Origin of the sequence: Candidatus Tisiphia endosymbiont of Empis tessellata (assembly GCF_964031035.1) — a bacterium.
GTDB lineage: Bacteria > Pseudomonadota > Alphaproteobacteria > Rickettsiales > Rickettsiaceae > Tisiphia.
Window position 1 is genome coordinate 865,069 of record NZ_OZ034997.1, and the last position, 57,671, is coordinate 922,739.

The window sequence follows — 57,671 nt, forward strand, 5'->3', positions numbered from 1 at the left end:
TCCGAGTAGCAATTTAGTTTTGGGAAATGGTATAATATAAAATACAATATATCATGATAAAACTTACTATAGATGGTACTGAAGTCGAAGTAGAGGAAGGCACAACCGTATTTCGTGCCTGCAGCAAGCTTGGTATAGAAATCCCACATTTTTGTTTTCATGAACGTTTGAAGATTGCCGGTAACTGTCGTATGTGCTTGGTGGAGATGGAAAAATCTTCCAAGCCCATTGCTTCTTGTGCTATGCCTGCCACTTCAGGTATGGTTATCCACACTAATACCATAGGTGTTAAAAAGGCTCGTGAAGGAGTGATGGAATTTCTATTGATTAATCACCCCCTAGATTGTCCTATTTGTGATCAAGGAGGTGAGTGTGATTTACAGGACCAAGCCTTTAAATATGGTAAAGCAAGTTCTAGATTTTCGGAGAATAAAAGAACAGTCAAAGATAAGTATATGGGACCTTTGATTAAGACTCATATGACTAGATGCATACAATGTACTAGATGTATAAGGTTTGCCACTGATATTGCTGGAGTTGAGGAGATAGGAACTCTTTACAGGGGAGAGCATATGGAGGTAACCTCGTATCTTGAACGTAGTCTTGAATCGGAATTATCAGGCAATATTATAGATATTTGCCCAGTTGGAGCATTAAATTCCAAGCCTTATTCTTTTAAAGCTCGTAGTTGGGAACTAACAAAGACTGAGTCAATAGATGTATTGGATGCACAAGGTTGTAATATAAGGGTTGATAGTAGGGGATCTGAAGTAATGAGGATATTACCAAGGGTTAATGATGATATCAATGAAGAATGGATATCAGATAAAGCAAGATTTGCTTATGATGGCTTGAAATACCAAAGGTTAGATTCTCCGTATATAAGACAAAATGGTAAATTAGTTGAAGCTTCTTGGAGTGATGCTATTGCACTAGTAGCACAAAAATTAAAGTCTCTTGCCGGTAATCAAATGGCGGCAATAGCTGGAACACTTGCCTGTACCGAATCAATGTTTTTATTAAAAACATTGTTACAGAAGCTTGGATGTAACAATTTTGACAGCAACCAGTTTAATTATAAAATAGACCAATCTAGTAGGGGGAACTATCTATTTAACATAACAATTTCTAGACTTAAAGAAGCTGATCTAGCTTTGTTAATTGGTGCAAATATCAGGCAAGTAGCTCCTGTCCTGAATGCTCGTATTGGCATATTGCAAAGAGAAGGAAAGCTAAAAGTAGCTCGAATTGGCAATATTACTAACCAAACTTACTATATAAATGAATTAGGGGCTAGCCCTAACATAATTAAGGCAATAATATCAGAGGAACATCAGTTTGCTAAGGAATTAGAACATGCAAAAAATCCAGTTATAATTATTGGTGATGGTGTATATTCTCGAGATGATGGCTATGCTATTTTGGCACTCATTCACCAAATGGTTGATAAATATAAGATAGTTAGAGATGATTGGAATGGTTTTAATATACTGCATAATCATGCATCAATGGTCGGTAGTTTAGACATAGGCTTTAGCCCTAAAAACGGCGGTAATGGTGTTTCTGAAATTTTACAAAAGGCAGAAAAGGGTGAGATTAAGTTTGTATATTTACTAGGCAGTGATGAAATTGATATGAACAAAATAAAATCATCTTTTGTAGTATATCAAGGACATCATGGTGATAATGGAGCAAATGTAGCAGATGTAATCTTTCCTGCTAGTAGCTATGCAGAAAAAGATGCTATTTACGTAAATTTTGAAGGAAGACCACAATATGCCAGGGCAGCAACTAGTCCGGTAGGACAAGCGAAAGAAGATTGGGTTATTATAAAGAATCTCACTAATAGTTTAGGGCTAAATCTTGGCATGAATAATTTAGATGAAATAAGAACTAGGTTGGCTGCAGAATTCCCGGTATTTGCCAATATTTCTGAGATAATGAGCTGTGATTTTATAAAATTTACCTCCCTCGATAATTTACTTAAATCTGATATAGTGACTAAACCTATAAATTACTATATGACAGACTCGATTAGTAGAGCATCTGTTACTATGGCAAAATGTGTGGAGTCAAAGCAAGAAAGGGAAAAAGTTGCATGATATCGTTCTTTCAACAATATCTATTGCCATTAATTATTGTAGCTTTGAAAGTTTTATCTATCACTATTCCTCTTTTGCTGTGCGTAGCTTACCTTACCTATGCTGAGCGAAGAGTAATAGGGCTAATGCAACTCCGAAAAGGTCCAAATGTAGTAGGACCTTTTGGGTTATTGCAACCAATTGCCGATGCAGTAAAACTATTATTTAAAGAAACAATTATACCAAACCAAGCTGACAAAATATTATTCACCCTAGCACCTATGATTACCCTTGTACTTAGTTTAATTGGTTGGGCGGTAATACCTTTTGATAAGAAACTTGTACTAGCTAACATAAATGTTGGTGTTTTGTATATTATGGCAATCTCATCGTTAGCTGTTTATGGTGTAATCATAGCGGGTTGGGCAAGTAATTCGAAATATGCTTTCCTTGGGGCTGTTCGCTCGTCGGCTCAGATGATTTCATACGAAGTATCTATAGGGTTAGTGATTGTTACTGTACTTTTAACAACGGGGACGCTTAATCTTTCAGAAATCATAGAAAGGCAACAATTATTGCCTTGGTGGGTTGATTTGATGTTGTTACCTATGGCAGTAATATTCTTCATATCAGTACTTGTAGAAACGAACAGATTGCCTTTTGATTTATCAGAAGCTGAGTCTGAGCTAGTTGCTGGTTATAATGTTGAATATTCTTCCATGGGATTTGCATTATTTTTTCTTGGTGAGTACGCTAATATGATTTTAGCTAGCGGTATGACCACCACATTTTTCTTAGGTGGCTATTTGCCACCTTTTGGCATTAAAGTCTTAAATTTTGTGCCAGGTTTTATGTGGTTTGTACTAAAAACCGGGGTTTTATTATTTTGTTTTTTATGGATAAGAGCAACATTGCCTAGATATCGTTACGACCAATTAATGCGTTTAGGTTGGAAAGTATTTTTACCTTTTACCTTATTTTGGGTGGTGTTAGTATCAAGCGTTCTAATGTTTACCGATAATTTACCAAACCATACTATTCTGCCATAGTATCCTACATTTTTTATATAACCACTATTAAAATGGCTGCTGATCGTTTATTAGCGAGGAGTCGCGAAAAAGCGGCGACGCAGCAATCTAGAATACACGAAGCGGTTACTTCTAAAAAAAACAGCTTCCGCGCTGTTTACCTGGATCGCCACGGCATCTAAAGAGCCTTGCTATGACGATTATAGAAAAATGTAGGGTACTATGGATATTTAGACACGACGACCTTAATTCTTGAAGTTGACCGAGTATATACCCTGATTTATTCAAGGTCTAGAGTACTAATCCCATGCTGAGTTTTATCCCATTTGAAGGGTATGAAAATAATCTCCCAAATTGCCTTATAACTTGCTATCGTATGTAGTAGAAAATACAAAGGCCACACAAACAAGGCAGCAATATCTAATACTCGAAAATTAGTTATTTTACCTTTTTTAGTCAGTAAAATAAAAAAAGCACTTCCGTAAAGGTATGAAAAAGCAAAAAAACTGTTAATTATCCATAAATAATTAATTATGGCGAATGTATTAATTTTAATAGTTAGTATTAGAAATGGTAAACAACAAAAACCATAAGAAGAAAAACCAATAAAAATGAAAATAGTAGTTATTTGATAAAATTTAAACCTTTTATATTTGTCTTTTTGGGCAAGAAATACCAAAAATGTTTGGATAAATCCTTTTATCCAGCGAGATCTTTGATTTATCCAACTTATAAGATTTATAGGTGATTCCTCTAAAGTATAAGAATCTATCATATGAACTTTATAACCAAAAGAATATAATCTAATTCCTAAATCAGCATCCTCAGTAACATTATAAGCATCCCAAAAACCTATTTTTTGTAAGGCGTCAACCTTAAAATGATTGCTAGTTCCTCCAAGAGTTACTGGTAAGTCCATCAAGCTTAAACCTTTCAGAAGATATTTAAACCATAAACAATATTCTATGCTAAAAAGTTTAGTGAGTAAATTTTCATTCTCATTATAGAAGTTAAGTTTAGCCTGCAAACAAACATATTCTTTTGGTAATTCATCAAAGGCTATTACTGCTTTAAGGAGTTGATCAGCATCAGGTCTATCTTCTGCATCATATATTACTACATACTTTCCTCTGCAATATTGCATGGCATAATTAAGGGCTTTAGGTTTAGTCCTAGGTAAACTAAAAGGTACTTTAAGCAAATGTATATAAGAAGGTAATTCATATAGGATACTTTCCTTAATCATCAAATAATCATCTGCTTCAATAATGATTTTGACATCTAATTTATGTTTAGGGTAATTAATATTAGTGACATAACTAATAATGGACTTTAGTTTGCCTGATTCTTTATATAATGGAAGTAAAATAGTGTAAATGGGTAGAGAATCATTTTTGAAAATGGAGATATCACTATTTTTAAACTCTGTATTTTGTGTAATTACAGCTTGGTTAAATAGTATAATTTTTAAAGTATTTTGTGAAAAATAGCAAATAATGTTAATCAGATGAAAAAGATGTTTAAAATTAAATAATATTCCAAAATATATCACAAAAAATATGATAATTGACTTAGTGTAATTGATATTTTTTGCTACCATGTATACTGAGATAAATTCAAGAAAATATTTGGATTTGATTATATTCAAATGGCTAAAATTCTGCTCAAGTATCTGATAGAAGTCATTCTTTCTGACCAAATTAATCTGTACATTATAATGTATTGTTGATAACTTCCTTAAATAAGCTAGGTCATTTATAGCAAGCTCTTTATTGCTTGTATCGTTTTCATAAATGAAATAACCATTTTCTACATATTGATCAATTTTTGCATAAATATCTATAACCATCTCATTATTAATAATTCCTTCTGCAATTATCACGTTAAAAAAATCATTCTCTCCAGTACTATCAATTAATTTGAACTTAACGTGAGATATTTGTAAATCTGTAAGTAGTTGTTCTTTTAGTAGAATATCTAAAAATTCTCTATTAATATTTTTTATACATCCATCCATATTGAAAATATTACTCCTGATATTTTATAATGCTTATTAATTAGGCTTTTATCACAAAAATACCCTATTTGTATTGTTAGGCTATTCTTCTTTAGATTACCAAATTTAATCTTTTTTGCAATTGAAAATTGCTTATATAAAGTTCTATTATAAATAGAACCGTAATTTCTCCTAGTATAATATTTGGTAAAGTCTACTAACATAATGCCATTTTGAAATTCAATGCCTTCAGATATTGAAAAACTATAATAACTTCTTCTTGTATATGGGTTATTTAGGTCTTGCCCAAAACTAAAAACACTTTCAGCAAATACTGAAATTGTACGAATTTTTTTGGAAAATGCTGATAGCAATAATAATTCATAAGAAAATTGCTGCTGGCAACCATCTTTGGTCATATATATTCTTGGCTGAACTGAGACTATCCTATTAGTGTTCTGAAAGAGCTTAATTTTAAAAATATACCAATTTCTTTATTATTAGACAGGTAGTTCATGTCATTACTTCCCTGGAATTTATTTTCTTTATAAAGTAATTGAATTCCTATTTGGTTTTTATTAATTCCATATTCGATAGCAAAAATTCGCATTAATTCGTCTTGGTATGAGGATATTTCTCTAGATATACGCTCTAAAAATTGAATTTGCCTAAATAACTTATTATAAAGAGCCGATGAATTATTAACCAACTTAATACGATCTTTTAAATATGCCAATTTACACTGAATTTGTAGAAAAAGATTGGCTCTTACTTGTTTAATATTTTTAGAATTTTTATCAATATTGCTAGCAGTAACCGTATATTTGTACTTGCCTGAGTCAATTAACCAAGCTGATGCATAAATCTTGTTTGTTACAGAAATTATAAACAGGAGTATAAATATGGTTGTTGTTTTCACCCAAATAACAATTAATAGTTTAAATTTACTAAAATACAACTATTATAAATTTAATAAATAGATATTTTAATAAATTTTCAACTAATAAATAATCTTAAGTTCTATATAAAAATTGAATTTCTTATAAAAAATTTTCAAAAATCTTGTCAATAACATTCTAAAATGTCCGGGTTTTGTAACAAGGTAATTGTCCGTTTTATTGTGAATCTTTTTTTTTAATTCTTAAAAAATATTTTTTTAAGGAGTTTTTAGGGAGTGTTTATCGTGGAATCAATTGCAAAAATACGCAAAATGTATCATGTTGATGGCAAAGCAATTAAAGCAATTGCCAAAGAGCTTAATATATCAAAAAATACCGTTAAGAAAGTTATACGCAGTGATGCAACCAAATTTGAATTAGCCAAATATACTAAAGCTAAGCCAGTTTTGGGTGAATATCTTGCGATGTTAAATCAACTATTAGCAGAGAATATCAAAGAACCAGTCAGACGTAGGATGACTGGTAAGAAGCTATACGAACAGTTGAAGATATCAGGTTATCAGGGTAGTTATGAATCTTTAAATCTAATCGTTAGGAGTTTTCGGAGAACCCATGAAGCAAAACCTGATTACAATTTACATAAGAAATATATTAGTATTGTCGGTATCATATAATAAAATTGCTATGCCATTAATATATAAAATAATTCCTTATAAAGGAGTATGTACGGCAGACGATCAAATTGCAGTAATATCGAAATTTATAGAGGAATTTGGTAGGGAAAAGATAGAGGGAATATTAGGAGATAGGGAATTTGATAATGAGAAATTAATTACCTATCTTCACAATAAAAATATTAATTATGCATTAAGGGTGAGAAGGACAAATAGAATAGTTAATAAACAAGGTCAATGGATTAGGATCGATAGCATGAAAGAAATAAAGATAAGAAATTTTTCTACAAGGTTTTATTCTGTCCCAGTGAAATTTGATCATATCAAATTAGCAAGCGGAAAATATCTATCGATAGTGTATAGTAAGAACATGTCAAACGTATCTGAAATATATCGGAAGAGATAGGATATCGAGGTAGCCTTTAAAGGGTGCAAAAGTAATGGTTTTAGAATGGAAGATACGCATATAAAGAGTAAAGTGCGATTAGAGAATTTTATAAAATGTATAATGGACTGAAGAAAATGGACAAAAAAATAGAGTTAAAAGTTTCCTAATTAAGATAAAATAATAAGAAAAAATTAGGAGAAAAAATGACAAAAGAAAAAGTAAGAGTTTTTAGTGCTGAAGAAAAAACTAGGATAGTATTAGAAGTGCTGAAAGAAGAGAGTCCATTATCAGTGATAGCATCAAAATATGAGATAAACTCCAAGACAATTAGTAATTGGAAAAAACAATTTATATCAAATGCAGCATTGGCTTTTGAACCAGCAAAACTGGTAAGTAAATATCAGGAACAAATTAATATGCTGAAAGAACAAAATGATGAATTAGCGAAAACTCTTGGAAAAACAATAGTAGAGAGAGATTGGGCTGTGGGAAAGCTACAAAGCTTGGACTTATCAAATAGAAAAGAACTTGTCGATTCCAAGCTAGCAATGTTACCAAAGACAAGGCAATATGAATTATTAAAGATTAATCGTTCTTCAATGTACTATAAAGCAAAACCATTTAGTGGGTATAACTTAAATATTTTAAATAAAATAGATGAAATATATACTGATAATCCTGAATTTGGTTATCGTTATATCCATAGACAATTATTAGAAGACGGCGTGGTTATTGGTAAGGATCGGGTTCTAAAATATATGAACATGATTGGCATAGAGGCTATTTATCCAAAGAGGAAAAAGTTAACGTCTGAAAAAGATAAACAGCATAAAATTTATAGTTATTTGCTTGATAAATATTGGACTAATCTAGGTACAACTAAGACTGTACATGTACCTAACGCTAACGAGGTTTGGAGCGGAGATATCACTTATGTTCGAACTAATTCGGGATTTATGTACATGGCGGCAATTATAGATTGGCATAGTAGAGCTGTGTTGAGTTATAAATTGTCAAATAGTATGGATGTAAGTTTGGTAACTGAAGTATTGCATGATGCACTTAACAAATATCCTGCACCGCAGATATTTAATAGTGATCAGGGCAGTCAATATACTAGTCATGAACACATTGAAATTTTACAAGAGCATAACATTAAAGTTTCGATGAATAGTAAAGGAAGAAGTATTGATAATATAATTATAGAGAGATTTTTCCGAACTTTAAAATATAATTGTATATTTATTAATGATTTTAAAGATGTTAAAGAGCTAAAGAGTGGTATTGATGATTACATCAATCACTATAATTATAGAAGATTCCATTCAAGTATTAGTTACAAAAAGCCTATGAATATCTATCTAAATTCTATACAAAATTATGAACAAATTGCAGCTTGAAAAATGCAAAAATGGGAAACAATATTATTATTTTTTTGTCTTGATTTTTCAGTCCAGTATCATGTTTATTTATAGCATATGCAATGGCAATAAAAATAGGAGCAATTGGAGAGCAAGAGCAACCGATAAAAATGAAGAAAACGCTAGGATGTAGGAGTTATTCTGTACTACAGTTAGGTATAAGATCAATTAAACAAGCTTATAGTCGTTCTAAGCAATTTTTTGATTCCTTAATCATAAAATTGTTTAAGTTACACTTTGTGCAACCAACCTAACCTTTTTGTCCAGTAGTGTGACTAGTTGTACGCGAAGGTAGCCGACACTCGTACTCCGAGTAGCAATTTAGTTTTGGGAAATGGTATAATAATATATCTCTTTGGCAAACTCTACTTCTGCTGGTAATTTATTCGTACTCTTGGTACTCTGCTCCTTACGTACATCATCGTCCGCTGCGGGTCAAGGTTTCGTGGCTTCTTTAAATCCTTGCACATAAACGAGTTTGCCAAAGAGATATATTTTTTCGTTCACTATTATGTCAACCTGATCAATACATGTTTTTTCTTACCTGCGGATATCTTAATAACCTGGTTGTCCTGCATAAAAGTTAAATCAACAACCATATTTTCATCTTGGATTAGTTGATTATTGATTTTTGCTCCAGCCCCTCTAATCAACCGACGTCCTTCGGATTTTGATTTAGCAAGACCTGCTTCATAAAGTAATTCATATGCTGGAATACCTAGAGCTAACCTCCCCTGTTCTAGATAAATAGTTGGTAAATTGCAATCAATTTCTCCTTGTTCAAAAAGCTTGGTAGCTGTTTCTAAAGCTGTCATAGCTGCCTCTTTACCATGACAAAGTTTAGTTAAATTAAAGGCTAATTGCTTTTTGGCACTATTAATATCAGATGCACTAAGTAAGATAAACTCTTGCATGGCATCTTCTCCTAACTCACTATATAATTTTGCGAACTTGACCACATCTTGATCTTCACAATTCCGCCAATATTGATAATAATCGTACGGACTTAACATATCCTCATTTAGCCACACAGCTCCACCAACAGACTTGCCCATTTTGTTGCCAGAAGCAGTTGTTAGTAAGGGCGTAGTCATACCAAAGACTTCATTACCTGTTAGTTTCCTTGTAAAATCAACACCCATTACTATATTACCCCACTGGTCGCTACCACCTATTTGTAAAGAACAACCATATAGTTTATTTAAATGATAAAAATCGTAGGCTTGTAGTAACATATAATTAAATTCCAAGAAACTCATATGTTGCTCTCTCTCTAAACGTAATTTTACAGAGTCCATAGATAACATACGATTCACAGAAAAAAAACTACCAAAATTGCGAAGAAATTCTAAGTAATTTAACGATTCTAGCCAATTTGAATTATCAACTAATATTGCATCATTTTCCCCAGTACCAAATTTAATAAATTTTGATAATGATTTTTTTATACCTTCAGCATTTTGGGCAATTTCTTCTTTTGTTAAAGATTTCCTTGCCTCATCTTTACCAGTAGGATCACCAATTTTACTAGTTGCCCCTCCTAGGAGTACTATTGGTTTATGACCATATTGTTGCAATAAACGCAGTATCATAATTTGCATCAGACTACCTACATGTAAAGATTGTGCTGTACAATCAAAACCAATATAAGCAGATATTTTACTGTTTTTCATTAGCTCTGTTAGTTTTTCTAAATCAGTACATTGATATAGAAAACCTTTACTATCAAAATTTTTAATAAACATTTTTTAAACTAATTTTTTTTAATATTTATTATTATTTTGTAGCAGGATTGAAGGTCTCTACTTCAATCCTGCCACTTAACTTTTATCCAAAAACTTGAAAATTGATTTATCAATTCTTCAAGTTTTTGAAGTAGGTCAATATAGGAGCAGATATAAAAATAGATGAATATGTACCAACTATTATACCAAAAAACACTAATACACTAAAACTATAAATAGCTTCCCCACCAAATATTACCAAAGCTAGGTTTGCGAGTAAGGTTGTAACAACTGTTAGAATAGTCCTAGACAGAGTTTCATTAATACTCAGATTAATAATTTGTGGCATTACTTTCTTATGTGATTTGCGTAAATTTTCTCTGATTCTATCATAGATAACTACTGAATCATTCACAGAATAACCTATTATGGTAAGAATAGCAGCTATGGAGCTTAAATTGAAGTCTAGCCTCATTACACTCATAAAACCTAAGCTTAATATGGCGTCATGTAATAAAGCTACAAGTATACCAAGCCCAAAATACCACTCAAATCTAACCCAAGTGTAAACCATTATGGCAAGAAACGAAAGAATTAGTGCTGTTATTCCTGATTTTATCAGTTGAGTACCAACTTGTGGACCAACAAAATCTACTTTACGATACTCAAATTTATAAGGAAATTGGTTTTTTAAAGTTGATTTGATAAGCTCAATATTTTGCATTAAAATATCTTCACTATTGCTGCCAACTCGTATTGACAAATCATGCTGATTACCAAAATTTTGCAATACTACTTCACCAATCTTAAGGTTATTAAGCACTTCACGCATTTTGGTTAAATCAGGGTCTTGATCAAGCCGCACTTCTATAACAATCCCACCAGCAAAATCAATACCAAAATTAAATTTGTAAATCCCTATCCAAATAATACTTACAAGAGATAAAATAATGGATATCATATAACTTACTTTTTTAAATCTGATAAAATCAAAGTTGATTTTATCAGGTAAAAGCCTTAATGGATATAATTGCATTATTGAATTCTTTAATTTATATACCGAGAGCTTGTCTATACAATTCTAAGATCGCATCTTGTTCAGCTAGCTTATTTCTATCAAGTTTTTTTAGTTTTAACACCGATTTCATGGCCTTGATATCAAAGCCACTAGAGCTGGCTGCATCAAATATATCTTTTATTGCTTCAGATAATTCAGCTTTTTCTTGTTCAAGCCCTTCTATTTGATTTATATATTGTTCTAATTGTTCTTTAGCTATCACTTCTGTCATAAAATTAAAGTTTATTGTTTATCAAAAATTGTAATATGGCTAGTATATATTATTTTTATCAAACCACTAAGTAGTTTATAGATAATTTTGCTATAAATACTAGAAAAATTTTTAGATTAGTTGTTACCCTCTTGAACGATCCTTATAAAAACAAAGAGCTATTAGGCTTGAAATAGCACAAGCAATTACATAATAAATATATGAAGTAATAGTACCAGTTTTTTGTACAAGATATTCTAGTATTAAAGGTGTTGTACCACCAAAAATACTGGTTGCTGTATTATAAGACAATGATAAAGCAGTATTTCTGATATTGGTTGGATAAAATTCAGCTTGCAGTGCAGGTTCAGGACCAATATAACAAGCAGCTAAAATTGATAATACGATTTGAGATATAATTATAAAATAAAATTCTCCAGTTTCAATTACATTCATCAAAAAAGGAATAACTAAAATAATTACCAGTAAATTAATCACAAAAATTTTCTTTCGACCAATTACATCAGATAAATAGCCAGAACATAAAGTAACAATAGCCATGATTATATAACAATAATTAGCTAAATTGCTAACTTGGTCATCGGTAAAACCACGATTTATCCTCAAAAATGACATTAGATAAGTAGCTTGTAGATAGAATATTACTGAACCTGTAGAATTGATGAAGATTGATATTAACATATCAATCCAATATACAGAGATAACTTTTTTCAGAGGAGATTTTAAAATCCCACCATTTTCTTTTATACTTTGAAAACTAGGGGTTTCACTGGTATATTTTTTTATATAAAGTCCAGCAAATAAAATAAAAATTCCTAATAAAAATGGTATTCTCCACCCCCAATCATTAAATTGTTGTCCTGATAAAAGGCTTTGTATAAGCTGCGAAATGAGTGATCCAAATAATAGACCAATACAAATACTGGACATTGGTATACTGCCAGTAAAGCCACGATGTACCTTACCTGTATGTTCAATAGCAAATGCAATTGAGCCAGTAAGTACTCCGCCCATTGATAAACCTTGCAGCATCCGAAGTAGAATCATTAATATAGTTGCGGTAACACCTATATTGTCATAAGTTGGTAATATGCCAATTAGTGCCGTTGGCAGAGACATACAAAATATAGATGTACTTAAAGCAGTTTTTCTACCAAAACGATCTCCCAGTATCCCAAAAAATACCCCACCTATTGGTCTCATTAAATAACCGATAGCAAATACCAAAAAAGCATGCAATAAAGACGAGCTAGGACTTGATCCAGGAAAAAAGAACTTTGCTCCTATTATAGGAGCAAAGTAACCAAATAGTGCGTAATCATACCACTCAAATGCATTTGCTACACCGCTTGCAAAAACCAACTTACGTTTATTCATATTTTTTATTATTTCATTGGTGTTAAGGGTTAGAATGCTTATTAACCTCAATTTCGGATTAATTTCATTAATCCGAAATTGGAATGAGAGATGTTATTCCCTACAAACGATGTCATTTCTACTAGCCACTATGTCACCCCTGCGAAAGCAGGGGTCTAAAAATGCTCAACAATACTTCGAACTACTTTTTTTAGATACCAGCTTACGCTGGGATAACATCGAGGTTGCTTAAGTTAACACTTATGTGCTGTAGCTCGGATGACATCGTTATAGAATTTTCTCTTCTAAATTCTTCAATTTTTTGCAGTATATATCAAAAATTTATTCCACTAATATGTTTGTACAGAAAATGTAAACAATCAAGCTTAAAGCGGTTTGTGCCTGATTGTTAAATATTTCATTTGCTAATAATAGATCAGAATACATTCATGCCAGCCGCTTCAAGAATGCATTTTTCCTTATAACAAGCCTATTCGATATAAGAATTAACAATTCTTATATCGAATAGAGGTATTGTGAGTGCTTCTTCATGCAGTAGCTTTATCATTTTGTGTTATATTTCCTTTCTCAGAATATATTATAAACAATGTTGCAGGTATTATTATCAATGCTCCGTATAAAGTACTGTTTTCAGGGATTTCATTAAACACAAGATATCCAGCTGATGCTGAAATTATTAACTCTAAATATCTATAAGGGGCTGTGGCTGTGGCATCAACTAGAGAGAAAGCCTTTAATAAGAAAAATAAGATTAAACTACCCCCAGCTCCTAAGGTAAATAGCAAAATAAATTCTGAACTGGTAGGTGTTTGCCAATACATTATTGATGATGGTATTGATACTAAAGATGTTACTAAAGCAGAATAAAATAGCATACTAATCATTGATTCTTTTACTACAAATTTCTTATTGATAATATCTAACATGGCAAAAGCTATAGCAGCTAAAACAAAAATCAATATCTGTGGATTAAAGTCACTAGCATGAGGTCTCAGGGTAATAACAATACCAATAAAACCAAATAAAGTTGCTGCCCATCTTTGCCAAATAATATTCTCATTTAAGAAAAACACTGCTAGCACTAGAGTAAATAAAGGTGTAGCAAGACTAATAACTGTAGCAGTAGTCACTGGGGCAATACTGAGACCATAAGTCCAAGACGTCATACCAAAAAACAATAAAACCCCTCTTACAATATGTATAAAAGGATGATTAGTTGTAAGAGTCTGTTTCCCATAATATAAAATAAAAGGGACAAGAATTAAAGCACTAAAGAAAAAGCGAAAACAAGCCACCTCAAAACTATGTAGCCTAAGTCCAAGATATTTTGCTATTATGTCATTAGTTACACTACTTATCAAGCTTAATATAAACCAACCAATACCAACAAAATAAGTGTTTAATTTATTATTCATTGTATAGACCTTAATTCGTTATTTTTTTATATTTTTTGTATTAGTGTTTTCTATATTTAGTGTTATAGTGTCACTAATGTTAAACAAGTTTAAAAATCTTATTATCAATTTGATTTCCAAATAAGAAAGAATATATATAATACAGCAATATATTTAAAGCAAGAAAAGGTTTATAGTTATGATAAAAGTCACGAAAAAATTTGGAATATTGTTATTGTTAAGTTGTGTAAGTATCTCTAGCTTTGCTAATTCTGATTTAACTAATAATGACTATGATGCCGATTATTATGAAAATGAAGGTAATCTTGTGTTTAAAATAAGAGGGGGGGGGATAAAATCTAGTGCAAAGCAAAAAGGCTTTCCTAAGGCTACCGCCGCAAGCCCAGTATCGATTGGTAATTTTGTTGAAAATGGTTACGGTTTTGATGCTTCTACATCAATATTCTTTGCTAGTAATGTTGCTGCAGAGTTATCTTTAGGTTTTAATGTATTACGTCCTAAAAATAATAGTTTAAAGAATGTGGCTTATAATTATGGTGGTAATCCAGCAGATGTTGGTAAGAGAAAAGATCTTTATATGATACCCCTGACTGTTACGGGACAATATCATATAGCTCCCTTTGGTGCTATTAGACCTTATGTTGGCGTTGGTTATCATGGAGCTTATATGTTCAGTAAATCTAAAGGATGTACCGTCAAAAATGGTCACGGTGCTGTATTACAGATCGGGGTTGACTTATATGCTAAGGATGATACATTGATTAACTTAGATGTAAGGCAGTATTTTCTTAATACCAAAGTTGATTATAAAAATAGTTTAGTAAAACAACCTATATCATCTAAAGTAAGGTTTAATCCGTTAATGATTGCAGTAGGTATTGGTTTTAGGTTTTAGGATTGCCTGACCTAATTAAACGAGAAATTGAAATAGTCTAAGATGTCTATTGTTGACTTATTAGTTAGAAGAGACTATATCTTTTCTAGACATATTAATATTATATTATTAGTTTTTTACTATGAGTTCACAACAAAAATTACCTATACTGCCTAAAGCAACTGCTATTTGGTTGATTGATAATACTGCTTTAACGTTTAAGCAGATAGCTGATTTTTGTGGGGTTCATGAGCTTGAAATTAAAGGTATTGCTGATGGTGAAGTATCTCAAGGTATTATGGGGCTAGATCCTATTGCTGGAGGACAATTAACTAAAGAAGAAATAATGCGTTGCACGAAAGATCCAAGTAGTAGTTTAAGACTTTTTGTGAGTAGTGCCTATGATTTGGTAAGTACAAAGAAAAAACAACAATCTAGATATACTCCTATTGCTAGACGTCAGGATAAACCAGACGCGATATATTGGTTACTTAAAAATTGTCCAGAAATTTTAGATAATCAAATTATAAAACTCGTTGGTACTACTAAGTCAACCATAGAAGCTATCCGTGATCGTAGTCACTGGAACATGAAAAACATTCGCCCACGTGATCCAGTTTTACTTGGAATTTGTAGTCAAGTAGAATTAGACAAGAGTATTGAGCAAGTACAGCTTTTATCTAAGCAAGAAAAAACTGTTAAAGAGTAAGTCAGGACAATTTAAAAGCCGCGATCGGTAGTTGCTATAGACATGCCTGCAAAGGCTATGAGATATTATAGATCCCCGCCTATGCGGGAATGACCTACTCATGATCCATGTAACAAATCCTCTATGCGGAAGTTGGGAGGATTTAAAATGGCATCTTTAGTCCAGGTGGCAAACCAATATTACCTAAAGCATCAGACATAGAGTTTTGTGAATCTTCATCGACCTTGCTTTTAGCATCGTTGAAAGCAGCAACAATTAAATCTTCCAATAATTCCTTCTCTGTTTCTTTAAGCAAAGAGGAATCAATAGAGACCTTTCGAACCTCTCCACGACCACTAACGGTAATATTTATTAACCCACCACCTGCTTTTCCAAAATATTCAGCATTTGCCATTTTTTCCTGCATTGCTTGCATTTTTTTCTGCATTGACTGAGCTTGTTTTAAAAATTGATTAAAATTTGTCATACTATGTACCTTTTAATTTTCTAACAAAATATCTGAAATTGTAACATTTGGAAAGTGTTGTATTAAAATTTTCCAATCTTGACTTGATTTTACTTTATTTAGCAATTGTTCTTTAAGAGTGATTATTTTTAACTGTTTTGTAATGATAACATTCCAAGTTTTTCCTGACCAAGCAAATAATAAATTAGTAATTTGTTCTTTTATTTTTGTGTTGAGATCGCTTCCAGCAATTTCTATAGTTTGAAGAACAAAAGATTTTAACTCCACTTGGTTTAGTAATCTGTAATAAACTTCCATCTCATTATGCAAATGTAAAAACTCAAGAAAACCGGTAATTTGATAGTTCTTAGTTGATTGTTGTAATACCGGTTGTTCTAGTTGCTCCCCATCATTATATTCCACTAATTCTTCTAGCGATGGTAACATTTGGGAGTAAATAGATTTTATCACCAGCATTTCAGCTTCTATCAATTGATTATGTGAAGTTTTCATCTCTATAATTCCTTTACTATATATTTGCCAAATAATAGATAATTGAGGAAGAGTAATTTTTGTTAGAATATTTGTAACATTATCATTAAAAGATACATATATAGAATTTTGATAATTAGGTAATATCTTTATTTTACTAAGATAGGCAGTAAAATCAGCAACTAATGCTACAAAAGTTTCTAAATTTGCTGAAGACATATAGAGATTGTTTACTAAATCAATAGATTTAGCAGCATCTTTTTGAATAATATATTCAAAAAACTTAACTATACTAGCTGTATCCACCAAACCAAGTATTTGATAAACGATTTCAGGAGTGATCAAGTCTCCTGCTGCCAAGCTTGTTGCTTGGTCTAGTACTGAAACTGCATCTCTAGCTGAACCATCAGATCTAGATGCAATTATTCTAAGAGCCTCTATCTCAACGTTTAACTGTTCTTTTTTAGCGATGGACTGAAGCAATTGAAAAATCTCATCAAATGTTAGCCTCCTTAAATCATATCGCTGACATCTAGAAATTACGGTTAATGGAATTTTTTGTGGTTCAGTAGTAGCAAATATAAATATTACATGTGCTGGTGGTTCTTCAAGGATTTTAAGTAGAGCGTTGAATGCACCTTTAGAGAGCATATGAACTTCATCAATTATGAAGATACTGTACCTAGCGATTAGCGGCTTATATTCACTACTTTCTATTATTTTACGGATATCATCAACACTTGTCTTGCTAGCAGCATCAATTTCAATTATATCGGGATGGTTATTTTTATTAAAACTGCTACAATTCTGACAACTCTCACAAGGTTTAATACTATCACCTTCAACTATCAGATTGGTACAATTAATAGTTTTAGCGATAATACGTGCTGAAGTAGTTTTGCCAACACCCCTAATACCAGTAAGAAGATAACCTTGAGATATACGATTTTTTAGAATAGTATAGCTTAAAATTTTTGTTAAAACTTCTTGTCCGTATAGCTCAGAGAAATTAGTAGGGCGATATTTTCTAGCAAAATTAATATATTGGTCAGTTGTTTTTGTCACTATGGTATATTCACAAAAATATGATCTACTCAAATGATTTCAAATCCAATTCTTGAAAACAGAAGAGTATGCTAGTAATGACCCACTAGAGACTATTTTGGCTGCTTCCTTTCGAACCTGACCACCTGAACAGCACCAATGCCCACTACTAGCACATGATAAAATAGTTCTTTTATCATCTAGAGGCAAGTTATTTAAGTAGCTAAATTGTATTTTTTTTCTATATCGTTTTTTGTCAGTCTACTTGGTGTTCCGAATATGTCTGGATTCTTAAGCTTAAATAAATCATCATCAAATTTTTGTACTTTTGCAATATGATTAAATATTATGGTAATAACATTTTCATCTTCAAGTATTTCTAGCTTTTTTATTTGTTTAGTTTTTTTATCAAAGGTAATCTGACTACGCCGCTCTGATAAAGTATGATAAATAGTAATTTTAAACATATTATCTTGATCTATTACTGACTCAATTTTGAAATATTTATCAAAATCTATACTATCTTCTAATAAAAAATTAAATACATTCTCCTCTGCCTTAATACGACTTACATGTTTCATATCATAATCATACACAGAAACATAATTAGTATTACCAATAACTACCAAAGGGAATGGTGGGTAATAATTACATCGAAACTTAGAAGGCTTATTTATTAATAACTTACCTTCAGCTTTATTCCCTGCTGAATCCTCTTGGCTAAAGTCCACAGCCATGGATTTTATTTCACGTAAATATATTTTAAGTTGATCAATAGCTTTGTTATCAAAAGGTCTATTCTTTAATATTATAGCTCTAGCAGAATTCGCTTCTACTAGGGAATTTGTAGGAGGATCGGAACGCAGAACCGTAGCGTACTCTAGTGTACGTGAGGATTCGAGTCTAGTCCCGACGCCCAAATTACCAGTAGAAGTAGAGTTATGCAAGAACTCTACTTCAGCATAGGCTATGGTTAGAAACCAATAAATGGCAATAATACCTTTACAAAGCCAGCTCATCTTTTATACCTAATATGTGTTATATTTTGTTTTGCTGCTTTAAGTGTATTCTTTAGCAAATAAGCGACAGTCATTGGTCCAACACCACCTGGAACTGGGGTTATATATCTCACTTTATCAACAACATTGGTAAAATCAACGTCTCCTACCATCTTGTCGCTATTAGGAAGTTTACTAATACCAACATCAATAACTATAGAGTTAGGACTGAAATATTCTTTTGTTAATGCTAAAGGATATCCAATAGCAGATATTACTATATCAGTACGGGAAGTTATAGAACTTAAATTTTGAGTTCTTGAATGGCATATCGTCACAGTACAATCTTCTCTAAGTAATAAAGCTGATAATGGTTTACCTACAATATTAGAACGCCCTATAACTACAGCATTTTTGCCAGCTAAATTTTTCTCAACGTGTTTAAGTAACTCAATGCAGCCGAGGGCTGTGCAGGGTATAAAGCCATCGCCTGAGTTACTATGTAGATACCCAACATTTATAGGATGAAAACCATCAACATCTTTGCTAGGGTCAATAGCAGATAAAATCAAATCTTTATTGATATGTTGGGGTAAGGGGAGTTGTACGATGATCCCAGAGATATTTGAATCATTATTGAGTATATTGATTTCATTTAGTATATGGTCAATTTGAATTTCATTAGGCAAATGTATTTGCAAAGCGTTCATACCAATTGCTCCTGCTGCTTTGATCTTATTTCTTACATATATACTACTAGCTGGGTTATCACCCACTAGTATAATAGCAAGAGTTGGTACTAACTTGTGTTGCTCCTTGATTAAATTAATCTCTGCCCTTAACTTAGATAATATTTGTTCTGCAACATATTTACCATTGATTATATTACTACGTTCATTCACTATTTATGCACTCCTTTGGTAGTTGAATATTCGAAGTGTAAGGCCTTACCCTCAAATACCCTGCCATAGGCGTGATGTAAGCTGCTAGCTGCTTCGGCAAAACCAGTAAGAATTAATTTTAATTTTGCCGGATAACTAGCAATATCGCCAATTGCATAAATGCCTGAAATATTTGTTTCAAAATATGAAGGTTCTACAATTATATGATTAGTTTTGAGATTTAATCCCCAATTTTTTATCGGACCAAGTTCTTGGCTAAGTCCAAAAAATGGCAATAATATATTTGCTGGTAAGGTGCGAATATTCCCTTCAAAATCCTTTACTCCGATTGCTTCTAGGATACCATCTTTTCCTACTAAATGCTCTAGTTGATAATTAATTACCAACTCAATTTTGCCACTATTTGCTAGTTCTTTGAGTTGCCTTATACTTTCATTCGCTGCCCGAAATCTCTCACGCCTATGCACTAAATATATTTTTTTAGCAATTTCAGATAGTGATATTGCCCAGTCTACAGCCGAATCGCCTCCACCAGCTATTACAATTTCTTTGTTGGCAAAACTATTGCGGTTATTGATAAAATAAAATACTGATTTTCCCTCAAATGCTTCTATATTAGGTAATGGAGGTCTATTAGGTCTAAAAGAACCGCATCCAGCAGCTATAATAATAACTTTAGCAGTAATTAGGGTGTCTTTAGAAGTGGTAATTTGGAAAAACCCCTCTTCTCTTTTCAATTGTATAACTTGCTGTTCGAGATGATAAACCGGCTCAAACGGCTTTGCTTGCAATGCCAATTGTGCTACCAGCTCTTCTGCCATAATTTTAGGGTAGGCTGGTATGTCGTATATCGGTTTTTCTGGATAAAGTATGCTACATTGCCCGCCTATTATTGCTTGCGAGTCAACAACATGGCAACGCATACCAAGCATTCCAGCTTGGAAAATAGCAAATAACCCAACTGGACCTGCTCCAATTATTATGATATCAGTGTCGTGCATAAAATAAATTTTTATAAATAAAAAATCGTAAAACTCTTAGTGATACCAGGATATTATGCTAGAATGGACAAATAATCAACTAGGTTGTAAACATTTTGCTTGAAAATTAGGTCTATGATAAATTTTTATTTAGTTATCAATATTTTGTTTATTGGTTTAATGATCTATTTATTACTTAAAAATGTAAATATTTTTGTCAAACTCTTAGTGCTAAATAGTTTAACTAGTATAATAACCTTATTCATTTGTTTTCTTGGTTCATTTAAAATGAATAATTGTTATCTAGACATTGCTATAATTTATTTTCTCTTAAGTTTTATAGCAAGTGGAGCATATTTAAAGTATTTTATCAATCAATCTAATAATGTGATGTGATGGAAAAACAAATAATAATATTGGGTTGTGGTTTCAGTGGTATGCTTACGGCATTATCATTTGCGAAAGAGGATATTAAGACTACCATCCTTGAGTATCAATCGATAAATTCTGATAATTTTTGTACTGATATCAGAACGACCGCCTTAACCCCTGCTTCTATGCAGTTTCTAAGAGGCCTTAATGTATGGTTTGAGATTGAGAAGATAGCTAGCAAAATGTTGGACGTCTATGTTGTTGATAATAAAGCACCAGAGATGCTATGTATGTCAAATATTAAGGGAAATGATGCATTAGGTTATATAGTAAAAAATAGTGAATTTAAAAAAATATTACTAGCAAATGTTAGAAAAAACCCTTTGATTAAGGTAATTGATCAGTGTGATTATAAAAAAGTTGATAGTAAACCTAATCATTCAACCATATATCTAGATGACCATAAGACTATGAATAGTAACTTATTGATTGTTTGTGATGGACGTAATTCTAAAGTTCGTCAATATTATTTTTTTAATAAAATAGAGAAAACCTATAACCAAATTGCCTTAACGTTTGATATTAAGCATGAGAAAGATCACGAAAATTGTGCTATTGAACATTTTATGCCATCTGGTCCTTTTGCCATTTTACCTCTCAGAGACCAAAAGGCCTCATCTATAATATGGACTACTGGGCAAGAGCAGGCTGCATTATTGATGAGCTTACCAAAGGAAGAATTTGAGTATTTAGTAAGTAAAAATTGTGGGAATTCTTTAGGGTCTATTGCTTTAGATAGTACTATTAGCTCTTTTCCTTTAAAGGCTCGTATAGCTAGTAAATATTTTTATAATAAAATAGCAGTTGTGGCAGATAGTGCCCATACAATTCATCCTCTAGCTGGTCAGGCTTTGAATCAAGGAATAAAGGATATTGAAACTTTAACTCAATTAGTGGCTATTAGTGCTATAAGTACAGGAATGCTAGAACGATATCAAAAATTAAGACAAAATGATAATTTTCATATGTATATGATTACTGAAAGCTTAAATAGTATTTTCTCAAACCATTCAAAACCCTTGTGGTATCTAAGACGTTTGGGGCTTAAAACTATTGATAATATACAGCCTATTAAGAATTTGCTAGTAGAGTATGCCATGGGTCGTAGATAAAATGAATAAGGAAATTATAAAAAAAGTTCAAAATACCAGTTGACAGGATGGTAGATTTTGCATATAACTACTCCTACGAAAAGACGAACATTAATTGTTCGTAGCTGTTTTTAAAAGTAAATAATCAGATATAGGTAGTGACAGCAAAATGTACTTATCACTAAAAGTGATAAATTAAACCTGTCAATTTTTTGAATAAAAAGTAGACAGAATCAAACTTGAGAGTTTGATCCTGGCTCAGAACGAACGCTTTCGGTATGCTTAACACATGCAAGTTGAACGGATTAATTTAGGGCTTGCTCTGAATTAGTTAGTAGCAAACGGGTGAGTAACACGTGGGAATCTGCCCATCAGTACGGAATAACACTTAGAAATAAATGCTAATACCGTATATTCTCTTCGGAGGAAAGATTTATCGCTGATGGATGAGCCCGCGTCAGATTAGGTAGTTGGTAGGGTAATGGCCTACCAAGCCAACGATCTGTAGCTGGTCTGAGAGGATGATCAGCCACACTGGGACTGAGACACGGCCCAGACTCCTACGGGAGGCAGCAGTGGGGAATATTGGACAATGGGCGAAAGCCTGATCCAGCAATACCGAGTGGGTGACGAAGGCCTTAGGGTTGTAAAGCCCTTTTCAGCAGGGAAGATAATGACAGTACCTGACCAAGAAAGCCCCGGCTAACTCCGTGCCAGCAGCCGCGGTAAGACGGAGGGGGCTAGCGTTGTTCGGAATTACTGGGCGTAAAGAGTGCGTAGGCGGTTTAGTAAGTTGGAAGTGAAAGCCCGAGGCTTAACCTCGGAACTGCTTTCAAAACTACTAATCTAGAGTGTAGTAGGGGATGATGGAATTCCTAGTGTAGAGGTGAAATTCTTAGATATTAGGAGGAACACCGGTGGCGAAGGCGGTCATCTAGGCTACAACTGACGCTGATGCACGAAAGCGTGGGGAGCAAACAGGATTAGATACCCTGGTAGTCCACGCCGTAAACGATGAGTGCTAGATATCGGGAGAATTTCTTTCGGTTTCGTAGCTAACGCATTAAGCACTCCGCCTGGGGAGTACGGTCGCAAGATTAAAACTCAAAGGAATTGACGGGGGCTCGCACAAGCGGTGGAGCATGCGGTTTAATTCGATGTTACGCGAAAAACCTTACCAACCCTTGACATGGTGGTCGCGGGAAGCAGAGATGCATCCCTTCAGTTCGGCTGGACCACACACAGGTGTTGCATGGCTGTCGTCAGCTCGTGTCGTGAGATGTTGGGTTAAGTCCCGCAACGAGCGCAACCCTCATTCTTATTTGCCAGCGGGTAATGCTGGGAACTATAAGGAAACTGCCGGTGATAAGCCGGAGGAAGGTGGGGACGATGTCAAGTCATCATGGCCCTTATGGGTTGGGCTACACGCGTGCTACAATGGTATCTACAGAGGGAAGCAAGACGGTGACGTGGAGCAAATCCCTAAAAGATATCTCAGTTCGGATTGCTCTCTGCAACTCGAGAGCATGAAGTTGGAATCGCTAGTAATCGCGGATCAGCATGCCGCGGTGAATACGTTCTCGGGCCTTGTACACACTGCCCGTCACGCCATGGGAGTTGGTTTTACCTGAAGGTGGTGAGCTAACGTAAGAGGCAGCCAACCACGGTAAAATTAGCGACTGGGGTGAAGTCGTAACAAGGTAGCCGTAGGGGAACCTGCGGCTGGATTACCTCCTTTAAAGACTTAATTATAGCATGTTATTACTTTTGTAATATTTGCTCAAGTCCGACTTTCGCTGTCACTACCTTTAACTGATTGTTTATCAAATTTTAAAAACAGCTCTTTCTTTAAGTATTTTTTTATATTCACCAAGCCTAGCAAAATAAATATTTCCCAATATATATACTTGATGAATTTTAAGAGTTGGTTAGTTAGGCGTACGGGTGACGAGCGAACGAAACGTAGTCAAACCATTATTCCTACGCGACTTATCTTCGAGATGGATAGGATCAAAATTGTGCCATAAAACGAGGTTAGTATGCGGTGTATGGGATAGAAAATTAAATTTTCTTTACTGACTACATTTTATCATTTTGCAGATTTTGTTATTTGGGGCATTGTTAGATCAAATAAATTGAATAAATGTTGCTGAAGAGCCGTTAATTTTGATAATCTTGCTACTTTACAACCTTTGATAGTGTAATATAAAAAACATATTTTTCTAACTTTCTTAATGCTTCCTCAATGGTCACATTATATTTACCATCCTTAGTTACTCCACGACCCTGTTTCAACTTATTTTTCATATAGTGCCATATTTTTAATGCCAACATACAGACAAATACATGTCCCTTTGTTCTATAGCCAAGTCCCAATAAATAGGATATAATGATATCATTATGACATATTCAATAGATTTTCGAAAGAAAGTATTTAAGATAAAAGAAAAAGAAGGGTTAAGTTTTGCAGAAACATCAAAACGTTTTGGTATAGGGAAGACAACATTAGTTCGTTGGACAAACAGACTAGAGGCTAGGACAACTCGTAATAAACCTGCCACCAAAATAGATATGGGATTATTAAAACAAGATATTAAAGAATATCCTGATACTTACAACTATGAGAGGGCAAAGAGGTTGGGAGTAAGTAAGACTGGGATTTTGGCATGCTCTTAGACGTTTAAATGTTACTTATATAAAAAACTATAAAGCATCCGAAAGCCAAAGAAGAAGAGAGATTGATTTTTCAGAATAAAATTAGTGAACATAAAAAAGATGGGAAACCTATTGTATATTTAGATGAAAGTGGTTTTGCTCATGATATGCCTCGTACTCATGGTTATGCTGTAAAAGGAGAAAGATGTTTTGGTCAGCAAGATTGGGGGGCTAAAGGACGGACTAATGCTATAGGTGCATTACTAGGAAATACACTATTAACAGTTAGTCTTTTTGAACATAATATTGATACTCAAACTTTTTCGAATTGGTTAAAAAAAGATTTAATGCCAAAATTACCTGATGGTAGTGTGATAGTTTTAGATAATGCTAGTTTTCATAAGAACAAAGATATGCAGGATGATGTAAGAAAAGCTGGCTATATCCTTGAATATTTACCAGCATATTGTCCTGATTTAAATCTAATTGAGCATAAATGGGCTCAAGCAAAATCTATTCGTAGAAAATACCAGTGTAATATAGATCAGCTCTTTAAAGACTTTTTCCCGTAACCCTTTTATATAGGATTAGCTATATTGCTTTTCCTTAAAAAAATCGACCTTACTTCGAGTAATCCCGTCTTCATACTGCTAAAATTCGATTCTACTTCATGTAAATTATGGTAAGCTTTATCAACCAATTCTTTACTCATCAGTTTAATTTCAATCTGTGTTTCAATCGCATAACAACCATCAAGAGCAAATAACTCTTTTTTCTTATCTTAATCAATTTCAACCACTATTGGGTTGCCGTCTAATTTTAGGTTGATAAATTTATCTATCCGCCATTCTTCAGCAATTTTTTGAATATTATTTAAACCAGTTTTTAGCTTTGCTTTCTTATGCGTTGATACATATATAGTAACCTCAGTTTAACGTAAGGAGCAATTTTTGTGCTTTTAATTTATTAGGCTTTATTGCTGGTTTGCGTGGCTTGAAGCTATAAACCCTGAGATTATATTGAAACAAATGCATTAGTTGGACTTCGATGCCTTGAATGCTCAATTTGAAATAATAATGTTGTTTCCCATTTTTGCATTTTTCAAGCTGCAATTTGTTCATAATTTTGTATAGAATTTAGATAGATATTCATAGGCTTTTTGTAACCAATACTTGAATGGAATCTTCTATAATTATAGTGATTGATGTAATCATCAATACCACTCTTTAGCTCTTTAACATCTTTAAAATCATTAATAAATATACAATTATATTTTAAAGTTCGGAAAAATCTCTCCATAATTATATTATCAATACTTCTTCCTTTACCATTCATCGAAACTTTAATGTTATGCTCTTGTAAAATTTCAATGTGTTCATGACTAGTATATTGACTGCCCTGATCACTATTAAATATCTGCGGTGCAGGATATTTGTTAAGTGCATCCCGCAATACTTCAGTTACCAAACTTACATCCATACTATTTGACAATTTATAACTCAACACAGCTCTACTATGCTAATCTATAATTGCCGCCATGTACATAAATCCCGAATTAGTTCTAACATAAGTGATATCTCCGCTCCAAACCTCGTTAGCGTTAGGTACATCTACAGTTTTACTTGTACCTAGATTAGACCAATATTTATCAAGCAAATAACTATAAATTTTATGCTGTTTATCTTTTCCAGATGTTAACTTTTTCCTCTTTGGATAAATAGCCTCTATGCCAATCATGTTCATATATTTTAGAACCCGATCCTTACCAATAACCACGCCGTCTTCTAATAATTGTCTATGGATATAACGATAACCAAATTCAGGATTATCAGTATATATTTCATCTATTTTATTTAAAATATTTAAGTTATACCCACTAAATGGTTTTGCTTTATAGTACATTGAAGAACGATTAATCTTTAATAATTCATATTGCCTTGTCTTTGGTAACATTGCTAGCTTGGAATCGACAAGTTCTTTTCTATTTGATAAGTCCAAGCTTTGTAGCTTTCCCACAGCCCAATCTCTCTCTACTATTGTTTTTCCAAGAGTTTTCGCTAATTCATCATTTTGTTCTTTCAGCATATTAATTTGTTCCTGATATTTACTTACCAGTTTTGCTGGTTCAAAAGCCAATGCTGCATTTGATATAAATTGTTTTTTCCAATTACTAATTGTCTTGGAGTTTATCTCATATTTTGATGCTATCACTGATAATAGACTCTCTTCTTTCAGCACTTCTAATACTATCCTAGTTTTTTCTTCAGCACTAAAAACTCTTACTTTTTCTTTTGTCATTTTTTCTCCTAATTTTTTCTTATTATTTTATCTTAATTAGGAAACTTTTAACTCTATTTTTTTGTCCATTTTCTTCAGTCCATTATAAATCTCTGTCATTATACGTGCTTTCATGTTCTTTCTTACTTTGGTAAATATATCTACAGCTTGCTTTTTAAGCTGCTTAATAATAGGTCATCCTAAATACCCCTTATCAATAAATAGCCAACCTTACAATTTTTCATTAACTTTGCTACAGGAAAACGATCATTAACATTTGCAGATGTCATTTTACAAGCTATTAACTCACCTTCATTATTAATTATCAAGTAAAGTTTTAAGCCAAAAAACATCCCATTGAGTTTTTGCCTTTTGTTGCTATGCCCTTAAAGACCTTGTGCCTTTTTTCTCTTTTTATATGATTATATGACAAACATCTAGTGTTGTTGAATCTGCAAAATATATTCCTGTTTCTTTATCGGTAATGCCATGTAAAAAAATAGTAAGGGGCATCAAGCTACTTTCCATTAATTCAACAAATCTATTATAACTCACTACCTTTGGAAAATAAGCTTTTAGAACTCTTTGTACGCAGTCAATATAATAGTATTTAAAGATTCGATAATGACTAATATGAAACAATATTATAATAGTCATTATCTCGAAAAACTCATGCTACAGGGCTTATTTCTTTTCTTGCCTGAATTTGCTAAAAAATAATTTTGATTATTTTTATCAAAATACTTACAAAAATCATCAATTGAACAGAATATTTCCTCTAGGGAAGCCAACATAGTTACCTCTTTAATTGTCAGTTAAAATTAGTAACTTTAATTCACTTCCCACTACACCTCAACCCTTATATCTTTATATAATCCTTCTACACTTATATCGAACTCAGGTTATATTACGTTCTTCCACCTTGCTAACTAGTTTTTCAACTCGGTTATTCCTATCAAACTCAACTTTTCGGGCTATAGAACCATTTTTTCTTAAAATATATCTTTTACCATTACTAGTTATTTCGCATAGCTGTTCTTCAAAAAAACTATATTGCAAAACTCCGCTTTTCTCTAAGCTTTCAATCTCAACTTTACTTAAGGTTGTAATATAGTCCCATCCTTCTTTGGTCAGGGCTTCTTTGCCTGCCTCCTTAATCATTCCTTTATCACCAACAAAGACGATATTCTTAATACCAAAATTAGATTTTACTAGCTCTATCTGCTCATAAATGGTAGAAGGATCAGCACTATTACCCTTAAAAACTCTAACAGCCAAAGGTTCGCCATGATCATCAGTTAATAGACCTATCACTATTTGCTTTTTACCCTTCTTTTTATCCCAATTGTACCCATATTCCGCAAGTTCATTCTCTGTTCCTTCGAAATAGCTGGAAGTGACATCGTATAAAAGCATAACTGAAGGTACGTTATTGTGCTTCTGATAAGTTTTAAATAATTTCAGTTCTATCTTTTCTTGATTCTCCTCTAACCATTCTAGAGCATTGGCAAACTCGCTTATGCTGAGGAATTTACAGAAGCTACGAAACCTCAACCTGCAGAGAACGATGATGTACGTGAGGAGCAGAGAGTACCGGTAGCATGAATAAGTTACCAGCAGAAGTAGAGTTTACCAAAGATATCTAATATAGTTGAACAAGACCACCGCTTTATCAAGAAACGAACTAAGCCAATGCTTGGTTCTAAGAGTTTTCGCTCTGCTGCTATTACTGCTATAGAAAATATTCATATGATTCAAAAAAAACAAATTACTGGAGCTAATAATAATTTTTCTACTTTTGAGAATTTTGTTATGCTCATGGCATCATAATGTCCAAAATCTAAGGTTTTACAATTTTCGTTAGAACACGATTTACAAATGCGACAAAACCTTATATCTGCTCCATATCGTTAGGAGTAGAGGTTTCTTGTTGATCAGAACTTTCAAGGAGGTCAATAGTATCTTGCTTATTGTTCCTTGAGTAATCTTGTGCTTCAGATTCTGACCTTGCAACAATTACCGTTATATTTGTACTAAGCTCAGCGTGCAACCTAACCTCTACCACGAATACACCTGTTGATTTTATCGGGTTCTCAAGAATTATACTTAAATGTGATATTAAGTGCAAAGAAGCCTTAGACAAACTTTCAGCAATTTCTTTATTATTCACTGAACCAAACAACCGACCATCATCAGCAGACTGCTTAATAAATATTAATTCCTTACCACTTATAACATTATTAATAGCTTCTGCCTCAGATCTTATTTTTAGCTCTTTCATTTCAAGATCATGTTTTTGGGCTTCTATGAACTGTTTATTAGGTTCTGTTGCCCTAATTGCTAATTTTTTGGGGATAAGATAATTACGAGCAAACCCCTTTTTTACCTTAAGAATCTCTGCAATCTTTCCAAGTTTTCTTACAGGTTTAATCAAAATAACTTCCATCTTATTCCTCTGCTCAAATTTGAAATACAAAAGGCAACAACGCTAGGATTCTAGCAATTTTTATAGCATTCTTCAGTTTTCTTTGCTTTTTGGCACATACATTGGTAATCCTACTAGGCAACATTCTACCACCTTCTGATACAAATTTTATTAACAAATCAGGGTTCTTGTAATCAATTACTGGAGCATTTGGAATAGAAAGAGGACATCCCTTACGTTTTCTAAAAAACACTCTTTTATTACTTCTATCAACCATTCTAGTCATTGACTGAGAGTCAACAGCATCATTCTCAAACATTTTAATCTTTTCCAATTTTATTACTATTTAGTCTTTATTAATTGTTACATCAACTGTTTCTTCATGATCTGAACCTTTACTTCTTAGAATCGGCGAAGGTTCAGCACTTATTGAATCAACATTGATATTAACAAACCTAATAATATTTTCACTTAGCTTCATTTTCCTTTCCAGTTCATTTATTACCGAAAAATCAGTTTTAAGCCCCATAAAAACATAATGTCCTTTTTTATTATTACCAATCTTATAGGCTAAACTTCTTAAACCCCAATATTCAGTTTTAATAACTTCACCGTTACTATCTTTAACAATTTTAGTAAAGTCATCGGTAATTTTATCTACATCAGCAGACGAAATATCTTGGCGTATGATAAAAACTGATTCGTAAAAAGCCATATATAAGAATCTCCAGCTACAAAATAAAGCCATTTATAACAATAAAAAACATTTAATTCAAGTGTTATCTTTATTATAGAGCATAATTAATAAATCACTAATACCTTTTGATTGCAAAAATATAACCGTTTTACACGGATTGTAAATAAATAATTAAATTAGTAGACTTATATTAATAAATTTAGTAGAAATTTATTAATTAATTCGATAATATTGCACTTTAAAAAGTCAAATTAATATCATTACAATAAATTCACAATATATGTAACATTAGACTCTTGCATAACTGAATTATACTCTTTTTACTTTAAAAAATTGACTCAGCAAAAACTTTGAGGATTTGCGTACTTCACATTACTTACATGTATGTCTAGCATGCTTATACCTTGTTTTATGCTCCAATCCCTCAATCATTTGGGTATACAGAGAAGAATTTAGTCATGCCTAAAGTCTTCATTTAATTAGTATTTAAAATGTTTGATAAATTACCGCCTAGAGTTCTTATTATAGAATCAACTAAAAGTATTAACGTTTCTTTATCTAATGTCATAGAGAGAGCATGGTTTAATCTTGTTAAGGCTAACACAATAGAAAAAGCTATAGCTTCCTCTATTGCAAATCACCCTGACATAATTATTGTTGATTCGATGGTACAAGATAAAGTTGCTACAGAAATAGCAACTAAACTAAGAGAAATTAATGGTTTAGAGAAAGTACCAATAATTTTTTTGCTACATTCCGGAGAATCACCGTCTAATTATACTTTGGAAGATAATAACTTTGTTGTTTCTCTTACTAAACCATTCACTTCAGATCAGCTAATGATTTCAATAAGATCATTACTCCGACGATCTAATTTAATTCTACAAGATAAAGTTATAAAATATAAGGAATTAAGTATGGATCTTACTACCTATAAAGTAACTAATAACGGCAGGATAATTCGTTTAGGACCAACAGAATTTAAGATTTTACAACTTTTTATCAAAGCACCTAAAGTAATATTTTCCCGTCAAGATATTGTAGACAAAGTGTGGGGCAGAGATACAGCTATTGATCTACGTACTATTGATGTACATATAAATAGAATAAGAACATCTCTAAAAAATAAAGAATCTGAGGTATTTATAAAAACGATCCGTGCTATAGGATATTGCCTTGATTTGCCAAATTCTTAGAATTAAAGTAAAAAATTATCTATTTAACCTGAATTTCCCAGTCGAACCAAATCCACCAGAACCTCTAGAGGTTTCATCTAACGAATTAACCTCATCCCATAATATCTGCTCATATCTAGCAATAACCATTTGAGCAATTTTCATGCCACGCTCAATTACAAAATCTTCTTTAGGATGATGATTAATTAAAATTACCTTTATCTCACCACGATAATCAGCATCAATTGTACCAGGTGAATTCAGCACGGTAACACCATGTTTTAGTGCCAAACCTGATCTTGGTCTGATTTGAGCTTCTAAATGACTAGGTAATGCTATACAAATTCCCGTGGGTACTAACTTTACTTCTTGTGGTTTTATAGTGATTGGTTCAATATTTGCTGCTACTAGATCCATACCAGCACTATGCTCAGTAGCATAACTGGGCAAAAGATCTACAGAATGTTCTAATTTCTTAATTTTAATGTTCATAAATATAATATTTTTTGGTATGATATTGATCAGCTTGATTACTTAGACTCCAACTTTACTTAACCTTCTTACCATTGGCGTCATAAATTTCGATCTTTTCAAACTTATCTGCTTCTTTATACGGATAAGTAACCCTAGCTGTAATATAACCTCGGTTATTAGATATAGCCCCTTCAACTGGAGTACCTGCCACTTCCCATACTCTAAGAGTCATAACATCAAGTACTCCATGCCCAGCAGCTCTTAAATAATTCAAACCAGATTTTCTTGCCATAGCCCTATATGTTTCCATATATTTTCCATTTTCTTCTTGATGACGATTAACAATTTCCATACCATAATATAGAAAACAACCTTTCGTTTGGCATTTAGTTATATCTGATACTGAAATACCTTCATTAGAAGCAGCTTTGTAGACAGAGCAGCTAGATAAAATTAGCATTATAATAAAAAGAAAAATATTAACTATATATTTACTAAACATTCATTACCCTAAAAATTAATAAATAGAACACTAACTTATCTTATAGTTATAGCACTGAACTACTTATATTTCTACAATTTTCTTTAATACATCAACGGTTAGTAATTATACAACCTTGCTGATTGTCAGATAGTTTCTTACAGATCGCTTTAGCTTGGCTTATACTTTGGTAGTTACCTACTAATACTAAATAGAAAAAACTTCCTGTACTAGATTGTATCTTCTTAATATTTACTACCGTATTATTAAGAATTTTTGCATATTTTTTTTTGATTCTTTCTCCTTCTTGGTTAGCTTCTAATTCAGATTTTACCGAGGCTAGTTGAATTTTATAACCACCTTGATTCGACTTATTTAACTGTGTTTCATCAATTTTGCGATGTGATTCAGTAACTTTTATGACATTTAAACCAGCTTTATTATTAGATGGTTGAACTATTGGAACAAATTTTTGCTCTATTAAATTCTCTTTTTGCACCAAGTCATTTCTTACTATATTAGGTAAAATTGTTTCTGTTCCTTCTTCATCTTTACTTAGTTTGTGTTTTTCATACTTAGCTTGATCAGTTTCTACTATACTAAATAAAATCGTGTCTATCGAGTCAAGTTCTTCATCACTTTCTGCTAGTTTTTGTTTAGCAATATTTAATGGCTTTTCCGGTTCAGGTTGTAATATTACAGGTTTGTTGGTCTTTTTTTGTTGTAAACTCTCATAAATTATATTATTTGCATTTGGTATTACTATCCCACCACTATCTTGTGGTTTAATTTTTGTAGGTGATGGATCAGGGTAAATTATTACTACTTGACCACTATTTCGGCTGTAATTAGTATAAACTAAATATGTAATACCACTAATTATTGAGAGAATAATTAATAAGAGTAAAGTGCGGTTAGTCATCAACTTGTAAATTACAATACTTTATTACATTTTATTCATAGGTGTTACCCCTATAACATCAAAACCAACTTTTATAATCTTTTGAATAGATTTTGCTAAAGCAAGGCGAGCGGTGGTTAACTCTATATTATCTTCAATTAGAAACCGATAATCATTATTTTCCTTGCCAAAATTCCATAAAGCATGGAATTTTGAAGCTAAATTAATCAGATAAAAAGCTACTCTGTGGGGTTCAAAATATTTTGCCGAAATCTCTAAAACTTTTGACCATGAAGCAAGAAGTTTAATTATTTCTATTTCCTCTTCGCTGGAAAGCAACGACAAGTCATACTCATTCTCTAAGAATTTACCATATGCTTTTGGCATGGATTCTTTAGCTTTTTCCAGTATAGATATTGTCCTAACATGAGCATATTGTACGTAAAATACAGGATTATCTTTTGATTGTTCTTTTACTTTTACTAGGTCGAAGTCAAGAGCAATATCATTTTTACGGGTTAGCATTATAAATCTTATTATATCTTTACCTACCTCATTTGTTACATCTCGCACACTAGTAAAATTACCACTACGTTTTGACATCTTTATAGCGATACCGTTTTCAACAAAATTTACTAACTGGCAAATCTTAACATCAACTTTAACTTTTTCTCCACCAAGAGCTTTAACTATTGCCTCAATTCTTTTTACGTAACCACAATGATCTGCACCTAGAATGTAAACTAGATGATCAAAACCACGATCTATTTTATCCTTAGCATAAGCTAAATCAGAGGCAAAATATGACCAACTACCGTCAGATTTTTCTATTGGTCTATCTTGATTATCACCAAAAGCCGTAGATTTAAACAATTTCTGAGTTCTTGAATCCCAAGATTCATCTATTTTACCTTTAGGAGGGGACAACTGCCCCTCATATATTAGTCCCATTTTAGTAAGCATTTGTACAACTTCATCAATCTTACCACTATCATGCAGTGACTTTTCCGAGAAGAATACCTCGTGTTCAATATCTAGCTCCTTTAAATCCTGCTTAATTATAGCTAACATTTCTTCTACTGCAAAATCCTTAACGAGTTCATGACGTTGGCTATCGGTCATTGTTAATAATTTATCACCAAATTTTTCCACCAACTTTTGTCCAATATCTACCAAATATTCTCCAGGATAAAGCCCTTCTGGTATTACGATAACTTCTTTTGTTAATGCTTGTTTATAACGTAAAATAACTGAACTAGCTAAGTCATCCACTTGAGAGCCGGCATCATTAAGGTAATATTCTTTGGTAACAATATAGCCAGTACTATCTAGAACTTTGGCTAAAGCATCACCATAAACAGCACCTCTAGCATGACCAATATGCATAGGACCAGTTGGATTTGCAGATACATATTCAATATTAACCTTTTGATTATTACCAAAATTAATCTTAAAAAAATCCTCCTTATCCAGCAATATATCATTGATAGAGTTATGCCACATATCAGCTTTGATAGTAAAGTTAATAAATCCTGGACCAGCAACTTCTATAGACGCGATATATGGAAGAGGCGTTAATAGTTCTTTAAATCTAATAGCTAGTTCCTTAGGTTTAATATTTTGTTTTGCAGCGATAATCATAGCTATATTACTTGAAAGATCACCATTGAGATTATCTTTAGGAATTTCTATAGCCGCCAATTTTAACACATCTTCATTATCGCATATTTGTCTAGCTGCACTAATGATATCTTCACGTAATTTATTAAATATATTCATAAATCAAATATTATTAAAATTGAAGGAATAAATATCTTGATATTCTTGAATAGCGAAGCGGTCAGTCATGCCAGCTATATAATCTGCTACTATATCAGCTTTGGATTTTACATCCCCTGGTACAATTAATACCTTCCAACTAAATGGTAATAAATCAATATTATCCATATATACCCTAAATAACCCTTGTATAATATTTTGACACTTTAAAGTTATAGAAGTCAGTTTATTATGTTTATATACTTTATTATACAAGAATTGTCTAATTGCCGTTATATGTTCTTTTGTCTCGTCAGTAAAATCAACAATCTGATAATCAAGATGTCGTATATCAGCTGTTGTAGTTATTTTCTGTTTTTGTAAGTTATCATTTGTTTGTAGCAATAGATCGGTAATTAAATCACTCATCAATTTACGTACGATTTCATAAATAAGACGAGAAGTTGTTATATCCTTAAACTTAGACTTAATTTCAAAAGCATATTGATCAATAAATTTAATTTCTGCTAGATGATTAAAATCAATAATCTTAGCACCAACACTATCTTCCAAATCATGAGAAATATAACTAATATCATCAGCTAATGAAGCAATTTGAGCTTCAGCTGAGGAATAGTGAGCTAAGTCAAGATCATGTTGTAAATCATACTCTATTATATATTTAGGTATGTTATTTATTAAAGGACCATTATGTTTAACAATTCCTTCTAGCACTTCCCATGTCAAATTTAATCCATTATAAGCCGCATATCTTTTCTCTACTTTAGTAAGAATCTTTAATGAATGAGCATTATGGGAAAATCCACCATAATCTTCCATACATTTATTTAGTGCGATCTCCCCTGCATGACCAAAAGGAGTATGCCCAAGATCATGAGCAAGAGCTACAGTTTCAGCTAAATCACTTGATAAATTAAGGGTTTTAGCAATAGAACGTGCAACCGTAGAAACTTCAATCGAATGAGTAAGGCGATTTCGATAATGATCCCCTTCATGATTAATAAAAACCTGGGTTTTATATTGTAAACGTCTGAAAGCCTTTGAATGAATTATACGATCCCGATCTCGTTCAAATTCATTTCTATAAGATGTAGGATATTCATTAAACAATCTCCCCCTACTCTTGGCTGGATATACTGCATATGAAGCAAGCATATATTAACTCCTATTTAATCTGAATTCGATGTAACAAGTTACATCGAATGATGAAAAAAGTTAAAATGCACTCGCGTCAACCGCTTCAAGAGTGCATTTTTCCTTATAACAAAGCCAGTATAGAATTACCTAGCAAGTTTTTCAAGGTTTTTAAATGAAACTCTTGCAAAATTAGGTTTTTAGGATTATTCTAATGGTCTTTATAATATAAGATTATGTCAATAAAAGTTACTGATAATGCTTTTAAAAGAGTAGATGAGCTAATAAAATTAGAAAGTAATCCAAGTTTGGTTCTTAGAGTAGTTGTTGATGGTGGAGGCTGTTCTGGATTTGTTTATAAATACGCTCTCGTTCCAAGCAATGATATAACAAAAGATGACTGTACTATAGAAAAAGATAATATTAAAGTAGTTATCGATGAAATATCTCAGCAGCTTATGGTTGATTGTATAATAGATTTTATCGAAGAATTAGGTAGTTCCTATTTTGAAATTAGAAACCCCCTTGCAAAAAATAAGTGTGGGTGTGGTAATTCATTCTCTGTATAACTGTATATACTTAATTAACCTGAAGAGTTGGCAAAATGATTAAAAGTTATACTCATAGACTGTAAAAAGTAAGTTCTTCTCCTTGACTAACTTACTTGTCCCTAGTTATTATGCAACAAATCTAATAGAATTTCCTACTAATAAAATAGTAAACTGGTATAGACAGCATATATATAAAGGCAATAAAGGGCAACAAATACCATGGATATATAATAAGACTTATGATGATAACAGCAAATACCATCATTGCTAACGATAAATATTCATGTTTTATCTTAATATTTTTTGTTGAAAATGTTGGCAACCTACTAGCAAGTAAAAAAGCGATTAGCACAATATACAAACCTATCATAACGGTATGGATACGAACATTAATACCTAAAATACCACTCACTTCAAAATCTATAATCATGGGTACTAGAGCAAGTAAAGCACCGCAAGGTGCAGGTACGCCAGTAAAAAAATATTCTAGTTTCTTATTATGTACCTTATGAAGAATAGCAGTATTAAACCTTGCAAGCCTTAATGCCATGCATACGATAAATAATAATATAGTTCCCCATGAAAATACTTTATATTCATATTGCTGAAAAGACCATAAATATATAAGACCAGCCGGAACTATTCCAAAATTAGCAAAATCACATAATGAATCCAGTTCAGCACCAAACGGACTAGTAGCATTTAGCATCCTTGCTATCCTACCATCAATTCCATCTATTATAGCAGCAACTAAGGTGCAATATACAGCCCTTTCCCATAGACCATCCAACCCAAATTTAATGGCACTAATACCAACCACAAGACCCAATAAAGTGATAAAATTAGGAAGCAATTTTATAAATGGAATTGGTTTTGTTATTCTAACTTTACGTATTTTAATCAATTTATACCTATATACTTACTAATATTAAAGTAGTAAGAATATTACCTTTTTTCAAACTTAAGTTCAGATGTTTTCTTGATCCTAAAATCAGCAATAATAGTTTCTCCACCAACTGAAGTCTGACCCTCAGTAACACAAAGTGCAGTTTTAAGTGGCAAATAGACGTCAGCTCTACTACCAAATCGGATGATACCATACCTATCACCAACTCTAACCTCAGTATCTTCTTCTAAATCACATAATATTCTTCTTGCTATTAATCCTGCTATTTGAACAAAAGCAATTTTATGACCACTATTTGTTTCCATTAAAACAGACTGACGTTCGTTATATATACTTGCCTTATCAAGAGAGGCATTGAAAAATTTTCCTGGATTATAATGTAGGGATAAAATCTTTCCATTAGCTGGAATACGATTTACATGAACATTAAAAATATTCAAAAAAATACTAACTCTAATCATTTCCTGATTACCAAGACCAAGTTCTAGAGGAGGAACTGCCTCAGTTATTTTTTGCACTGTTCCGTCTGCTGGACTGACTACTAGATCGTCACTAATAGGGGTAAATCGATCCGGATTCCTAAAAAAATATATACACCAAATCGTTATAACTAATCCTACATATCCAAAACTATTATGAACAGTAGAAAGTAAAAAAGTCACAACTGCAAAGCTTACGATAAATATGTAGCCTTCACGATGAATAATCTTCGAAAAATCACTATATTGCTTCATTCTCATTCTCTAATTTTGTTACGTTATCCCATTTACTTAAGGGTAATTTAAAAGTTGGTAGGGCTTACAATAGAAACATCAGGCTAGTGCTAACCTGATGTTATATTCTAAACGGGGTATAAAGGTCAACCGATGATAAGTTTTGATAAAACTTAACGCACAATTTCCCATTGACCGTCTGGTCTACGACAAGCTTTCCCATAAACTTTTTCTTGCTTACCACCCACAACAGCTACCTGAGTATACTCACGGCAATACTGACCACTATCGTCTTTGAAAGCTTTGCTTGGTGTTACATACCCGTAATTACCACTATCTGGGTTACGCCACTCTACACTCTGACCACTAGGAGCAGCCTCTAATGCTTTCTGAGAACTTAGCTCTGCCAATTTCCTGTCATGTTCATCCATAGTTTTACCAATTTGACCACCAATAAGTGCTCCAGCTAAAACACCTATACCAGTTGCTGCAAGTCGCCCTGTGCCTTTACCAAATTGCGATCCTAAAAGTCCACCAGCTACACCACCAATTAATGTTCCACCACCTTGTTTATTCATACCGGTACAGCCATGCAACATTGTTGCTGCTAAAATAATTGCTATAATTTTGCATGTTAAATTCATAAAAACCATATGTTTAAGAGTTACGTTATTTGACACACCCTAGGGTTAGTATATACTATACACTAATATATACTAACACTAATACATTTTATACTATAAAATCGAAAATTTTATATGACTAATTCAGAACATCAAATTTTAATCAAGTCCTCATCTTATTTGTCTTTTAGTATAGCTGTATTCATTTTATTTATTAAATCTTATGCGTGGCTGGTAACTGATTCTCAGTCTATTCTAGCGTCTTTAATTGATACTATGCTTGATATTTCATCATCTCTTTTTAATTTGATTGCTATTCGTTTTGCACTGCAGCCACCTGATTATCACCATAGATTTGGTCATGAAAAAATCCAAGATTTAGCAATTTTTTCACAAGCAGTATTCTTTGTTGTTTCGGGTTTATTTATGGGTTTTTCTTCTTTAAGGTCTCTTGTTGATGGATCAGTTCCAAGCAATATAGAATCTGGCATTAATATACTATATTTGTGCATTATCCTAACTGTTATTTTGGTGGCTTATCAAACTTATGTGATAAAAAAAACTAGTTCTGAAATAATCAAAGTAGATAAATTACATTATTTTACAGATTTACTAACAAATATTGGTATAATTGTTTCTATAAAATTAAGTACTCGTTTTTGGTTCATAGATTCATTATTTGGCATTGGTATTGCAATATATATAATATATGCCTCTTATGCTTTATTCAGAAAAGCTTTTAAAAATCTTATTGATGAAGAAATGCCTGAAGAAGATAGAAAAAAAATTCTCTCAATAATTACTAGATTTAAAGAAGTAAAAGGTATACACGAAATGAAGACTAGATATGCTGCAAGTAAGCCGTTTATACAATGTCACATAGAAATGGATGGAGATATGTCATTGTATAGTTCTCATTATATTAGTGATAAAATTTATATTGCATTGTTATTAGAGTTTCCAGGTGCAGAAATAATTATTCACCTAGATCCATATGGTTATGAGGAAAAAGTGAATTACCGTGAAAACATCAACCAAATTTAACAATTTCTTCATGGAGGAGGCTTTAAAACAAGCACAATTTGCTTTTAATGAAAATGAAATTCCGGTAGGTGCTATTATAGTTAATAGAATAAGTAACAAAGTTATTTCAAAGGCTCATAATATTGTTGAACAAACAAAGAATCCGCTACTCCATGCTGAAATTGTCGCGATAAATCAATCTTGTCAAATTCTATCTAGTAAGAATCTATCAGACTGTGATATGTATGTTACTTTAGAACCATGTACAATGTGTGCTGCTGCAATATCTTTTGCTAGGATAGGTAGATTATTTTATGCAGCAAACGACCCAAAACAGGGAGGAGTTGAGAATGGTGGGCGTTTCTTTAACAGTAAATCTTGTTTTTACCATCCTGAAATATATAGTGGTTTTTCAGCAAAAATTTCTGAGAATTTAATGAAGGAATTTTTTAAAAAAGTCAGATCACTGGAATAGACAGGGTATACTTAAATGATTTGGAAAATTGGATTTGAAAATGAATGGTGAGTATGCTAGAGTATATAAAGGACAATATCTGCAACCAATGGAAGTTATTAATGAAACTAGATAAAATTGAGAATATCATAGTCGCACCACTATATATTATTATATTAATGGTTACCATACCGGTATTAAGCGAGACTATTTATACTCCCTCACTTCCTGATTTAGCCAAGGATTTAGCAATTAGTGCTAATTTAGCTGAATACACACTTAATATTTATTTGTTCGGTTTTGCTATTGGTGTTTTAATATGGGGTAATTTATCTGATTGTTATGGGCGTAAGCCTTGCGTACTTACAGGATTTTTGATTTATGCTTTATCATGCTTCATTTGTTATCTAGCAGATAATATTAGTGTTTTATATGGCTATTAATAAGCAGCAAATGGCGAAGAATAATTAATAGATTTCCCATTTTTATAAATCTTCTAAGCTCCATTTAGCTCTAGGACAGAAATCGAGTCGGTCAGTAAGATTGTTTTGTAGACGTTCTAGCCCAGCATAAGCGATCATAGCAGCATTATCAGTGCATAAATGTGCTGGGGGTAGTAAAAGTGCATATCCTTGAGTTGCAGCTTGATACTTAAGTATAGACCTCAAATAATCATTAGCAGCAACCCCGCCGGCAAGCACGCAAGTTTTTTGTGGCAATAGCGACTTACCTATAAATTCTTCATACATTCTAAAGCTATTAAGCATTTTTACTGACAAGATTTCTCCAACCACATATTGAAAGCTGGCTGCTATATCATTAATTTCTTGATCACCTATAGGTTCTAATTTGGATATTAATATGCGTACTGCAGTCTTTAAACCTGAAAACGACATATTACAGCCAGTTTGATGAATAATGGGTTTTGGTAAAATATATTTAGACGGATCGCCAAATTTTGCTCTTCTCTCAATTTCTACGCCTCCAGGGAAAGGCAAACCCAACATTTTAGCTACTTTATCAAAACACTCTCCAACCGAATCATCTATAGTTTGTCCTAAAATTTTATATTTGCCAAGGGAGGAAGCGGCAACAAATTGACAATGTCCGCCGGAAACTAATAGAAGTAAGTAAGGATATTCAGCCTTATTGGTTAATCTAGCAGTAAGTAAATGTCCTTCTAAGTGGTTAACTGCAATAAAAGGCTTCTTTAAGACACTAGCAATGGACCTAGCAAACATTGAGCCAACTATTACTCCTCCTATCAAGCCAGGACCGGAAGTGGCTGCGATTCCATCTATATCAGATAACTCAAGATGGCTTTCATCTAAAACATATCTAACTGCTTTTTCTAAATTCTGCAAATGTGATCTAGCGGCAATTTCCGGTACTACCCCTTGAAAAAGCTTGTGTTCTTGATGTTGGGAAATAACAACATTTGACAAAATTTCTTTATCTGAGGTGACTATTGCCACGCCAGTATCATCACAACTTGATTCAATACCCAATATTTTAATTATTGTAATCTCTCCTTTAGACTTACCTAGCATAAGTCAAAATAGTTGAGAGATTTTTAGAAGAAACGAAGCCGAGTACCGCAGCGTACATAAACGTACGTGAGGAGCGAAGGCGAGTTTCGACGACAAAATCACCAACTATTTTGACTTATGCAGAAAGTCTTTTAATAAATCATTCACTAAGTTAGGATTGGCCTTGCCTTCAGTTTTTTTCATTACTTGTCCTACAAAAAAGCCAAATAACTTATCCTTACCGCTTTTATAAGCAGCAACAGAATCAGGATTTTTCGACAATATTTCGTCAATTATAGCAGATAGTATACCACTATCTGACATTTGCACTAAGCCCTTTTCTTTAATAATTTTTTCCGGTTGCTCGCCAGTTTCAAACATAGTTTCAAAAACTACTTTGGCAATTTTCCCTGAAATCACCCCATCTTCTATTAACTTCACCATTTGGGCAAGCATTTTTGGGGTAATCTTACACTCATTTAAGCTAATGGCATTTTTATTAAGTTGACCAAACAACTCACTAATAATCCAATTAGCAAGTATCTTAGGATTGCATAAGGTCACTGCTGCTTCGAAATAATATGCTACCTGTTCATCAGCAGCAAGAACCTCAGCGTCATATGTGTTTAAACTATATTCTGCAATATATCTTTTAATTTTTGCATCCGGAAGTTCCGGTAGCTCCCGAGCTAATTGCTCTATCAGCTCCTCAGATAAAACTATTGGTAATAGATCTGGATCAGGAAAATATCTATAGTCATGAAATTCTTCTTTTAAACGCATTGTCCTAGTTTCACCAATATCAGCATCAAATAATCTAGTCTCCTGTATTATTGTCTGACCATTTTCGATTAAATTCACTTGCCTATTTGCTTCAAACTCTATTGCCCGCATAATATTACGAATCGAATTTATGTTTTTGATCTCACACCTTGTTCCGAGTGGATTCCCAGGAAGCCTAACTGAAATATTAGCATCGCAACGTAATGATCCTTTTTCCATATCACCATCACAACTTCCTATATATCTTAACAAAGCCCTGAGTTTACGAACAAATTCAGCTGTTTCCTCCGGTGAGCTAAGGTCTGGTTCAGTAACAATTTCCATTAATCCTACACCAGCCCGGTTTAAATCAATGAAACTATAATACGGAGATTGATCATGGATAGATTTGCCCGCATCCTGTTCTAAATGCAAACGATTAATTCTAATTTTCTTGGTTATTCCCTGCTGAGTTACTATGTCTAAATAACCATCTTGGACAATTGGATGATAGAATTGCGAGATTTGATATCCTTGCGGTAAGTCGGGGTAAAAGTAATTTTTACGATCAAATCTTGAATTAAGATTGATTTTTGCCTTAAGTCCGAGACCGGTCTTAATTGCTTGATGGACACAATATTCATTTAATACTGGTAACATTCCAGGCATTGCTGCATCAATTAAAGATACTTGTGAATTAGGAGGAGCAGCAAATTCGGCGGAACTAGCAGAGAAAAGCTTGGATTTTGAAGAAATTTGGGCATGTACCTCTACGCCTATAACATATTCCCATTTACCTGTATTACCAACAATATAAGCCATTTAAAATCTCTTTAGTTTACTATTAAAATGTGAAAAATTTTTAAGATTAAATCTTTATCATATTTTCGATAAAAATTGTAGTTTTTTATAAATCTTTATTTTTTACATCTTTTTTCGTGAGGTGATCCTTATATTACTTGCAAATTTTTTATATTAATGTAGATTCTTTCAATATTGGTGTATAAGCGTTTGAATAACTATAATTTTATGTCAAGCGTGGTTCTGAAATTGTCCACTACGGCAAGCCATTTTAGAAATTAAAAATTATAATTTAGTTAAGTTGTAATGAGCAAAGAAGAGCTAATTAACTTTGAAGGTGTTGTCCTTGAGCTTTTGCCTAACGCAACTTTTAGAGTGAAGTTGGAAAATGGTCATTTTATTATCGCCCATACTTCTGGTAGGATGCGTAAGAATCGTATTAGAATACTTGTCGGAGATAAAATTACAGTGGAAATGACGCCTTATGATCTAACAAAAGGTCGTGTTATTCACCGTCATTAGAGTCTTTCATATTTTATGTCAAATATAGAATCCACTTTTTTAAAACAACAGAATATACCTATAGTTCTAGCCTCACAATCACCTGCAAGACTTGAATTACTAAAAAGAATCAAGGTATTTCCTACACAAATTATTCCTGCTAATATAAATGAAACAGAGTACTTGCGAGAGTTACCAAACCAATTGGTAACAAGATTAGCACAGGAAAAAGCCGAGGTTGTTGCCAAAAAAATAAGTGGTGAAGCCATAATTATAGCAGCTGATACTGTTGTGGTTCACGGTAGAAAAATACTACCCAAGGCTTTAACAAGTGAAGATGTTAGATATTGCCTTAATATTTTATCTGGAAGGCGTCATAGGGTTTATACAGGTATTTGTATAATAAAAAAGACTCTCGAACAAGTGCTGCTGCGACAAAAATTAGTGAAAACCATAGTCAAGTTTAAAAGATTGAGCCAGCAAGAGATAGAATTTTACTGTAGCCTAGATGAAGGAATCAATAAAGCAGGCGGCTGTGGAATTCATGGATATGCCGAAGCCTTTGTTCCTAGCATATATGGATCTTACTCAAATATTATGGGATTACCACTACTGGAAACCATGCATATGCTTACTTCTTTAGGCTTTAAAAATATACCTCTTAAATAACCTGAATTCGATATAATATACTCAAATGATTTGAAGAAACTCTGAGGAAAAGCTGAGTTTAAACTTTATCAAGCCAATCAGAAAAACAACTAGCTTTGTCACAAGTTGGGAAATTAAAATATTGTTAAAACCTAAATTAAGTACTAATAATAGGTATATAATTAAATATTAATCATGGTATAACAATGAATCATATTTATACTAATCTTACTGCCAGTATATCAGAATTTAAGAAAAGTCCTACAGCATTGCTTGCTAAGTCTAGTGGTGAGCCTATTGCTTTATTGAATCATAATAAACCAACGGCTTATTTAGTTCCAGCTGAACTATACGAACAAATGGTTGAAATATTAGATGATAGAGATTTACTTAAACTTGCTGAAGAAAGACTAAAAGAAAAGAAAGAAGCTATAGCAGTTGATCTAAATGATTTATAAACTTTCATGTACACAAGTACAAAGTCTCAAAAACACTTAAAAGCCTCTATATATTATGCATTGCCGCCTTTATGTAATTCTTCATCATCTGTTATTTTAGCAGCATGCATTATAATGTTAAAATATGAGAAACAGAATTTTAATAAATAATGCTCAGTTATTATGTCAGTTGCTAAAAAATTATCAAATTTATCTTTTTCAGTATTGGCAGTATGCAATATATTTTCTTGAATATAAAGCCTATTAATAAGCTTAGCTTCTAATAAAGTAGTAATTACCACCCAAGTTACGAAATAACAAATATTACCAAATATACTGTCATCGATGATTAGATTGATAGGGCTATTATAATTATTTTGTTTGCTTACTGTATAAATTAATTCGCGAAGTATACTGTCATCGTATTTATTTGGTGCGTCGATAATTTTTATTATTGTAAAATTATTTTCCTTACAAAAATTGATCAAAGATTGCCTTATTAGTTCAAAACGGGCATGTGATGAATATAATAAGATAATGGCTTGTTGGTTGTTCATATGCGACCCCTTCTCTAATGTTTTAATAATTAAGAGTTTTGATCGCCAAAGATAAAATGATAAAAGAAAATTTTATAGGTTATATATATCTTGGCGATCGGGGAGTTCGAAAAACCTTTAAGAGACAGTTACGATAGCCTTTAGGCTTGAAGTTTACACACACCCCCCAAGCCTTGAACCATAGCTAGCATCTCCCCGACCATGGCAAATCGAAGAGCATCATTTTATCGGTTGATGCTTACCGCTCTTAAATGGAGGTTTCGACACCCCAAAATAACTTTACAGTTACTTCATTTTTAATTTTAAATTATTACTTAGCTAAAATCAACAATAAGTTTTTTTAATTATATCTTACGGTGATTTCTGAACCAACATCATTTACTGCAGGTGAAACTGTCAAGTGGCAACGATATTTAAACTCGATAATCAAGTTTTTCCTTAACCATCATTGCGAGAAGCCGCTGCAGGCGGCGACGTGGCAATCCAAGATACGCGAAGCATTACTCTAAAAAAACAGATTCGCTGTTTACCTAGATCGCCACGGCATCTAAAGACCCTTGCTATGACGATTATAGAAAAATGTACTATGGTATATATTATTCATCCTTATATACTCCCCACAATACTGTTTTAGGTAGCCATCCAGTATAATTCTTGCAGCATACCTGACAATAATCTTGTTTGCATTTATTAAGTAGGCAACGGACATAATTACTTACTCTTGCAACAATTTTATGTTGATCATTAGCTACTTGAGTCAGAGCTACTAATTTGGAACTTACCACAATCACCGATCTTTTACCGGACAATACACTTGAATGTACCCAGCCTCCTTCTCCTTTTATATCACGAATTTGCCTCCATTGTTCATATTCTGCAATAATTTCTACTGGTTCACCTTTTTTAACAAATACCCATTCTATAGGTGTTTTTATCGAAGGACCAACTCTAGCATTTACCTCATTAGCCTTTATTGAGGCAAATCTAGGTATCGGCAATTTCTGATTATCAGCTGTCGTTAGTAAAGGTGTAATGATCAAGATTATAAAAAGATATGACTGTTGCTTTAGTAACTTAATTGCCATGGTTATTCTTAATCATTCTCTTCTAATTCACGCAAAGCATCATCTCGTTTAGCTATTACATAATTACCTGATCTAAATTGCCCTTTGATACGATTTATTTCATATTCACTAAGACCAATAAATTTTAAAATTGTTCCACCAAGCTGTAACCCCGTCTCATAATTCTCTGGTATGATTGTTGTTGCTCCAGCATCATAAAATTCTCTAGCCTTCTCTAGATTCTTTAATCTTACAATAACTTCAAGATCTGGAAAATGACTTGAAATTGTTCGAAGAGATTTTTTGATAGTAACACTATTATTCATTGTAAGTACTAGAGTTAAAATCCTTTCTGCTCCCACAGCTTTTAGCGTATCAATCTGTGATACATCTCCTTTAAAAACTGGAAAGCCATTAGCTGTTTCTGCTTTTACAATCTCGTCATTAACATCTAGTGCTATATAATTGATTCCTTCAGCTTCCAATACTAATGCTACCATTCTACCAACACTACCAAAACCGGCAATTATTATATGGTTTGTTAAATCTCTTGCTCCAAGTTCTATAATTTGTATTGGAGTCTTGCCAAGTTGTTTATCAAGTCTTTCAGCAAGTTTTCTTCCTAAAATTGCCAGTAATGGAGTTAGTGCCATAGTACATGTCACCACTAATAACAGAACATTAGCCGTACTCTCTCTAATAACCTGAGTTTCTTTACCAAGACCGAATAAGATAAAAGCAAATTCTCCACCTTGTGATAATAATAAACCTGCATGCAAGGCTACTCCTTTATTAAAACCAAATAAAATGCAAGAGGCGGCAATAATTAGTGTTTTTACTACAATCAAGGCAATAGAACAAGTTAGTATAGTTGATATTTGAGCGTATATTTCTTGAGCGTCAATATTCATTCCAACGCTCATAAAAAATAGCCCTAGCAATAAGCTTTTGAAAGGGTATATACTTTCTTCAGCTTGCAACCGAAATTCTGTCTCTGCAACCAAAACACCTGCAACAAAAGCTCCTAAAGCAAGTGATAAACCAAAATATTCCGTGGCCCAAGCTGCAGAGAGAACTACCAATAGAGTCATGGAAATTGGTAGTTCGTTTATATCGCCATTGTCCGATGAAATTAACCCAAATAAAGGTCTTAGTAATACTCTACCTGCAACAAATATTGCAAGTAGTGCTATGATAGCCTTAAGCAAAGCTGTTCCTAGAGCTATCGCTAACGAATCTTTACTATTGCTAGCAAATAGTGGTACCATAACTAGCAATGGCACAACTGCTAGATCTTGTAACAACAAGATAGCTAGGGATATACGACCTAGTTGAGTTGATTGGCTACGGCTTTCCTCAATAACTTGCATAACAAGGGCAGTTGAGGATAAAGCAAGACCACCTCCAATAATAATTGCAGCACTACTATTACCGCTGATTAGTACAACAGCGGCAGCAATCACTATAGCTGTAGTTAACACTTGTAGTGAGCCAAGACCAAATACATACCGCCTCATTACCTTTAATCTTTCAAAAGATAATTCTAAACCTATAGCAAAAAGTAAAAAAACTACTCCTAATTCTCCTAGTAATTTTGTTTGATCATATGTTACAATCTTGAATCCATGGTCTCCAATTACCGCTCCTGCAATTAAATAACCCAAAACTGGGCTTAGATTAAGGCGTTTAAGTATTGCTACAACAAATACAGCTGTTCCTATTAAAATTATAATATTGATAAGAATATGCTCTTCCATTTACACCTTTTCCCTAGAAGTATTAATACATTATTTTTTAAATACACTAAGTAGTTTTCAGTAAAAAATCTAATATTTTTAATTTATTTTTTGCTCCACATCTCTTCCAACTTAAAATACTCTCTAGTTTCTGGATAGAAAATATTAACTAATACATTTCCAGCATCTATTAATACCCATTCAGATGTTCCAAGTCCTTCAATATTAGTATCGATATTAACTTGATGTTTTAACTCTAAAGCTAAATATTCAGCAATTGCTCCAACATTTTTAGTTGAACGCCCGCTTGCAAAAATAATATATTCAGCTAATGTAGTTTTTTGTCTTATATCTATTACTACTATATCTTCTGCTTTTTTTTCTTCTAAACATTTAACCATAAACTCTTTCAATAGTTCAGTATTTTCTATCATAATTATCTCCAATTGCTAAAGTAACCTGAGTTTACTATACTATTTCACTCTCTTATTTGCCAACACCCAAATACTATCCAAATAATCATTACCATACTTATGCAAATATTCCTGATATTTACCTTTAAAATCAGTGATAGTTCGGTGGGATAGAGCAATAACCCTTGTGGCTATGTTGCTAGCAAAATCTCGATCATGAGTTACTAATATTAGAGTTCCTTGGTAGTTAATTAGAGCTTTTTTTAACATATCCTTAGATTCAATATCTAAGTGATTAGTTGGCTCATCTAATACCAATATATTACTTTCTTCCAATATAATTTTTGCTAGTAATAAACGTGCTCCTTCCCCCCCACTTAAATTTAGAATATTCTTGCTTACTTCATCTTTACTGAATAATAATTGACCTAATACACTACGTAGCACGTTATCACTTTCAGTAGGTATTTGGTTGGATAACCAATCAATAACACTCATACTTTCATTTAGTAATTCATGATGATCCTGAGCAAAATAAGAAACTTGCGTTTCATAACCCCATTCATAATTTCCTAAATCAGCAAAAATTTTATTAATAAGAATCTTAAGCAAAGTGGATTTACCAATACCATTTGGACCAATAATAACAATTTTTTCTCCACGCGAGACAATAAAATTCACATTATTTAATATTTTTTTATCCTCGTAGCTTTTAGAAATACCCTGAACTTTTAACGCTAATTTTCCAGATGGTCTTTTTTGCTTAAAATTAAAATATGGACTAACACGCGAACTTTTTTGGATGTCAGGTAATTCCATTTTTTCTATTTGTTTTTCTCGGGATGCAGCCTGTCTAGCTCTAGTGGCCAACGCTCTAAACCGGTCAACAAAACTCTGCATAACAGCAATTTTTTTCTCTAAATGAGAGAATTCTTTAAGCTTTTGTTCGGTAACCAACTGTTTATCACGAACAAAAATATCATAATTACCAGTATAAATCTTGATAGTACCATAATCTATATCAAGAATATGTGTAGAAATATTATTAAGAAAAACAAGATCGTGTGAAATAAATACCAAAGCACCTTTGAATTTCTGTTTTAGATAATTTTCTAACCAATAAATTGAGACTATATCAAGATGGTTTGTTGGCTCATCAAGTAACAATATATCAGGATTATTGAATAAACTTTGTGCCAGTAACACCCTAAGTTTATAGCCGCCGGATAGAACGGATAAAGGCTGCTGATGATATTTTTCTTGTATTCCTAAACCAAGCAGTAACTCAACTGCAAAAATTTCTGATATATATCCATCATTGTCAGCTATAATTTGTTCCAACTCACCTAATCGATAACCGATTTCCTCATCACATTGATCAATTGCTAATAATTTTTCTTTTTCTTGCAGTGCTTGCCATAATTCACTTCTACCGGCAATAACGGTATTAATAATTGAAGTATTTTCATAAAGAAATTGATCCTGCTTTAAACATCCTATACGTGCATTTTTGACACAGGTAAATTCTCCGATACTAGCCTTTTCCTCTTGAAGCAAAATCTTAAAGAACGTAGATTTACCAGCACCATTTGCTCCAACAAGCCCATACCTATTACCTTTCTTAATATGCAAGCTCACATCAGTAAATAATATTTTTGCACCATAGCTCATGGCCAAATTAGTTGTAATAATCATAAGGTATTATCAGGTAATATTGTACCATTTTTTAACTGCAGCTTAACTTGTTTAAGTGATCTTGGGCTTGCATCAATTACTTCAAGTTCAACCTGCTGCTCAATATCAATTTTAGTACCAACCAAAGGCACATTACCTACTTTTGCTAAGACTAGACCACCAATTGTATCGAATTCATCATTCTGGAGTTTTAGTTTCACACCTAGAGCTGATTCAAGATACTCAACTTTCACTCGAGCATTTGATAAAATAGTATTATTATTGATAATTCTGAAACTATCATTATCTGATTTCTTATCATGCTCATCATCTATTCTGCCAACTATCTCCTCCATAATATCTTCCATGGTTACAATACCGTCAGTTCCACCATATTCATCCACAACTATCGAGATCTGTACACAATCTCTTCGCATTTTTGCTAGTAAATCTATCAATTTCATTGAAGGAGCAGAAATGATAGGTTTACGAATTATTTTTTTTAGCTGCAACTCTTGATTTGTAATAAGTTGCTTAGTAACAAGTATCTTGAATAAATCTTTTATATGAATAAAGCCCACTATATTATCCAAAGTTTCATCATAAACTAATGTTCTAGTATTAGGTATTTTGCTATTAAGCATTTGGCTTAACTCATCTATATTGGCAGTTAATTTTACTGCCTTAATATCAGATCTAGGGATCATTACATCTTCTACAGTTTTATGACCAAATTTCAGAAGATTCATAAAAATCTTTTTTTCTTCTAACGTCATTTTTTTACTGTTAGATTTTAGCTTTTTAATTGCATCATAAAAATTATCCTCTAGCTTCTCTTTAAAAAACAGCCGAGAGAAAAAAGATTTAAGAGTAACAATTTTTGAAGGATTTTTCAGCATAGCCCTTTTAGAATTAATAGATGTAAGGTTTTCTTTTTTCGAAGAAGTGAATAGAAGCTAATATGGGGAAGCAATAGCAAAACCCTTTAATATTTCTATTTCTAAATTTTCCATAATATCTGCTTCCTCGTCATCTTGGTGATCGAAGCCAAGTAAATGTAAAATACTATGTACCAAAAGATGAATAAAATGATCCCCAAAGTCTTTATTTTGACTTATAGCTTCGCTTTGAATTATTTCATAGCCAAAAGCTATGTCCCCCAAATACATATAATGTACATTAGGAGTAAATTCAAGTAAATGCCGAAAGTCTAATTCTATATCAGGAAATGATAGTACATTTGTAGCTTTTGCTTTGCCACGAAATTGGCTATTCAAATTTAACATTTCATTATTATTAGTCAGTAATATTGCTAACTCAAACTCTGCAACTCCCTTGAAATTTTTATATTTACTCAGTATAGCACCAACAACCTTCTTCACTAATAGTTTATTGATAAATTTTTGATTTTTCCAATCTTGACAAGCTCGAATAATCTCTACATTGATTTTCATGATATAGTTTCTTAGCTGAAAATGCTCAATAATATTATATAACAATATCCTGCAGATAATACTAAAAATTTTTCTTAGTGATAGCATTAGTTTGTGGTATCTTATTATAATTTATAATAATTATTCTATAATTAAAAGCTACTTAAAGTAATGAAAATATATTTATGATAAAAATAGGCAATATTCAACTACCTCATTCGGTGATATTAGCTCCAATGTCTGGGGTCACTGATCTACCATTTAGAAAATTAGTACGAAAATTTGGTGCAGGTTTGGTAGTCTCTGAAATGGTAGCAAGTAGGGCAATGATTATTGAAACAAGGCAATCTTTGCAAAGATGTGCAATCATTCAAGACGACGCTACTGGTTCATGTGTACAGATTGCTGGATGTGAACCTGATATAATAGCAGAATCAGCTAAAACAATTGAGGATATGGGAACCAAGATTATTGATTTAAACTTTGGTTGCCCAGCTAAAAAAGTAGTAGATGGGTATTCTGGTTCAGCTTTAATGCGAAATGAGAAATTAGCGGCAAAAATTTTAGAGACTACGGTCAAAGCGGTAAAAATCCCAGTAACTTTAAAAATGCGTACTGGCTGGGATGATCAAACTAAGAATGCACCAAATTTGGCAAAAATAGCCTATGATGCTGGTATACAAATGATTACCATCCATGGTAGAACAAGATGTCAGTTTTATTCTGGTCAAGCAGATTGGGAGTTTATAAGGCAAGTTAAGGATGCGGTAAAGATTCCAGTTATCGCTAATGGAGATATTACCTCCTTATCTAAAGCTAAGGAATGCTTACAAAAATCAGGTGCTGATGGCATAATGGTTGGTCGGGGAGTATATGGTAGACCATGGTTTATTTCTCAAATAGCCCATTATCTTAAAACCGGAGAAGAACTCCCACCACCTTCAATAGCAGAGCAGCTAGAAATAATACTGAGTCATTATGATGCTATGTTAGAGTATTATGGAAATGATACAGCTGTTCAGCTAGCTAGAAAACATATAGGTTGGTATAGTAGTGGTTTAGCAAACTCAGCTGAATTTAGAGGAGGGGTTAATATGATGACTGATCCAATTCAGGTTAAAGAAAAGATCATGGAATTTTATGGAAAATTCTTTTAATATAGTACCCTACATTTTTCTATAATCGTCATCGCGACTCATCTTTAGATGCCGTGGCGATCTAGGTAAATAGCGAAGCTGTTTTTTTAGAGTAACGCTTCGCGTATCCTGGATTGCTGCTTTCAGCGACTCCTCGCTAATAGACGATCAGCAGACATTTTAATAGTGGTTATATAAAAAATGTAGGGTACTATGCATCGTGACCCACGCGAATGACCCCAAAACTTTAATACTACCTGATAGAACCAACTGCTCTAGGACGGCTATTGTTCCTAATAGCAGGAGGAGATGTAGTAGGACGAGATGGATAGGTATTTATTGATTCTCTAATGGTATTAGCTTTTTGCTTGGCTTTCTCAAGGTCTATTGTTTTTGCATGAGCTTGGCGTAATGTTGTCCCTATGTTTTTAGATTCTTCAGTACTAAGAATTGCTTCGCCTTTTGCCATTTTAATTAAATTATCCACAACGAAAGCTCCACAATCTTTATCATTTTGTTGTTGCTTAGTGTTTAAATCTACTATTTTAGCATCAGGACAAACTTCTTTAACCATACCTACTAAATCCACTCTTGTATCTATATCTGTTCCCTTAGGATCATTATAGGTAAACACTATAGCCCCCTCCTTGTCTTTAGTGATTGCTAAACTAACCCAATGTTCGTGTCCAGTATTAAGGGGTATAATAATCGCTTCCTTGTTATTTGCTATTAAATCACTATACACAGCTTGATAAAGAGTGTCCTTTAATAAATTTTCTTCTCCTATAGAAGCATGAGTAATAATAGAAACTTTTATTTGATTTACAGATGCTTTTAATACATTGCCAATATCATCTTCGTCATATAAATAATCTAGTGCAGTTAATTTGCTACCTTCAGGCAATGAATGTTCTACCTTATTTTGTCTAGTTGATACTTCCCTTTCATCTGCCATTTGCTGAAGAGTACTGGTAATTCTTTTAGCATTTTCTTGTTTATACTCATTTAAATTTTCTTGCATATCCTTAATAGTTAAGCTATTGATTCCAAGAACAGTTTCCCTTTGCTTAACTTCAGCAACAATGTCAGCCCTTTTCCCATGACCTTGAGCTAATGGGATACAACCATTAGTCAAATTTTCAACCGAGCCTCCTTGGATTACAGCATATTTAGCTTGTTTGGCAATATTCTGAAGCTTTAATGGATCAGATAGGTCAAAATATATATCAACAGGGTTTATTTCCGTTATATTAAGATCTTTCTTGAATTGTTCAGATAATTGTGACACGTAATGCTCTAGTTTTTTAGCACCACCAATTTTATCTTTTAAGATTTCTTCAACTTCTAGCTTAATACCTAATTGTTGATTTTGGTCGTTGATGCCAAATTTGGTCGTAATAATATTAGCCACATCATCTACAGATGCAGGATTGCTGGCTACTATAACTCTAGTATTTCTACCTAGTTCTTTTGTAGCAAGTATAACTTCAGTCAATCTTTCTTTATTAGGCAATTTCCCTGACACTAATATGTTAGGAGGTCTTTTTAGAATTTCAGACTTTACTAAATTTGTAACTGGGATATATGGAATGTAAGAAGTTCTTTTTTGTTCTACATGCCTATGAGTTATCGCATTATCTCGGTCGTTATCATTTGTAAAAAACACGTGATTGGCTTGTGTAAGAAGAGGTGGCCAGTAGTTATAATATGGCAAAGTTTGATTATATGCATTATAATTACTAAAGGTAAAACAAGTTTGAATACCTGATTTTTTTAATGCTGCTAAATCATTTATATCAACTATAGGTTTTTCCATGTTTGAATTATATTGAATATTAAGTATAGGCGTTTCTCCTTGTTTAACTTCGTGCAATATTTCAATTATTATATTATCTTTATTTAGTTTGCCATTTTGAATGTTATATTTAAGCTCCCTAGTTGGTATGTTTAAGTAAGAATTAGCCACTATAATATTGTGCTGAGTTTCTTGACCTACATGACCATTAATATTAAATAACCTTACCTTATTTTCTTTTTTACCTGTTTTTGCCATATATACTCCAAAGTCATCAATATCTAATTGACTATCATCTTAAACGAAAAAACAAATCTATACAAATCAATTAATCTCTAAACCAGTATTGATGCATTTTACAGCCTCATTGTATTTTAAGTTAAATTTTACAGATATAGTTGCATAATAATCTCACCCCCTTTAATAATATACTATATTTAAGCCTGCACTAATATATTATTTAATTGGTAGAGGAATGGTTAGATGGTAATAGTAATGCCTATGGAAATAATTAGGTAAAAATAATGCATTGGCATGATGTTGACGAAATTGCTATAAGTTTAGAAAAAAATTATTCCGATGAGGATATATCGGAATTAACATTAAAAGATCTTGAGGACTTAATAAAATCATTAAGTGATTTTGATGACCATGAAATTGAAACAAATAAAGAAGTGTTAAAAGAAATTCTCGAAGCTTGGAAAGAGATTAAAGATAGTAATTTTGAAGATTAATATATACTCTTTTGCTTTGAAGGAGAGCTATCACAAATACTTGCGGAGAATGTACGTACTTGTACCTCATGTAGTTCATCTATAGCTAACCTAAAGTAAGGTCTATCTAAGATACTCTAATAGATAGACCTTACTTTAGGTTAGCTATAGAATCTAAATAATTTACAGAAATAACTTGATTTTTTTGGGGAGATAGGGCATTATCTGCGTTAAATTGAAAGAAGGGGCGTTTAGCTCAGTTGGTAGAGCATCCCGTTTACACCGGGACGGTCGGCAGTTCGAGTCTGTCATCGCCCACCATATATCTCTCGGATTTCAGGGTTTTTATCATTGCAATTTATTGCAATAAAAAGTCTGTATTCCCGTCACATGCCGTTTTTTCACTAAAGTTGCCGGAATACGACCACCAAAAAACTCTCTCTTTAACTAGTTTTTTGAGGGAGAAATTATTACAAAAGTGTTAAAATGCACACCTAGTCTGCTTACCCCTTGTTTGTTACCCCCATCATGTTAGATATTTATTATATAGTTTTTATTTTTAACGTTTTTGATATATACCTAGTAATATTGGTTCTTGGAAGATAATAATTTTATGATAAGAAAAGTAATTATATTTACTGTTATTGCTATTTCGTTGTTAGTATGTACTATATTAGTTGAGGTAAACTTTGTTGATTATACTTCTGCCAGTAATAGTCTTGTTAATGAATTAAAAATTTCTCCTCAGAATCTAAAAAAAATTAAAATAATTAAATTTCCCATACCTTATTTGATTATTGATCACATAAAAGAGGAAGGGAAATTAGAATTAGAAAATATAGAAATTCGCTTTGTCCCATGGTCATTATTAATTTTCAGACCAAGAATTAGTGCTGTAACCATATATAGTGCCACAATATATTCAGATGAACAAGATTTTGACATTATAAATCATGATAGGCTAGTTAGTTCATTTATAACAAATGATATAATGGATATAAATTTTAATGTTAAAAATCTGAGTATTCTAAATAAAAATAACCAACCTATTCTTACTTTAAATAATTGCTCTTTATTTAAAAATAACTCTATTGCTAATAGCACTTCATTCAAAGGGGATGGAGGATATGTAGGAAAATTATCTGGGTTTTTTGAGAAAAAGGCCAACCAAATAAATTTCGATCTTACTATCTCTAATAATGATTATAATTTTCATTTGCTAGAAACCTATATAGACTCTAAACTAATAAATGGTAAAGCAGAATATTTAATACAAAATTTAGCTGATATATTACATATTCTAGTGCTAGATTTAGATTCTTTATTTAGAAGATTTAATCAGAATGAAAAGGTAAATATAAAATTTGATATCTTACCTACTGGGCAACTGCTCAAGCTAGAAAATGTAACCATAGACTCTAATTCGCTTGTAGGTAATGGAGGGGTATATTTGAGCAGAAGTGACAATGTTACTAGTATAATAAAATTATATTTCTCTAAAATAGACGTAAAATCACTTATCACTTCATCAAACAATATTAACCAATTTAGTGATTCAGTTTTTGGATTAAGACTTATCTTTGATAATAAATCAATCATAACGAATGTTTTAGTTGACCAAATAATATTAGGTAACGATGAGATATTAAATAATACTAAACTTTCATTTAATTTAGATAAAGGGGTATTAGTGGTCAATGATTTTTCTGGTACAATAAAATCCGGAGGAAATTTTCAATTGATAGGTAATGTAACCCAAAACTCAGTACGAAGTATATTTGATGGCACAATTTACTTGCAACATAATGACCTTAATTCTGTGTTGAATACTTTAGGTTACAAACAAGCAGCTAGTAAAAAACCTACAGCTTTTATTTTATCTTCAGATTTAAAACTAACTTTAATAGATGTCTATTTACAAAACCTTATGTTAAAAACTGACAA

The 57,671-nt window shown here is 32.5% G+C and carries 63 protein-coding genes, 1 tRNA gene, 1 rRNA gene, 1 other RNA gene and 2 pseudogenes (1 of these 68 running past the window's edge); 26 read left to right on the forward strand and 42 right to left on the reverse strand.

Going from position 1 to position 57,671, the window contains the following annotated elements:
• Positions 1–53: 53 nt before the first annotated feature.
• Both nuoG and nuoH read left to right on the forward strand, forming a co-directional pair.
• Positions 54–2,102 (forward strand): NADH-quinone oxidoreductase subunit NuoG, encoded by a 2,049-nt coding sequence (nuoG, locus tag AAHM86_RS04580; RefSeq protein ID WP_342267431.1) that lies wholly within the window; start codon positions 54–56, stop codon positions 2,100–2,102.
• A complete protein-coding gene (nuoH, locus tag AAHM86_RS04585; RefSeq protein ID WP_341748258.1) occupies positions 2,099–3,130 on the forward strand; it encodes an NADH-quinone oxidoreductase subunit NuoH in 1,032 nt (343 codons plus the stop codon). Before nuoG ends, nuoH begins: the two co-directional genes overlap by 4 nt.
• Positions 3,131–3,389: 259 nt before the next feature.
• Here nuoH and AAHM86_RS04590 read toward each other — a convergent pair whose 3' ends face one another.
• From AAHM86_RS04590 to AAHM86_RS04600, 3 genes are read right to left on the reverse strand one after another with little or no spacing between them, the layout of a single operon-like run.
• Entirely contained in the window at positions 3,390–5,126 is a 1,737-nt protein-coding gene (locus tag AAHM86_RS04590; protein ID WP_342267432.1) for a glycosyltransferase family 2 protein, read from the reverse strand.
• On the reverse strand, positions 5,111–5,524 hold the full coding sequence (locus AAHM86_RS04595) for a hypothetical protein (RefSeq protein ID WP_342267433.1): 414 nt from the start codon (positions 5,522–5,524) through the stop codon (positions 5,111–5,113). Before AAHM86_RS04595 ends, AAHM86_RS04590 begins: the two co-directional genes overlap by 16 nt.
• A 23-nt stretch (positions 5,525–5,547) precedes the next feature.
• Positions 5,548–6,024 carry a hypothetical protein gene (locus tag AAHM86_RS04600; protein WP_342267434.1) on the reverse strand — a complete coding sequence of 159 codons (477 nt, stop codon included), beginning with the start codon at positions 6,022–6,024 and terminating at the stop codon, positions 5,548–5,550.
• A 264-nt stretch (positions 6,025–6,288) separates the two neighbouring features.
• Between AAHM86_RS04600 and AAHM86_RS04605 the strand changes: the two genes are divergently transcribed.
• The 4 genes from AAHM86_RS04605 (at position 6,289) to AAHM86_RS04620 (ending at position 8,741) form a co-directional block, all read left to right on the forward strand.
• Complete coding sequence (locus AAHM86_RS04605; RefSeq protein WP_342267435.1) at positions 6,289–6,678, forward strand: helix-turn-helix domain-containing protein; 390 nt, start codon at positions 6,289–6,291, stop codon at positions 6,676–6,678.
• A complete protein-coding gene (locus AAHM86_RS04610) occupies positions 6,662–7,084 on the forward strand; it encodes a hypothetical protein (RefSeq protein ID WP_342267436.1) in 423 nt (140 codons plus the stop codon). Before AAHM86_RS04605 ends, AAHM86_RS04610 begins: the two co-directional genes overlap by 17 nt.
• A gap of 185 nt (positions 7,085–7,269) precedes the next feature.
• Positions 7,270–8,466: an IS3 family transposase gene (locus AAHM86_RS04615; RefSeq protein WP_342267437.1), complete on the forward strand. Its 1,197-nt coding sequence runs from the start codon at positions 7,270–7,272 to the stop codon at positions 8,464–8,466.
• An 83-nt stretch (positions 8,467–8,549) separates the two neighbouring features.
• A complete protein-coding gene (locus tag AAHM86_RS04620) occupies positions 8,550–8,741 on the forward strand; it encodes a hypothetical protein (protein WP_342267438.1) in 192 nt (63 codons plus the stop codon).
• A 255-nt stretch (positions 8,742–8,996) separates the two neighbouring features.
• Here AAHM86_RS04620 and tyrS read toward each other — a convergent pair whose 3' ends face one another.
• From tyrS to AAHM86_RS04645, 5 genes are all read right to left on the reverse strand, one after another.
• On the reverse strand, positions 8,997–10,232 hold the full coding sequence (gene tyrS / locus AAHM86_RS04625) for a tyrosine--tRNA ligase (RefSeq protein WP_342267439.1): 1,236 nt from the start codon (positions 10,230–10,232) through the stop codon (positions 8,997–8,999).
• Positions 10,233–10,341: 109 nt separating this feature from the next.
• Positions 10,342–11,247 (reverse strand): protein translocase subunit SecF, encoded by a 906-nt coding sequence (secF, locus tag AAHM86_RS04630; protein ID WP_342267440.1) that lies wholly within the window; start codon positions 11,245–11,247, stop codon positions 10,342–10,344.
• Between the two features lie 16 nt (positions 11,248–11,263).
• Positions 11,264–11,500 carry a DUF2312 domain-containing protein gene (locus AAHM86_RS04635; protein ID WP_342267441.1) on the reverse strand — a complete coding sequence of 79 codons (237 nt, stop codon included), beginning with the start codon at positions 11,498–11,500 and terminating at the stop codon, positions 11,264–11,266.
• A 123-nt stretch (positions 11,501–11,623) separates the two neighbouring features.
• Entirely contained in the window at positions 11,624–12,877 is a 1,254-nt protein-coding gene (locus tag AAHM86_RS04640; RefSeq protein WP_342267442.1) for an MFS transporter, read from the reverse strand.
• Between the two features lie 527 nt (positions 12,878–13,404).
• Positions 13,405–14,292: a DMT family transporter gene (locus tag AAHM86_RS04645; RefSeq protein ID WP_342267443.1), complete on the reverse strand. Its 888-nt coding sequence runs from the start codon at positions 14,290–14,292 to the stop codon at positions 13,405–13,407.
• 178 nt (positions 14,293–14,470) lie between these two features.
• On the opposite strand from AAHM86_RS04645, the gene AAHM86_RS04650 reads away from it, so the two are divergent.
• On the forward strand, positions 14,471–15,187 hold the full coding sequence (locus tag AAHM86_RS04650) for an OmpW family outer membrane protein (protein ID WP_342267444.1): 717 nt from the start codon (positions 14,471–14,473) through the stop codon (positions 15,185–15,187).
• Positions 15,188–15,308: 121 nt separating this feature from the next.
• Positions 15,309–15,875: a cell cycle transcriptional regulator TrcR gene (locus tag AAHM86_RS04655; protein ID WP_342267445.1), complete on the forward strand. Its 567-nt coding sequence runs from the start codon at positions 15,309–15,311 to the stop codon at positions 15,873–15,875.
• 142 nt (positions 15,876–16,017) lie between these two features.
• Here AAHM86_RS04655 and AAHM86_RS04660 read toward each other — a convergent pair whose 3' ends face one another.
• The 6 genes from AAHM86_RS04660 to AAHM86_RS04690 form a co-directional block, all read right to left on the reverse strand.
• Entirely contained in the window at positions 16,018–16,341 is a 324-nt protein-coding gene (locus tag AAHM86_RS04660; RefSeq protein ID WP_342267446.1) for a YbaB/EbfC family nucleoid-associated protein, read from the reverse strand.
• Positions 16,342–16,353: 12 nt separating this feature from the next.
• Positions 16,354–17,910, reverse strand: a complete 1,557-nt coding sequence (gene dnaX / locus AAHM86_RS04665) for a DNA polymerase III subunit gamma/tau (RefSeq protein ID WP_342267447.1) — start codon at positions 17,908–17,910, stop codon at positions 16,354–16,356.
• Positions 17,911–17,939: 29 nt separating this feature from the next.
• An RNA gene (gene ffs / locus AAHM86_RS04670) (signal recognition particle sRNA small type) lies at positions 17,940–18,035 on the reverse strand.
• Between the two features lie 36 nt (positions 18,036–18,071).
• Positions 18,072–18,875, reverse strand: coding sequence for an outer-membrane lipoprotein carrier protein LolA (locus AAHM86_RS04675; protein WP_410521542.1), 804 nt, complete (start codon positions 18,873–18,875; stop codon positions 18,072–18,074).
• Positions 18,872–19,756 (reverse strand): bifunctional 5,10-methylenetetrahydrofolate dehydrogenase/5,10-methenyltetrahydrofolate cyclohydrolase, encoded by an 885-nt coding sequence (locus tag AAHM86_RS04685; RefSeq protein WP_342267448.1) that lies wholly within the window; start codon positions 19,754–19,756, stop codon positions 18,872–18,874. The genes AAHM86_RS04675 and AAHM86_RS04685 overlap by 4 nt, the downstream gene beginning before the upstream one ends.
• Entirely contained in the window at positions 19,756–20,757 is a 1,002-nt protein-coding gene (locus AAHM86_RS04690) for an NAD(P)/FAD-dependent oxidoreductase (RefSeq protein ID WP_342267449.1), read from the reverse strand. The genes AAHM86_RS04685 and AAHM86_RS04690 overlap by 1 nt, the downstream gene beginning before the upstream one ends.
• 114 nt (positions 20,758–20,871) lie before the next feature.
• Between AAHM86_RS04690 and AAHM86_RS04695 the strand changes: the two genes are divergently transcribed.
• The 3 genes from AAHM86_RS04695 to AAHM86_RS04705 all read left to right on the forward strand — a co-directional run bounded on the left by AAHM86_RS04695 (position 20,872) and on the right by AAHM86_RS04705 (position 23,997).
• Entirely contained in the window at positions 20,872–21,132 is a 261-nt protein-coding gene (locus AAHM86_RS04695; RefSeq protein ID WP_341748154.1) for a monovalent cation/H+ antiporter complex subunit F, read from the forward strand.
• Entirely contained in the window at positions 21,132–22,280 is a 1,149-nt protein-coding gene (locus tag AAHM86_RS04700) for an FAD-dependent monooxygenase (RefSeq protein ID WP_342267450.1), read from the forward strand. The genes AAHM86_RS04695 and AAHM86_RS04700 overlap by 1 nt, the downstream gene beginning before the upstream one ends.
• Positions 22,281–22,494: 214 nt before the next feature.
• Positions 22,495–23,997 (forward strand): 16S ribosomal RNA (locus AAHM86_RS04705).
• Positions 23,998–24,437: 440 nt separating this feature from the next.
• Here the strand turns inward: AAHM86_RS04705 and AAHM86_RS04710 are convergent.
• The gene (locus tag AAHM86_RS04710; protein WP_342267451.1) at positions 24,438–24,566 is read right to left on the reverse strand and encodes a hypothetical protein; all 129 of its coding nucleotides are present in this window, start codon (positions 24,564–24,566) and stop codon (positions 24,438–24,440) included.
• A gap of 93 nt (positions 24,567–24,659) precedes the next feature.
• On the opposite strand from AAHM86_RS04710, the gene AAHM86_RS04715 reads away from it, so the two are divergent.
• Both AAHM86_RS04715 and AAHM86_RS04720 read left to right on the forward strand, forming a co-directional pair.
• The gene (locus AAHM86_RS04715; RefSeq protein WP_342267452.1) at positions 24,660–24,935 is read left to right on the forward strand and encodes an IS630 transposase-related protein; all 276 of its coding nucleotides are present in this window, start codon (positions 24,660–24,662) and stop codon (positions 24,933–24,935) included.
• Between the two features lie 62 nt (positions 24,936–24,997).
• A complete protein-coding gene (locus tag AAHM86_RS04720; RefSeq protein ID WP_342267453.1) occupies positions 24,998–25,486 on the forward strand; it encodes an IS630 family transposase in 489 nt (162 codons plus the stop codon).
• 529 nt (positions 25,487–26,015) lie between these two features.
• On the opposite strand, the gene AAHM86_RS04725 is transcribed toward AAHM86_RS04720, so the two are convergent.
• The 6 genes and pseudogenes from AAHM86_RS04725 to AAHM86_RS04750 all read right to left on the reverse strand — a co-directional run bounded on the left by AAHM86_RS04725 (position 26,016) and on the right by AAHM86_RS04750 (position 28,745).
• Complete coding sequence (locus AAHM86_RS04725; RefSeq protein ID WP_342267454.1) at positions 26,016–26,420, reverse strand: integrase core domain-containing protein; 405 nt, start codon at positions 26,418–26,420, stop codon at positions 26,016–26,018.
• A 12-nt stretch (positions 26,421–26,432) separates the two neighbouring features.
• Positions 26,433–27,212 (reverse strand): IS3 family transposase, encoded by a 780-nt coding sequence (locus AAHM86_RS04730; protein WP_342267455.1) that lies wholly within the window; start codon positions 27,210–27,212, stop codon positions 26,433–26,435.
• A gap of 179 nt (positions 27,213–27,391) precedes the next feature.
• Positions 27,392–27,624 (reverse strand): annotated as a pseudogene (locus AAHM86_RS04735) (transposase).
• Complete coding sequence (locus AAHM86_RS04740) at positions 27,606–27,848, reverse strand: hypothetical protein (RefSeq protein ID WP_342267457.1); 243 nt, start codon at positions 27,846–27,848, stop codon at positions 27,606–27,608. The pseudogene AAHM86_RS04735 and the gene AAHM86_RS04740 overlap by 19 nt, the downstream one beginning before the upstream one ends.
• Positions 27,848–27,985 carry a hypothetical protein gene (locus tag AAHM86_RS04745; RefSeq protein ID WP_342267458.1) on the reverse strand — a complete coding sequence of 46 codons (138 nt, stop codon included), beginning with the start codon at positions 27,983–27,985 and terminating at the stop codon, positions 27,848–27,850. The genes AAHM86_RS04740 and AAHM86_RS04745 overlap by 1 nt, the downstream gene beginning before the upstream one ends.
• 103 nt (positions 27,986–28,088) lie before the next feature.
• Positions 28,089–28,745: a transposase gene (locus AAHM86_RS04750; protein WP_342267459.1), complete on the reverse strand. Its 657-nt coding sequence runs from the start codon at positions 28,743–28,745 to the stop codon at positions 28,089–28,091.
• Between the two features lie 84 nt (positions 28,746–28,829).
• Between AAHM86_RS04750 and AAHM86_RS04755 the strand changes: the two are divergent.
• Positions 28,830–29,021: pseudogene (locus AAHM86_RS04755) on the forward strand (IS6 family transposase); the annotation flags it as partial.
• 61 nt (positions 29,022–29,082) lie between these two features.
• On the opposite strand, the gene rplI reads toward AAHM86_RS04755, so the two are convergent.
• From rplI to rpsF, 3 genes are read right to left on the reverse strand one after another with little or no spacing between them, the layout of a single operon-like run.
• Positions 29,083–29,637, reverse strand: coding sequence for a 50S ribosomal protein L9 (rplI, locus tag AAHM86_RS04760; RefSeq protein ID WP_342267460.1), 555 nt, complete (start codon positions 29,635–29,637; stop codon positions 29,083–29,085).
• A 13-nt stretch (positions 29,638–29,650) separates the two neighbouring features.
• The gene (rpsR, locus tag AAHM86_RS04765) at positions 29,651–29,935 is read right to left on the reverse strand and encodes a 30S ribosomal protein S18 (protein ID WP_341748426.1); all 285 of its coding nucleotides are present in this window, start codon (positions 29,933–29,935) and stop codon (positions 29,651–29,653) included.
• A gap of 27 nt (positions 29,936–29,962) precedes the next feature.
• Entirely contained in the window at positions 29,963–30,331 is a 369-nt protein-coding gene (rpsF, locus tag AAHM86_RS04770) for a 30S ribosomal protein S6 (RefSeq protein WP_341751584.1), read from the reverse strand.
• Positions 30,332–30,804: 473 nt separating this feature from the next.
• Here rpsF and AAHM86_RS04775 point away from each other — a divergent pair, with 473 nt between their 5' ends.
• Complete coding sequence (locus tag AAHM86_RS04775) at positions 30,805–31,509, forward strand: winged helix-turn-helix domain-containing protein (RefSeq protein ID WP_342267461.1); 705 nt, start codon at positions 30,805–30,807, stop codon at positions 31,507–31,509.
• Between the two features lie 15 nt (positions 31,510–31,524).
• On the opposite strand, the gene dut is transcribed toward AAHM86_RS04775, so the two are convergent.
• From dut to AAHM86_RS04800, 5 genes are all read right to left on the reverse strand, one after another.
• Positions 31,525–31,980, reverse strand: a complete 456-nt coding sequence (gene dut, locus AAHM86_RS04780) for a dUTP diphosphatase (RefSeq protein WP_342267462.1) — start codon at positions 31,978–31,980, stop codon at positions 31,525–31,527.
• A gap of 55 nt (positions 31,981–32,035) precedes the next feature.
• Entirely contained in the window at positions 32,036–32,464 is a 429-nt protein-coding gene (locus AAHM86_RS04785) for a hypothetical protein (protein ID WP_342267463.1), read from the reverse strand.
• Between the two features lie 91 nt (positions 32,465–32,555).
• The gene (locus AAHM86_RS04790; RefSeq protein WP_342267464.1) at positions 32,556–33,365 is read right to left on the reverse strand and encodes an SPOR domain-containing protein; all 810 of its coding nucleotides are present in this window, start codon (positions 33,363–33,365) and stop codon (positions 32,556–32,558) included.
• Between the two features lie 24 nt (positions 33,366–33,389).
• On the reverse strand, positions 33,390–35,123 hold the full coding sequence (argS, locus tag AAHM86_RS04795; protein WP_342267465.1) for an arginine--tRNA ligase: 1,734 nt from the start codon (positions 35,121–35,123) through the stop codon (positions 33,390–33,392).
• 3 nt (positions 35,124–35,126) lie between these two features.
• Positions 35,127–36,278 (reverse strand): deoxyguanosinetriphosphate triphosphohydrolase, encoded by a 1,152-nt coding sequence (locus AAHM86_RS04800; protein ID WP_342267466.1) that lies wholly within the window; start codon positions 36,276–36,278, stop codon positions 35,127–35,129.
• A 215-nt stretch (positions 36,279–36,493) separates the two neighbouring features.
• On the opposite strand from AAHM86_RS04800, the gene AAHM86_RS04805 reads away from it, so the two are divergent.
• On the forward strand, positions 36,494–36,826 hold the full coding sequence (locus tag AAHM86_RS04805; protein WP_341761872.1) for a HesB/IscA family protein: 333 nt from the start codon (positions 36,494–36,496) through the stop codon (positions 36,824–36,826).
• 121 nt (positions 36,827–36,947) lie between these two features.
• Here the strand turns inward: AAHM86_RS04805 and AAHM86_RS04810 are convergent, their stop codons facing one another.
• The 3 genes from AAHM86_RS04810 to AAHM86_RS04820 form a co-directional block, all read right to left on the reverse strand.
• Positions 36,948–37,712: a phosphatidylcholine/phosphatidylserine synthase gene (locus AAHM86_RS04810; RefSeq protein ID WP_342267467.1), complete on the reverse strand. Its 765-nt coding sequence runs from the start codon at positions 37,710–37,712 to the stop codon at positions 36,948–36,950.
• A 41-nt stretch (positions 37,713–37,753) separates the two neighbouring features.
• Positions 37,754–38,449, reverse strand: a complete 696-nt coding sequence (locus tag AAHM86_RS04815; protein ID WP_341748140.1) for a phosphatidylserine decarboxylase — start codon at positions 38,447–38,449, stop codon at positions 37,754–37,756.
• A 152-nt stretch (positions 38,450–38,601) separates the two neighbouring features.
• Complete coding sequence (locus AAHM86_RS04820) at positions 38,602–39,072, reverse strand: RT0821/Lpp0805 family surface protein (RefSeq protein ID WP_342267468.1); 471 nt, start codon at positions 39,070–39,072, stop codon at positions 38,602–38,604.
• Between the two features lie 114 nt (positions 39,073–39,186).
• Here AAHM86_RS04820 and AAHM86_RS04825 point away from each other — a divergent pair, with 114 nt between their 5' ends.
• The 3 genes from AAHM86_RS04825 to AAHM86_RS04835 are packed head-to-tail and all read left to right on the forward strand — an operon-like array spanning position 39,187 to position 40,971.
• Positions 39,187–40,095: a cation diffusion facilitator family transporter gene (locus AAHM86_RS04825; protein WP_342267469.1), complete on the forward strand. Its 909-nt coding sequence runs from the start codon at positions 39,187–39,189 to the stop codon at positions 40,093–40,095.
• Between the two features lie 10 nt (positions 40,096–40,105).
• Positions 40,106–40,549, forward strand: a complete 444-nt coding sequence (locus tag AAHM86_RS04830) for a nucleoside deaminase (RefSeq protein WP_341748425.1) — start codon at positions 40,106–40,108, stop codon at positions 40,547–40,549.
• Between the two features lie 53 nt (positions 40,550–40,602).
• Complete coding sequence (locus AAHM86_RS04835) at positions 40,603–40,971, forward strand: MFS transporter (RefSeq protein WP_342267470.1); 369 nt, start codon at positions 40,603–40,605, stop codon at positions 40,969–40,971.
• Between the two features lie 42 nt (positions 40,972–41,013).
• Here AAHM86_RS04835 and tsaD read toward each other — a convergent pair whose 3' ends face one another.
• On the reverse strand, positions 41,014–42,048 hold the full coding sequence (gene tsaD, locus AAHM86_RS04840) for a tRNA (adenosine(37)-N6)-threonylcarbamoyltransferase complex transferase subunit TsaD (RefSeq protein WP_342268386.1): 1,035 nt from the start codon (positions 42,046–42,048) through the stop codon (positions 41,014–41,016).
• Between the two features lie 135 nt (positions 42,049–42,183).
• Positions 42,184–43,641, reverse strand: a complete 1,458-nt coding sequence (gene gatB, locus AAHM86_RS04845; RefSeq protein WP_342267471.1) for an Asp-tRNA(Asn)/Glu-tRNA(Gln) amidotransferase subunit GatB — start codon at positions 43,639–43,641, stop codon at positions 42,184–42,186.
• 285 nt (positions 43,642–43,926) lie between these two features.
• Between gatB and infA the strand changes: the two genes are divergently transcribed.
• The 3 genes from infA to AAHM86_RS04860 all read left to right on the forward strand — a co-directional run bounded on the left by infA (position 43,927) and on the right by AAHM86_RS04860 (position 45,227).
• Positions 43,927–44,142, forward strand: a complete 216-nt coding sequence (gene infA / locus AAHM86_RS04850) for a translation initiation factor IF-1 (protein ID WP_341748261.1) — start codon at positions 43,927–43,929, stop codon at positions 44,140–44,142.
• A 15-nt stretch (positions 44,143–44,157) separates the two neighbouring features.
• A complete protein-coding gene (locus tag AAHM86_RS04855) occupies positions 44,158–44,790 on the forward strand; it encodes a nucleoside triphosphate pyrophosphatase (protein WP_342267472.1) in 633 nt (210 codons plus the stop codon).
• A 185-nt stretch (positions 44,791–44,975) separates the two neighbouring features.
• A complete protein-coding gene (locus AAHM86_RS04860; RefSeq protein WP_341760858.1) occupies positions 44,976–45,227 on the forward strand; it encodes a type II toxin-antitoxin system Phd/YefM family antitoxin in 252 nt (83 codons plus the stop codon).
• A gap of 53 nt (positions 45,228–45,280) precedes the next feature.
• On the opposite strand, the gene AAHM86_RS04865 is transcribed toward AAHM86_RS04860, so the two are convergent.
• The 7 genes from AAHM86_RS04865 to ybeY form a co-directional block, all read right to left on the reverse strand.
• Positions 45,281–45,763 carry a hypothetical protein gene (locus AAHM86_RS04865; RefSeq protein ID WP_342267473.1) on the reverse strand — a complete coding sequence of 161 codons (483 nt, stop codon included), beginning with the start codon at positions 45,761–45,763 and terminating at the stop codon, positions 45,281–45,283.
• A gap of 596 nt (positions 45,764–46,359) precedes the next feature.
• A complete protein-coding gene (locus AAHM86_RS04870) occupies positions 46,360–46,848 on the reverse strand; it encodes an SH3 domain-containing protein (RefSeq protein ID WP_342267474.1) in 489 nt (162 codons plus the stop codon).
• A gap of 8 nt (positions 46,849–46,856) precedes the next feature.
• Positions 46,857–48,584, reverse strand: a complete 1,728-nt coding sequence (locus AAHM86_RS04875) for a cation:proton antiporter (RefSeq protein WP_341748266.1) — start codon at positions 48,582–48,584, stop codon at positions 46,857–46,859.
• 83 nt (positions 48,585–48,667) lie between these two features.
• Positions 48,668–48,997: a ribosome silencing factor gene (gene rsfS, locus AAHM86_RS04880; protein WP_341751565.1), complete on the reverse strand. Its 330-nt coding sequence runs from the start codon at positions 48,995–48,997 to the stop codon at positions 48,668–48,670.
• A gap of 39 nt (positions 48,998–49,036) precedes the next feature.
• On the reverse strand, positions 49,037–50,671 hold the full coding sequence (locus AAHM86_RS04885) for an ABC-F family ATP-binding cassette domain-containing protein (protein ID WP_342267475.1): 1,635 nt from the start codon (positions 50,669–50,671) through the stop codon (positions 49,037–49,039).
• Positions 50,668–51,549: a hemolysin family protein gene (locus AAHM86_RS04890; protein WP_342267476.1), complete on the reverse strand. Its 882-nt coding sequence runs from the start codon at positions 51,547–51,549 to the stop codon at positions 50,668–50,670. The genes AAHM86_RS04885 and AAHM86_RS04890 overlap by 4 nt, the downstream gene beginning before the upstream one ends.
• A 57-nt stretch (positions 51,550–51,606) precedes the next feature.
• The gene (ybeY, locus tag AAHM86_RS04895) at positions 51,607–52,104 is read right to left on the reverse strand and encodes an rRNA maturation RNase YbeY (protein ID WP_342267477.1); all 498 of its coding nucleotides are present in this window, start codon (positions 52,102–52,104) and stop codon (positions 51,607–51,609) included.
• A gap of 164 nt (positions 52,105–52,268) precedes the next feature.
• Here ybeY and dusB point away from each other — a divergent pair, with 164 nt between their 5' ends.
• Positions 52,269–53,240, forward strand: a complete 972-nt coding sequence (gene dusB / locus AAHM86_RS04900; protein WP_342267478.1) for a tRNA dihydrouridine synthase DusB — start codon at positions 52,269–52,271, stop codon at positions 53,238–53,240.
• Positions 53,241–53,472: 232 nt separating this feature from the next.
• Here the strand turns inward: dusB and AAHM86_RS04905 are convergent, their stop codons facing one another.
• Positions 53,473–55,272 carry a Ulp1 family isopeptidase gene (locus tag AAHM86_RS04905; protein WP_342267479.1) on the reverse strand — a complete coding sequence of 600 codons (1,800 nt, stop codon included), beginning with the start codon at positions 55,270–55,272 and terminating at the stop codon, positions 53,473–53,475.
• A 266-nt stretch (positions 55,273–55,538) separates the two neighbouring features.
• Here AAHM86_RS04905 and iscX point away from each other — a divergent pair, with 266 nt between their 5' ends.
• From iscX to AAHM86_RS04920, 3 genes are all read left to right on the forward strand, one after another.
• Positions 55,539–55,748: a Fe-S cluster assembly protein IscX gene (gene iscX, locus AAHM86_RS04910; RefSeq protein WP_341747867.1), complete on the forward strand. Its 210-nt coding sequence runs from the start codon at positions 55,539–55,541 to the stop codon at positions 55,746–55,748.
• A 224-nt stretch (positions 55,749–55,972) separates the two neighbouring features.
• Positions 55,973–56,048, forward strand: a tRNA-Val gene (locus AAHM86_RS04915).
• A 292-nt stretch (positions 56,049–56,340) separates the two neighbouring features.
• Positions 56,341–57,671, forward strand: the 5' portion of a protein-coding gene (locus AAHM86_RS04920) for an AsmA-like C-terminal region-containing protein (protein WP_342267480.1). 1,276 nt of this gene lie beyond the right edge of the window; only the first 1,331 of its 2,607 coding nucleotides appear in the window; it begins with the start codon at positions 56,341–56,343; its stop codon lies off the right edge, out of view.

Bases quoted from the DNA above. Each gene is read 5' to 3' on its own strand.
- rsfS (WP_341751565.1), bottom strand. From the start codon at position 48,997: ATGATAGAAAATACTGAACTATTGAAAGAGTTTATGGTTAAATGTTTA.
- AAHM86_RS04905 (WP_342267479.1), bottom strand. From the start codon at position 55,272: ATGGCAAAAACAGGTAAAAAAGAAAATAAGGTAAGGTTATTTAATATT.
- AAHM86_RS04590 (WP_342267432.1), bottom strand. From the start codon at position 5,126: ATGGATGGATGTATAAAAAATATTAATAGAGAATTTTTAGATATTCTA.
- rpsF (WP_341751584.1), bottom strand. From the start codon at position 30,331: ATGGCTTTTTACGAATCAGTTTTTATCATACGCCAAGATATTTCGTCT.
- AAHM86_RS04890 (WP_342267476.1), bottom strand. From the start codon at position 51,549: ATGCTGAAAAATCCTTCAAAAATTGTTACTCTTAAATCTTTTTTCTCT.
- secF (WP_342267440.1), bottom strand. From the start codon at position 11,247: ATGCAATTATATCCATTAAGGCTTTTACCTGATAAAATCAACTTTGAT.
- infA (WP_341748261.1), top strand. From the start codon at position 43,927: ATGAGCAAAGAAGAGCTAATTAACTTTGAAGGTGTTGTCCTTGAGCTT.
- AAHM86_RS04785 (WP_342267463.1), bottom strand. From the start codon at position 32,464: ATGTTTAGTAAATATATAGTTAATATTTTTCTTTTTATTATAATGCTA.
- AAHM86_RS04820 (WP_342267468.1), bottom strand. From the start codon at position 39,072: ATGAATTTAACATGCAAAATTATAGCAATTATTTTAGCAGCAACAATG.
- iscX (WP_341747867.1), top strand. From the start codon at position 55,539: ATGCATTGGCATGATGTTGACGAAATTGCTATAAGTTTAGAAAAAAAT.
- AAHM86_RS04615 (WP_342267437.1), top strand. From the start codon at position 7,270: ATGACAAAAGAAAAAGTAAGAGTTTTTAGTGCTGAAGAAAAAACTAGG.
- AAHM86_RS04855 (WP_342267472.1), top strand. From the start codon at position 44,158: ATGTCAAATATAGAATCCACTTTTTTAAAACAACAGAATATACCTATA.
- AAHM86_RS04710 (WP_342267451.1), bottom strand. From the start codon at position 24,566: ATGAAAAATAAGTTGAAACAGGGTCGTGGAGTAACTAAGGATGGTAAA.
- AAHM86_RS04645 (WP_342267443.1), bottom strand. From the start codon at position 14,292: ATGAATAATAAATTAAACACTTATTTTGTTGGTATTGGTTGGTTTATA.
- nuoH (WP_341748258.1), top strand. From the start codon at position 2,099: ATGATATCGTTCTTTCAACAATATCTATTGCCATTAATTATTGTAGCT.
- AAHM86_RS04870 (WP_342267474.1), bottom strand. From the start codon at position 46,848: ATGGCAATTAAGTTACTAAAGCAACAGTCATATCTTTTTATAATCTTG.
- AAHM86_RS04700 (WP_342267450.1), top strand. From the start codon at position 21,132: ATGGAAAAACAAATAATAATATTGGGTTGTGGTTTCAGTGGTATGCTT.
- rpsR (WP_341748426.1), bottom strand. From the start codon at position 29,935: ATGTTTGAGAATGATGCTGTTGACTCTCAGTCAATGACTAGAATGGTT.
- AAHM86_RS04805 (WP_341761872.1), top strand. From the start codon at position 36,494: ATGTCAATAAAAGTTACTGATAATGCTTTTAAAAGAGTAGATGAGCTA.
- AAHM86_RS04655 (WP_342267445.1), top strand. From the start codon at position 15,309: ATGAGTTCACAACAAAAATTACCTATACTGCCTAAAGCAACTGCTATT.
- gatB (WP_342267471.1), bottom strand. From the start codon at position 43,641: ATGGCTTATATTGTTGGTAATACAGGTAAATGGGAATATGTTATAGGC.
- nuoG (WP_342267431.1), top strand. From the start codon at position 54: ATGATAAAACTTACTATAGATGGTACTGAAGTCGAAGTAGAGGAAGGC.
- AAHM86_RS04640 (WP_342267442.1), bottom strand. From the start codon at position 12,877: ATGAATAAACGTAAGTTGGTTTTTGCAAGCGGTGTAGCAAATGCATTT.
- AAHM86_RS04595 (WP_342267433.1), bottom strand. From the start codon at position 5,524: ATGACCAAAGATGGTTGCCAGCAGCAATTTTCTTATGAATTATTATTG.
- rplI (WP_342267460.1), bottom strand. From the start codon at position 29,637: ATGGAAGTTATTTTGATTAAACCTGTAAGAAAACTTGGAAAGATTGCA.
- tyrS (WP_342267439.1), bottom strand. From the start codon at position 10,232: ATGTTTATTAAAAATTTTGATAGTAAAGGTTTTCTATATCAATGTACT.
- AAHM86_RS04690 (WP_342267449.1), bottom strand. From the start codon at position 20,757: ATGCACGACACTGATATCATAATAATTGGAGCAGGTCCAGTTGGGTTA.
- AAHM86_RS04825 (WP_342267469.1), top strand. From the start codon at position 39,187: ATGACTAATTCAGAACATCAAATTTTAATCAAGTCCTCATCTTATTTG.
- AAHM86_RS04885 (WP_342267475.1), bottom strand. From the start codon at position 50,671: ATGATTATTACAACTAATTTGGCCATGAGCTATGGTGCAAAAATATTA.
- AAHM86_RS04740 (WP_342267457.1), bottom strand. From the start codon at position 27,848: ATGACTATTATAATATTGTTTCATATTAGTCATTATCGAATCTTTAAA.
- AAHM86_RS04695 (WP_341748154.1), top strand. From the start codon at position 20,872: ATGATAAATTTTTATTTAGTTATCAATATTTTGTTTATTGGTTTAATG.
- AAHM86_RS04675 (WP_410521542.1), bottom strand. From the start codon at position 18,875: ATGAGCTGGCTTTGTAAAGGTATTATTGCCATTTATTGGTTTCTAACC.
- AAHM86_RS04800 (WP_342267466.1), bottom strand. From the start codon at position 36,278: ATGCTTGCTTCATATGCAGTATATCCAGCCAAGAGTAGGGGGAGATTG.
- AAHM86_RS04715 (WP_342267452.1), top strand. From the start codon at position 24,660: ATGACATATTCAATAGATTTTCGAAAGAAAGTATTTAAGATAAAAGAA.
- AAHM86_RS04830 (WP_341748425.1), top strand. From the start codon at position 40,106: ATGGAGGAGGCTTTAAAACAAGCACAATTTGCTTTTAATGAAAATGAA.
- ybeY (WP_342267477.1), bottom strand. From the start codon at position 52,104: ATGAAAATCAATGTAGAGATTATTCGAGCTTGTCAAGATTGGAAAAAT.
- AAHM86_RS04745 (WP_342267458.1), bottom strand. From the start codon at position 27,985: ATGTTGGCTTCCCTAGAGGAAATATTCTGTTCAATTGATGATTTTTGT.
- AAHM86_RS04620 (WP_342267438.1), top strand. From the start codon at position 8,550: ATGGCAATAAAAATAGGAGCAATTGGAGAGCAAGAGCAACCGATAAAA.
- AAHM86_RS04875 (WP_341748266.1), bottom strand. From the start codon at position 48,584: ATGGAAGAGCATATTCTTATCAATATTATAATTTTAATAGGAACAGCT.
- AAHM86_RS04860 (WP_341760858.1), top strand. From the start codon at position 44,976: ATGAATCATATTTATACTAATCTTACTGCCAGTATATCAGAATTTAAG.
- AAHM86_RS04660 (WP_342267446.1), bottom strand. From the start codon at position 16,341: ATGACAAATTTTAATCAATTTTTAAAACAAGCTCAGTCAATGCAGAAA.
- AAHM86_RS04835 (WP_342267470.1), top strand. From the start codon at position 40,603: ATGCTAGAGTATATAAAGGACAATATCTGCAACCAATGGAAGTTATTA.
- dut (WP_342267462.1), bottom strand. From the start codon at position 31,980: ATGAACATTAAAATTAAGAAATTAGAACATTCTGTAGATCTTTTGCCC.
- AAHM86_RS04815 (WP_341748140.1), bottom strand. From the start codon at position 38,449: ATGAAGCAATATAGTGATTTTTCGAAGATTATTCATCGTGAAGGCTAC.
- AAHM86_RS04790 (WP_342267464.1), bottom strand. From the start codon at position 33,365: ATGACTAACCGCACTTTACTCTTATTAATTATTCTCTCAATAATTAGT.
- AAHM86_RS04865 (WP_342267473.1), bottom strand. From the start codon at position 45,763: ATGAACAACCAACAAGCCATTATCTTATTATATTCATCACATGCCCGT.
- AAHM86_RS04650 (WP_342267444.1), top strand. From the start codon at position 14,471: ATGATAAAAGTCACGAAAAAATTTGGAATATTGTTATTGTTAAGTTGT.
- dusB (WP_342267478.1), top strand. From the start codon at position 52,269: ATGATAAAAATAGGCAATATTCAACTACCTCATTCGGTGATATTAGCT.
- AAHM86_RS04775 (WP_342267461.1), top strand. From the start codon at position 30,805: ATGTTTGATAAATTACCGCCTAGAGTTCTTATTATAGAATCAACTAAA.
- argS (WP_342267465.1), bottom strand. From the start codon at position 35,123: ATGAATATATTTAATAAATTACGTGAAGATATCATTAGTGCAGCTAGA.
- AAHM86_RS04635 (WP_342267441.1), bottom strand. From the start codon at position 11,500: ATGACAGAAGTGATAGCTAAAGAACAATTAGAACAATATATAAATCAA.
- AAHM86_RS04730 (WP_342267455.1), bottom strand. From the start codon at position 27,212: ATGACAAAAGAAAAAGTAAGAGTTTTTAGTGCTGAAGAAAAAACTAGG.